This window comes from Methylobacterium nonmethylotrophicum (assembly GCF_004745635.1).
Lineage (GTDB): Bacteria > Pseudomonadota > Alphaproteobacteria > Rhizobiales > Beijerinckiaceae > Methylobacterium > Methylobacterium nonmethylotrophicum.
Window position 1 is genome coordinate 1 of sequence record NZ_SRLB01000040.1, and the last position, 54,152, is coordinate 54,152.

General features: G+C 72.0%; 56 protein-coding genes. 24 read left to right on the forward strand and 32 right to left on the reverse strand.

What is annotated here, in order from left to right; translation table 11 throughout:
- A partial coding sequence (locus tag EU555_RS31190; RefSeq protein ID WP_425375173.1) for an outer membrane protein occupies nucleotides 1-379 on the forward strand: 379 nt, incomplete at its 5' end.
- Nucleotides 380-444: 65 nt separating this feature from the next.
- On the opposite strand, the gene EU555_RS31195 is transcribed toward EU555_RS31190, so the two are convergent.
- Nucleotides 445-924 carry an Lrp/AsnC family transcriptional regulator gene (locus EU555_RS31195; RefSeq protein ID WP_135419229.1) on the reverse strand — a complete coding sequence of 160 codons (480 nt, stop codon included), beginning with the start codon at nucleotides 922-924 and terminating at the stop codon, nucleotides 445-447.
- 122 nt (nucleotides 925-1,046) lie between these two features.
- Between EU555_RS31195 and EU555_RS31200 the strand changes: the two genes are divergently transcribed.
- From EU555_RS31200 to EU555_RS31210, 3 genes are all read left to right on the forward strand, one after another.
- Entirely contained in the window at nucleotides 1,047-4,496 is a 3,450-nt protein-coding gene (locus EU555_RS31200) for an indolepyruvate ferredoxin oxidoreductase family protein (protein WP_135419230.1), read from the forward strand.
- Between the two features lie 339 nt (nucleotides 4,497-4,835).
- Nucleotides 4,836-5,051, forward strand: coding sequence for a DUF2842 domain-containing protein (locus EU555_RS31205; RefSeq protein ID WP_135419231.1), 216 nt, complete (start codon nucleotides 4,836-4,838; stop codon nucleotides 5,049-5,051).
- A 133-nt stretch (nucleotides 5,052-5,184) separates the two neighbouring features.
- Nucleotides 5,185-5,556, forward strand: a complete 372-nt coding sequence (locus EU555_RS31210) for a hypothetical protein (protein ID WP_135419232.1) — start codon at nucleotides 5,185-5,187, stop codon at nucleotides 5,554-5,556.
- Nucleotides 5,557-5,565: 9 nt separating this feature from the next.
- On the opposite strand, the gene EU555_RS31215 is transcribed toward EU555_RS31210, so the two are convergent.
- Complete coding sequence (locus EU555_RS31215) at nucleotides 5,566-6,621, reverse strand: polysaccharide deacetylase family protein (protein ID WP_135419233.1); 1,056 nt, start codon at nucleotides 6,619-6,621, stop codon at nucleotides 5,566-5,568.
- A gap of 101 nt (nucleotides 6,622-6,722) precedes the next feature.
- Here EU555_RS31215 and EU555_RS31220 point away from each other — a divergent pair, with 101 nt between their 5' ends.
- Entirely contained in the window at nucleotides 6,723-7,907 is a 1,185-nt protein-coding gene (locus EU555_RS31220) for a GNAT family N-acetyltransferase (RefSeq protein WP_135419234.1), read from the forward strand.
- An 83-nt stretch (nucleotides 7,908-7,990) separates the two neighbouring features.
- Here the strand turns inward: EU555_RS31220 and rpmG are convergent, their stop codons facing one another.
- The 9 genes from rpmG to EU555_RS31265 all read right to left on the reverse strand — a co-directional run bounded on the left by rpmG (nucleotide 7,991) and on the right by EU555_RS31265 (nucleotide 15,778).
- On the reverse strand, nucleotides 7,991-8,158 hold the full coding sequence (gene rpmG / locus EU555_RS31225) for a 50S ribosomal protein L33 (RefSeq protein WP_135419235.1): 168 nt from the start codon (nucleotides 8,156-8,158) through the stop codon (nucleotides 7,991-7,993).
- Nucleotides 8,159-8,293: 135 nt separating this feature from the next.
- Complete coding sequence (locus tag EU555_RS31230) at nucleotides 8,294-9,463, reverse strand: MFS transporter (protein ID WP_135419278.1); 1,170 nt, start codon at nucleotides 9,461-9,463, stop codon at nucleotides 8,294-8,296.
- Between the two features lie 71 nt (nucleotides 9,464-9,534).
- Complete coding sequence (locus EU555_RS31235; protein WP_135419236.1) at nucleotides 9,535-10,275, reverse strand: NUDIX hydrolase; 741 nt, start codon at nucleotides 10,273-10,275, stop codon at nucleotides 9,535-9,537.
- Nucleotides 10,229-10,756 carry a DUF983 domain-containing protein gene (locus tag EU555_RS31240; protein ID WP_135419237.1) on the reverse strand — a complete coding sequence of 176 codons (528 nt, stop codon included), beginning with the start codon at nucleotides 10,754-10,756 and terminating at the stop codon, nucleotides 10,229-10,231. The genes EU555_RS31235 and EU555_RS31240 overlap by 47 nt, the downstream gene beginning before the upstream one ends.
- Entirely contained in the window at nucleotides 10,753-13,047 is a 2,295-nt protein-coding gene (gene rnr, locus EU555_RS31245; protein ID WP_135419238.1) for a ribonuclease R, read from the reverse strand. The genes EU555_RS31240 and rnr overlap by 4 nt, the downstream gene beginning before the upstream one ends.
- A 106-nt stretch (nucleotides 13,048-13,153) precedes the next feature.
- Nucleotides 13,154-13,498, reverse strand: a complete 345-nt coding sequence (locus EU555_RS31250; protein WP_135419239.1) for a hypothetical protein — start codon at nucleotides 13,496-13,498, stop codon at nucleotides 13,154-13,156.
- A 39-nt stretch (nucleotides 13,499-13,537) separates the two neighbouring features.
- Nucleotides 13,538-13,828: a hypothetical protein gene (locus EU555_RS31255; protein WP_135419240.1), complete on the reverse strand. Its 291-nt coding sequence runs from the start codon at nucleotides 13,826-13,828 to the stop codon at nucleotides 13,538-13,540.
- 77 nt (nucleotides 13,829-13,905) lie between these two features.
- Complete coding sequence (gene glnA / locus EU555_RS31260; protein ID WP_135419241.1) at nucleotides 13,906-15,318, reverse strand: type I glutamate--ammonia ligase; 1,413 nt, start codon at nucleotides 15,316-15,318, stop codon at nucleotides 13,906-13,908.
- A 121-nt stretch (nucleotides 15,319-15,439) separates the two neighbouring features.
- A complete protein-coding gene (locus tag EU555_RS31265) occupies nucleotides 15,440-15,778 on the reverse strand; it encodes a P-II family nitrogen regulator (protein ID WP_060845473.1) in 339 nt (112 codons plus the stop codon).
- Between the two features lie 203 nt (nucleotides 15,779-15,981).
- Here EU555_RS31265 and EU555_RS31270 point away from each other — a divergent pair, with 203 nt between their 5' ends.
- The gene (locus EU555_RS31270; RefSeq protein WP_135419242.1) at nucleotides 15,982-17,481 is read left to right on the forward strand and encodes an NAD(P)H-hydrate dehydratase; all 1,500 of its coding nucleotides are present in this window, start codon (nucleotides 15,982-15,984) and stop codon (nucleotides 17,479-17,481) included.
- Nucleotides 17,482-17,633: 152 nt separating this feature from the next.
- Here EU555_RS31270 and EU555_RS31275 read toward each other — a convergent pair whose 3' ends face one another.
- Both EU555_RS31275 and EU555_RS31280 read right to left on the reverse strand, forming a co-directional pair.
- Nucleotides 17,634-18,998 (reverse strand): PleD family two-component system response regulator, encoded by a 1,365-nt coding sequence (locus EU555_RS31275; RefSeq protein WP_135419243.1) that lies wholly within the window; start codon nucleotides 18,996-18,998, stop codon nucleotides 17,634-17,636.
- Between the two features lie 39 nt (nucleotides 18,999-19,037).
- Nucleotides 19,038-19,418 carry a response regulator gene (locus tag EU555_RS31280; protein ID WP_135419244.1) on the reverse strand — a complete coding sequence of 127 codons (381 nt, stop codon included), beginning with the start codon at nucleotides 19,416-19,418 and terminating at the stop codon, nucleotides 19,038-19,040.
- Nucleotides 19,419-19,553: 135 nt separating this feature from the next.
- On the opposite strand from EU555_RS31280, the gene EU555_RS31285 reads away from it, so the two are divergent.
- Together EU555_RS31285 and EU555_RS31290 are read left to right on the forward strand one after the other, a co-directional pair.
- The gene (locus EU555_RS31285; RefSeq protein ID WP_245524582.1) at nucleotides 19,554-19,838 is read left to right on the forward strand and encodes a DUF3572 domain-containing protein; all 285 of its coding nucleotides are present in this window, start codon (nucleotides 19,554-19,556) and stop codon (nucleotides 19,836-19,838) included.
- Nucleotides 19,839-19,853: 15 nt separating this feature from the next.
- Nucleotides 19,854-21,143 carry a DNA polymerase IV gene (locus EU555_RS31290; RefSeq protein ID WP_135419246.1) on the forward strand — a complete coding sequence of 430 codons (1,290 nt, stop codon included), beginning with the start codon at nucleotides 19,854-19,856 and terminating at the stop codon, nucleotides 21,141-21,143.
- A gap of 24 nt (nucleotides 21,144-21,167) precedes the next feature.
- On the opposite strand, the gene EU555_RS31295 is transcribed toward EU555_RS31290, so the two are convergent.
- Nucleotides 21,168-22,049, reverse strand: coding sequence for a cell envelope integrity EipB family protein (locus EU555_RS31295; protein WP_135419247.1), 882 nt, complete (start codon nucleotides 22,047-22,049; stop codon nucleotides 21,168-21,170).
- Nucleotides 22,050-22,601: 552 nt separating this feature from the next.
- Here EU555_RS31295 and EU555_RS31300 point away from each other — a divergent pair.
- Nucleotides 22,602-23,126: a GcrA family cell cycle regulator gene (locus EU555_RS31300; RefSeq protein ID WP_135419248.1), complete on the forward strand. Its 525-nt coding sequence runs from the start codon at nucleotides 22,602-22,604 to the stop codon at nucleotides 23,124-23,126.
- 338 nt (nucleotides 23,127-23,464) lie between these two features.
- On the opposite strand, the gene phoB is transcribed toward EU555_RS31300, so the two are convergent.
- The 6 genes from phoB to pstS all read right to left on the reverse strand — a co-directional run bounded on the left by phoB (nucleotide 23,465) and on the right by pstS (nucleotide 29,055).
- The gene (gene phoB / locus EU555_RS31305; protein WP_135419249.1) at nucleotides 23,465-24,166 is read right to left on the reverse strand and encodes a phosphate regulon transcriptional regulator PhoB; all 702 of its coding nucleotides are present in this window, start codon (nucleotides 24,164-24,166) and stop codon (nucleotides 23,465-23,467) included.
- Nucleotides 24,167-24,230: 64 nt separating this feature from the next.
- Entirely contained in the window at nucleotides 24,231-24,950 is a 720-nt protein-coding gene (phoU, locus tag EU555_RS31310) for a phosphate signaling complex protein PhoU (RefSeq protein ID WP_135419250.1), read from the reverse strand.
- A 79-nt stretch (nucleotides 24,951-25,029) separates the two neighbouring features.
- Nucleotides 25,030-25,842, reverse strand: coding sequence for a phosphate ABC transporter ATP-binding protein PstB (gene pstB, locus EU555_RS31315; RefSeq protein WP_135419251.1), 813 nt, complete (start codon nucleotides 25,840-25,842; stop codon nucleotides 25,030-25,032).
- A gap of 24 nt (nucleotides 25,843-25,866) precedes the next feature.
- Entirely contained in the window at nucleotides 25,867-26,784 is a 918-nt protein-coding gene (gene pstA / locus EU555_RS31320; protein ID WP_135419252.1) for a phosphate ABC transporter permease PstA, read from the reverse strand.
- 25 nt (nucleotides 26,785-26,809) lie between these two features.
- Nucleotides 26,810-27,784 carry a phosphate ABC transporter permease subunit PstC gene (gene pstC, locus EU555_RS31325; RefSeq protein WP_135419253.1) on the reverse strand — a complete coding sequence of 325 codons (975 nt, stop codon included), beginning with the start codon at nucleotides 27,782-27,784 and terminating at the stop codon, nucleotides 26,810-26,812.
- A gap of 230 nt (nucleotides 27,785-28,014) precedes the next feature.
- Complete coding sequence (gene pstS, locus EU555_RS31330; protein WP_135419254.1) at nucleotides 28,015-29,055, reverse strand: phosphate ABC transporter substrate-binding protein PstS; 1,041 nt, start codon at nucleotides 29,053-29,055, stop codon at nucleotides 28,015-28,017.
- A 302-nt stretch (nucleotides 29,056-29,357) separates the two neighbouring features.
- On the opposite strand from pstS, the gene EU555_RS31335 reads away from it, so the two are divergent.
- Together EU555_RS31335 and EU555_RS31340 are read left to right on the forward strand one after the other, a co-directional pair.
- Complete coding sequence (locus EU555_RS31335; protein WP_245524583.1) at nucleotides 29,358-29,657, forward strand: hypothetical protein; 300 nt, start codon at nucleotides 29,358-29,360, stop codon at nucleotides 29,655-29,657.
- A 369-nt stretch (nucleotides 29,658-30,026) separates the two neighbouring features.
- Nucleotides 30,027-30,749, forward strand: coding sequence for a sigma-70 family RNA polymerase sigma factor (locus tag EU555_RS31340; protein WP_135419255.1), 723 nt, complete (start codon nucleotides 30,027-30,029; stop codon nucleotides 30,747-30,749).
- A gap of 97 nt (nucleotides 30,750-30,846) precedes the next feature.
- On the opposite strand, the gene eutC is transcribed toward EU555_RS31340, so the two are convergent.
- The 3 genes from eutC to EU555_RS31355 are packed head-to-tail and all read right to left on the reverse strand — an operon-like array spanning nucleotide 30,847 to nucleotide 33,898.
- Entirely contained in the window at nucleotides 30,847-31,620 is a 774-nt protein-coding gene (gene eutC, locus EU555_RS31345) for an ethanolamine ammonia-lyase subunit EutC (RefSeq protein ID WP_135419256.1), read from the reverse strand.
- On the reverse strand, nucleotides 31,617-32,996 hold the full coding sequence (locus EU555_RS31350; protein WP_135419257.1) for an ethanolamine ammonia-lyase subunit EutB: 1,380 nt from the start codon (nucleotides 32,994-32,996) through the stop codon (nucleotides 31,617-31,619). Before EU555_RS31350 ends, eutC begins: the two co-directional genes overlap by 4 nt.
- A gap of 35 nt (nucleotides 32,997-33,031) precedes the next feature.
- A complete protein-coding gene (locus EU555_RS31355) occupies nucleotides 33,032-33,898 on the reverse strand; it encodes a transglutaminase-like domain-containing protein (RefSeq protein ID WP_135419258.1) in 867 nt (288 codons plus the stop codon).
- 172 nt (nucleotides 33,899-34,070) lie between these two features.
- On the opposite strand from EU555_RS31355, the gene EU555_RS31360 reads away from it, so the two are divergent.
- Nucleotides 34,071-34,289 (forward strand): DUF6894 family protein, encoded by a 219-nt coding sequence (locus EU555_RS31360; protein ID WP_135419259.1) that lies wholly within the window; start codon nucleotides 34,071-34,073, stop codon nucleotides 34,287-34,289.
- A 70-nt stretch (nucleotides 34,290-34,359) separates the two neighbouring features.
- Here EU555_RS31360 and EU555_RS31365 read toward each other — a convergent pair whose 3' ends face one another.
- Nucleotides 34,360-35,220 carry an SDR family oxidoreductase gene (locus tag EU555_RS31365; protein WP_135419260.1) on the reverse strand — a complete coding sequence of 287 codons (861 nt, stop codon included), beginning with the start codon at nucleotides 35,218-35,220 and terminating at the stop codon, nucleotides 34,360-34,362.
- Nucleotides 35,221-35,242: 22 nt separating this feature from the next.
- The gene (locus EU555_RS31370) at nucleotides 35,243-35,506 is read right to left on the reverse strand and encodes a hypothetical protein (RefSeq protein WP_245524584.1); all 264 of its coding nucleotides are present in this window, start codon (nucleotides 35,504-35,506) and stop codon (nucleotides 35,243-35,245) included.
- A 197-nt stretch (nucleotides 35,507-35,703) separates the two neighbouring features.
- Here EU555_RS31370 and EU555_RS31375 point away from each other — a divergent pair, with 197 nt between their 5' ends.
- Nucleotides 35,704-36,294: a PepSY domain-containing protein gene (locus tag EU555_RS31375; protein ID WP_135419261.1), complete on the forward strand. Its 591-nt coding sequence runs from the start codon at nucleotides 35,704-35,706 to the stop codon at nucleotides 36,292-36,294.
- A gap of 158 nt (nucleotides 36,295-36,452) precedes the next feature.
- Here EU555_RS31375 and EU555_RS31380 read toward each other — a convergent pair whose 3' ends face one another.
- On the reverse strand, nucleotides 36,453-36,968 hold the full coding sequence (locus EU555_RS31380) for a GNAT family N-acetyltransferase (protein WP_135419262.1): 516 nt from the start codon (nucleotides 36,966-36,968) through the stop codon (nucleotides 36,453-36,455).
- 287 nt (nucleotides 36,969-37,255) lie between these two features.
- Between EU555_RS31380 and EU555_RS31385 the strand changes: the two genes are divergently transcribed.
- The 4 genes from EU555_RS31385 to EU555_RS31400 are packed head-to-tail and all read left to right on the forward strand — an operon-like array spanning nucleotide 37,256 to nucleotide 40,375.
- Nucleotides 37,256-38,110, forward strand: a complete 855-nt coding sequence (locus EU555_RS31385) for a transporter substrate-binding domain-containing protein (RefSeq protein ID WP_135419263.1) — start codon at nucleotides 37,256-37,258, stop codon at nucleotides 38,108-38,110.
- A gap of 38 nt (nucleotides 38,111-38,148) precedes the next feature.
- Complete coding sequence (locus EU555_RS31390; RefSeq protein WP_135419264.1) at nucleotides 38,149-38,853, forward strand: ABC transporter permease; 705 nt, start codon at nucleotides 38,149-38,151, stop codon at nucleotides 38,851-38,853.
- A 13-nt stretch (nucleotides 38,854-38,866) separates the two neighbouring features.
- Complete coding sequence (locus EU555_RS31395) at nucleotides 38,867-39,577, forward strand: ABC transporter permease (RefSeq protein WP_135419265.1); 711 nt, start codon at nucleotides 38,867-38,869, stop codon at nucleotides 39,575-39,577.
- A gap of 15 nt (nucleotides 39,578-39,592) precedes the next feature.
- Nucleotides 39,593-40,375, forward strand: a complete 783-nt coding sequence (locus EU555_RS31400; protein WP_135419266.1) for an ABC transporter ATP-binding protein — start codon at nucleotides 39,593-39,595, stop codon at nucleotides 40,373-40,375.
- 21 nt (nucleotides 40,376-40,396) lie between these two features.
- On the opposite strand, the gene EU555_RS31405 is transcribed toward EU555_RS31400, so the two are convergent.
- From EU555_RS31405 to EU555_RS31430, 6 genes are all read right to left on the reverse strand, one after another.
- Nucleotides 40,397-40,693, reverse strand: coding sequence for a helix-turn-helix domain-containing protein (locus EU555_RS31405; protein WP_135419267.1), 297 nt, complete (start codon nucleotides 40,691-40,693; stop codon nucleotides 40,397-40,399).
- Between the two features lie 298 nt (nucleotides 40,694-40,991).
- Nucleotides 40,992-41,366, reverse strand: a complete 375-nt coding sequence (locus EU555_RS31410) for a hypothetical protein (protein ID WP_245524585.1) — start codon at nucleotides 41,364-41,366, stop codon at nucleotides 40,992-40,994.
- Nucleotides 41,367-41,926: 560 nt separating this feature from the next.
- Nucleotides 41,927-42,436: an OsmC family protein gene (locus EU555_RS31415; protein WP_135419268.1), complete on the reverse strand. Its 510-nt coding sequence runs from the start codon at nucleotides 42,434-42,436 to the stop codon at nucleotides 41,927-41,929.
- Between the two features lie 90 nt (nucleotides 42,437-42,526).
- Nucleotides 42,527-43,309, reverse strand: a complete 783-nt coding sequence (locus tag EU555_RS31420; RefSeq protein ID WP_135419269.1) for an ABC transporter ATP-binding protein — start codon at nucleotides 43,307-43,309, stop codon at nucleotides 42,527-42,529.
- A 15-nt stretch (nucleotides 43,310-43,324) separates the two neighbouring features.
- Entirely contained in the window at nucleotides 43,325-44,158 is an 834-nt protein-coding gene (locus tag EU555_RS31425) for an ABC transporter permease (RefSeq protein WP_135419270.1), read from the reverse strand.
- A gap of 6 nt (nucleotides 44,159-44,164) precedes the next feature.
- Entirely contained in the window at nucleotides 44,165-45,139 is a 975-nt protein-coding gene (locus tag EU555_RS31430; RefSeq protein WP_135419271.1) for an aliphatic sulfonate ABC transporter substrate-binding protein, read from the reverse strand.
- Nucleotides 45,140-45,396: 257 nt separating this feature from the next.
- Here EU555_RS31430 and EU555_RS31435 point away from each other — a divergent pair, with 257 nt between their 5' ends.
- From EU555_RS31435 to EU555_RS31465, 7 genes are all read left to right on the forward strand, one after another.
- Complete coding sequence (locus tag EU555_RS31435) at nucleotides 45,397-48,285, forward strand: [protein-PII] uridylyltransferase (protein WP_135419272.1); 2,889 nt, start codon at nucleotides 45,397-45,399, stop codon at nucleotides 48,283-48,285.
- 58 nt (nucleotides 48,286-48,343) lie between these two features.
- Nucleotides 48,344-48,940 (forward strand): nucleotide exchange factor GrpE, encoded by a 597-nt coding sequence (gene grpE, locus EU555_RS31440; RefSeq protein ID WP_135419273.1) that lies wholly within the window; start codon nucleotides 48,344-48,346, stop codon nucleotides 48,938-48,940.
- 141 nt (nucleotides 48,941-49,081) lie between these two features.
- Nucleotides 49,082-49,408, forward strand: coding sequence for a hypothetical protein (locus EU555_RS31445; RefSeq protein WP_135419274.1), 327 nt, complete (start codon nucleotides 49,082-49,084; stop codon nucleotides 49,406-49,408).
- A gap of 17 nt (nucleotides 49,409-49,425) precedes the next feature.
- The gene (locus tag EU555_RS31450) at nucleotides 49,426-50,448 is read left to right on the forward strand and encodes an ABC transporter ATP-binding protein (protein WP_135419275.1); all 1,023 of its coding nucleotides are present in this window, start codon (nucleotides 49,426-49,428) and stop codon (nucleotides 50,446-50,448) included.
- A 117-nt stretch (nucleotides 50,449-50,565) separates the two neighbouring features.
- Entirely contained in the window at nucleotides 50,566-51,402 is an 837-nt protein-coding gene (trpA, locus tag EU555_RS31455; RefSeq protein WP_135419276.1) for a tryptophan synthase subunit alpha, read from the forward strand.
- A gap of 49 nt (nucleotides 51,403-51,451) precedes the next feature.
- Nucleotides 51,452-52,387, forward strand: a complete 936-nt coding sequence (accD, locus tag EU555_RS31460; RefSeq protein WP_245524586.1) for an acetyl-CoA carboxylase, carboxyltransferase subunit beta — start codon at nucleotides 51,452-51,454, stop codon at nucleotides 52,385-52,387.
- An 83-nt stretch (nucleotides 52,388-52,470) separates the two neighbouring features.
- Nucleotides 52,471-53,796 carry a bifunctional folylpolyglutamate synthase/dihydrofolate synthase gene (locus EU555_RS31465; protein ID WP_135419277.1) on the forward strand — a complete coding sequence of 442 codons (1,326 nt, stop codon included), beginning with the start codon at nucleotides 52,471-52,473 and terminating at the stop codon, nucleotides 53,794-53,796.
- Nucleotides 53,797-54,152: the final 356 nt, after the last annotated feature.

The following is a 54,152-nucleotide window of genomic DNA, read 5'->3' on the forward strand; positions in this document are numbered from 1 at the left end:
GGACCGCACCCTCGTCTACGCCACCGGCGGCTTCGCCTACGGCTCGGGCGGCGGTCGCGACTTCGGCCTGCCCAACACCAGCCGCGACGACTTCCAGACCGGCTGGGTCGTCGGCGGCGGCGTCGAGTACGCCCTGCCCACCGACTCGTTCCTGAACTTCTTCCGCTCGTCGGCCGTGACCCTCAAGGTCGAAGGCCTGTACGTGAAGCTGGATCAGGGCAACCGCAACAGCGGCGTGTTCGCCCAGACCGCGAACGGCACGCAGTACTCGGTGTTCTCGCCGGGCGTGGTGTCGGTCGGCCCGGCCAACCTGTACCGTCGCGAGACCGAGTTCGCGGTCGTGCGCGCCGGCCTGAACTACAAGTTCAACGCCTTCTAAGACCTGACCTCCGTCGCTGCGACGGATCGGAGCCCGGCCTCACGGCCGGGCTCTTTTCGTTTGCGTCAGGGTGCCGTGGGCACCTTCACGCTGAACTTCACCTCGCGCAGGGCGAAGTTCGAGTGGATCTGCTGCACCGCCGGGCAGGAGAACACCGCCTCCTGCAGGAAGCGCTCGTAATGCTGCGCGTCCCGCACCACGACCCGCAGCAGGTAATCGGCCTGCCCCGTGGTCGAGAAGCATTCCAGCACCTCGTCGCGCCGGCCCACGACCCGCTCGAACTCCGCCACGCCGTCGCGGTCGTGCTTGGCCAGCGTCACGTGGGCGAAGACGCACTGGCCGTGCCCGAGCGCCGCCGCGTCGACGAGGGCGACGTAGCCGCGGATGATGCCCCGTTCCTCCAGGGCCTTCAGGCGCCTCCAGGTCGGCGAGGTCGACAGCCCGATCCGCTGGGCGAGGTCCTGCACCGAGAGCCGCGCGTCGTCCTGCAGCGCGTCGAGGATCGCGCGCTCGAAGCGATCCGGCGTTTCTCCGCGGTCGGGCATGAGCGTTTCCCGGACTGGCCTGTCTCGGCCCGATTCGTACCTCCGGATGCCGCATCCGGGAAGCAGAGAGGCAGGTTTTACCTCAAGACCCGGCATAGCCTGGCGGCCGAGGAGATCCGCCGATGCCCGAGATCGACCGCGCCTACCGCCTCGACGACCGCTTCGACCGCAGCCTCGGCCGGGTCTACCTGACGGGCACGCAGGCCCTGGTGCGGCTCCTCCTCGCGCAGGCCGCGATCGACCGCCGCGACGGGCTCGACACCGCCGGCCTCGTCTCCGGCTATCGCGGCTCGCCCCTCGGGGCCGTCGACCAGGAATTGTGGCGCGCCAAGGAGCGCCTCGCCGCCGCCGGCATCCGCTTCCAGCCCGGCATCAACGAGGACCTGGCGGCGGCGGCCCTGCTCGGCAGCCAGCGCGTCGCACTCGATCCGGCCGCAACCGTCGAAGGCGTGTTCGGCCTCTGGTACGGCAAGGGCCCGGGGGTCGACCGCTCGGGCGACGCCCTCAAGCACGGCAACGCCTACGGCTCCTCGCCGAAAGGCGGCGTGCTGGTCGTCGCCGGCGACGATCACGGCTGCGTCTCCTCCTCGATGTCGCACCAGAGCGACCTGGCGCTCGCGGCCTGGCACATGCCGGTGATCCACCCGGGCGCGATCGCCGAGTACGAGGCCTTCGGCCTGTGGGGCTTCGCCGCGTCGCGCTTCTCCGGGGCCTGGGTCGGCTTCAAGGCGATCTCGGAGGTGGTGGAGGGCGCGGCCTCGGTCGATCTCGCGCCGCTCCCCCGTTTCGCGACGCCCGCCTTCGCGCCGCCCCTCGGCGGCCTGCACATCCGCTGGCCCGACCTGCCGAGCCTCGCCATCGAGGCGCGGGCGCTGACGAAGCTCGAGGCGATCCGCGCCTTCGCCCGGGCCAACCCCCTCGACCGGCTGGTGGTGGCGCCGGAGCGGCCGCGGCTCCTCGTCGTCATGGTCGGCAAGGCCCATGGCGACGCCATGGAGGCGTTCCGGCTCCTCGGCCTCGGGCCCGACGGGCTCGCGGCCGCGGGGGTCGCAGTGCTGAAGGTCGGCCTCGTCCACCCCCTCGACGTCGCCGGAATCGTCGCGGTCGCCGCCGGGGTCGAGACCGTGCTGGTGATCGAGGAGAAGGCGGCCCTGGTCGAGCGCCAGCTCCGCGACGGCCTCTACGACCTGCCGGCGGAAAGCCGCCCGCGCATCCTCGGCAAGCGCGACGCGGCGGGCGCGCCGCTCGTGCCGGAGGTGGAGGAGCTGCGGCCCTCACGATTGCTCGCGATCCTGGCCGGGACGCTGCGCGGCCTCGGCCTGGCGGTGCGGGAGCCCGACGCCGTCCCGGCCTTCCCCGCCGCCGGGCCGCTGCCGGTGCGCACGCCGTATTTCTGCTCCGGCTGCCCGCACAACACCTCGACCCGGGTGCCGGAGGGCTCGCAGGGCCGTGCCGGCATCGGCTGCCACTTCATGGCGAACTGGATGGAGCGCGACACCACCGGCATCGTGCCGATGGGGGCGGAGGGCATCGACTGGACCGGCCAGGCGCCGTTCACCCGCCAGGCCCACGTCTTCCAGAATCTCGGCGACGGCACCTACTTCCATTCCGGCCATGCGGCGATCCGGCAGGCGGTCGCGAGCGGCGCCAGCCTCACCTACAAGATCCTCTACAACGACGCCGTCGCGATGACCGGCGGCCAGCCGGTCGACGGCGTGCTCACCGTGCCGCAGATCACCCGCCTGGTCTCGGCCGAGGGCGCGCGCCGGGTCGTGGTGGTGTCGGACGATCCCGACCGGGTGGCGCGGGCGGCCGCCCGCGATCCCCTCGGGCCCGGCGTCACGGTCCATCACCGCGACGACCTCGACGCCGTGCAGCGGGAGCTGCGCGAGATCGAGGGCGTCACCGTGCTGGTCTACGACCAGACCTGCGCCACCGAGGCGCGGCGGCGGCGCAAGCGGGGCCTCGCGCCCCAGCCGGCGCGGCGCGCCGTCATCAACGACCTTGTCTGCGAGGGCTGCGGCGACTGCCAGCAGAAATCGAACTGCCTCTCGGTCGTGCCGGTCGAGACCGAGTTCGGCCGCAAACGCGCCATCGACCAGACCGGCTGCAACAGCGACCTGTCGTGCCTCAAGGGGTTCTGCCCGTCCTTCGTGACGCTGGAGGGCGCGACGCCGCGACGGCGGCCCGGGGTCGCGGTCGACCCTGAGACCGTCGCGGCCCGGGCCGCCGCGCTGCCAGAGCCCGCCACCGCGCTCGGACCCGAGCCCTACGAGATCCTGGTCGCCGGCGTCGGCGGCACCGGCGTCGTGACGGTCGGCGCCCTCATCACCATGGCGGCGCATCTCGAGGGCCGCGGCGCCAGCGTGCTCGACTTCATGGGCTTCGCCCAGAAGGGCGGGCAGGTGCTCTCCTTCGTGCGGCTCGCGGCCGCGCCGTCCACGCTCCATCAGGTGAGGATCGACCGCGGCCGGGCCGACGCGGTGCTGGCCTGCGACCTCGTGGTGGCGGCAAGCCCCGACGCCGCCGCGGTGATCGACCCGGCCCGCACCCGGATCGTCGCCAACACCCACGAGATCCCGACCGGCGCAACCCTGCGCGACCCGAACGCCCGCATCGACACCCGGATGCTCGAGGCCCTCCTCGCCCGCCGGGTCGGCGCCGGCGCCCTGCTCAGCCTCGACGCGCAAGGCATGGCCGCGCGCCTGATCGGCGACGCGCAAGCCGCCAACGTGCTGCTCCTCGGCTTCGCCTGGCAATGCGGCCTGGTGCCGGTCTCCCGCGCCGCCCTCGAGCAGGCGGTGGTGCTGAACGGCACTGCCGTCTCCGGCAACCGCCTGGCGCTGGCCTGGGGCCGGCTCCTCGCCGCCGATCCGGCCTTCGTGGAAGGGCAGATCTCGCCCGAGCCTGAACCGGCGCAGGACCTCGACGCGGTGGTGGCGCGCCGGTCGGACTATCTCACCGCCTATCAGGACGCCGCTTACGCCGCGCGCTACCGCGACCGGGTGGCGGCAGTGCGGGGGACGGCCGGCGACGCGCTCGCCGAGGCGGTCGCCCGCTCCCTGTTCAAGCTGATGGCGATCAAGGACGAGTACGAGGTCGCCCGCCTCCAGTCCGACCCGGCCTTCCACGCTCGTCTGGCGCGGGATTTCGAGGGGCCGGTGCGTCCGACCTTCCACCTCGCCCCGCCCTTCCTCGCCCGGACCCGCCCCGGCGAGACCGAGCCGCGCAAGATCGCCTTCGGACCCTGGCTGCTGCCGGTCTTGCGCGGGATCGCCGCGCTCAAGGGCCTGCGCGGCCGGCGCCTCGACCCCCTGCGGCTGATCGCCGAGCGGCGGGAGGAGCGGGCCGTGCTGGAAGCGTACGAGGCGCAGATCGACGCGGCGCTCGCCCTCGTCGGCCGCGCCGACCCGGCGATCTTGCGCGACCTCCTCGCCGCCCCCCAGGAGATCCGCGGCTTCGGCCCGGTCAAGGCGCGGGCGATCGCGGCGTGGCGGGTCCGCAGCGAGGCGCTGCTGGCAACGGCCCGGGCCGGCAACGACGCCGGGGCGCTGCTGTCGCGGGCGGGGTAGCGGTATCTGCTTCAAGGAGTTCGGGAAAACTCAGACGCGGGATCCCCTCTCCCGAGTGGGAGAGGGGTAGGGGATCGAAGATCCCGCACGGGCCTGAAGGCCCGCGTGAGGGTGACGCGCCTCCGGATAAGACTCGAACGGTCGTGCTGGCAGCTCGACGTCTAGTGCTTGATTCTGAACCGTCTCCAGCCCCTCTCCCACGCGGGAGAGGGGGTAAGCGCCTCATCTCTTTCGTCCCTGTGAGCCCCCCTGCGTCGGCAGACCGGATTGCCGGAGGCCTAAGCCTCGATTAGGCGGTCACCCACACGCCGCCACCACACCGACCGCAGGTTGCCCCTCATGCGCCGCCGCACCCGCTCCTTCGTCGGAGCGATCGCGATGATCGCCTTCGTGATGATCTACGCCCCCCTCGCCATGGCGCTGGCCGACAGCCGCATCGCCGAGACGCCGCCGCTGGTCCAGTCGGTGCTCTACGCGATCCTCGGCATCGCCTGGATCTTTCCGCTGATGCCGCTGATCCGCTGGATGGAGCGGCCGGACCGCGATCCGGCCTGAGAAACCTGCCGCGCAACTCTGGAGCGCACGGTCGGCTTTTCGCCAAAAAGCGCTGCCAGACACGATCGCGCAGCCTTCCGGCCCGCGCTTCCCGCTTTCCGCACCTCCGAACCCGCAAGGCAGCCCCAGGCCCATGCGCCACGCGCTCGCGCTCTTCCTCCTCCTCGGTCCCTTCGCCGGTGCCGCCCTGGCGCAGGGCGCGCCGCGCTCGGTCGGCGATTGCGAGCGCATCAAGGGCGACCTCGCCTATAACCAGTGCCTGTCGCTGTTCGGCCCCGCCGCGCCGACGAAGAGCGTTTCCCCCGCGGCCGCGGCGGCCGCCGCCGCGATCCCGCGCCTGCCCGAGCCGCCCGCCCTCGCCGAAGCCGTCGAGCCCGAGCCCCGGGGCCGCGGTCGCCGCGTCTGGAGCCGGCGCCTGCGCGGCGGGCGCCAGAGCGCGACCTTCGCGATCATCAGCAGCGGCGGCGGCGAGCGCCGGCACTATCGCCGCCGGCGCCACCGCTGAGCGCGCCTCTCAGGCGACGTTGAGTCGTCGGCCCCGGTTCCAGGCCCAGAACGGCACGCCCGAGAGCAGGGCGCCGAGCGCCGCGTCGGTCTGGAAGCAGCCATTGACCGAGACCCGCGGCAGCGCGTGCAGGTGCGCGGCGTGGCCGGGAAAGAGGTGGCCGGGCCGGGTCGTCACCGCGGTGCGGTAGCCGGCGGCGCGGGCGAGGTCGAATTCCCGCGGACCCGCCGAGCCCGGATCGCCCACCGGATAGGACAGGTGCTCCGGCACCCGGCCGAGCAGGGCTGCGAGCCGCGTCCGCCCCTCGACGATCTCGCGCCGGGCGGTGGCTGCGTCGTGCTTGGCGAGCATCGGGTGCGACAGGGTATGGGCGGCGAGCGTCACCGCCTCGTCCCGCGCCAGGTCGCGCAGGTCCCCGGCCGACAGGCACAGCTCGCGGGCGATGGTCTCCACGGCGATGCCGGCCTCGGCGCACAGGCGCAGGGTCGCGGCGCGCAACGTCGCCTCTGGCCCGGCCCGCAGGGCCCGGTAGGCCTGCGCGAAGGCGGCGGACTTTTCCGCCGCATCGCCCGCCGGAAGGTCGAGCCCGACCTCCGGCAGCCGCACCCGGTCGAGGGCGCCGATCGCCCGTTCGAGCTCGATCCACCATAGCCGCCCGGTCCCGTCCGCGAAGTCGTGGGTGACGAACAGGGTCCAGGGTGCGCCGTGCCGGCGCAGCACCGGCGCCGCGTGCTCGAGGTTGTCGCGGTAGCCGTCGTCGAAGGTCAGCACCGCGAAGGGGGGGCCGTCCTCCGCGAGCCGGCGCGGCAGCTCCGACAAGGGGGTGATCGCGAAGCCGCGCGCCGTCAGGGCGGTGAGCGTCCGGTCGAGGAAGGCCGGGGTGATCGCGAGCAGCCGGTTCGGCGCGTAGGCCCCCGGCGGGGCCAAGTCCGGCCGGACGTGGTGGAAGGTGAGGATGAGCCCGCGGCCGCGGGCGGCCGGGGCGAGCCAGCGGTCGGCGCCGGTGGCGGCGATCGCCGCGAAGCCGGCATGGAACAGGCGGTGGCGGGCGGACGGGCTGAGCATGCGCCGAGCATCGGCCGGTCGCGACAAAGCTTCGTTACGGCGTTTGCGGATTCTGCACCCTTGCCGGTTAGACCTCCCTCGGGCAGCCGGGGGCGGACACGATGGACGGCACGGTGCGACTCGCGGCGCAGGACGCGGCGGCACAACCGGCCCCGCCGGCCACATCCCTCTCGTCCGAGGTCTTCCCCGGCCTCGCGGCGGCCGAGGCGCCCTGGCGCGCCCTCGAGGCGGCGCCGGGCGTGGTGATGACGCCCTATCAGCGCTTCGACTGGGTATCGGCCTGCGCGGCCACCCTGCCGGAGGGCGCGCAGGCCCGCCCCGTCCTCCTGCGCGACGCCGCCGGGCGGCCCCTGGCGCTGCTGCCGCTCTGCGTGCGGCGCGAGGCCGGCATCCGGGTCGCCCGGATGATCGGCGGCCGGCACGCGAACTTCCACATGCCGATCTTCGCCGGGCCCGAGGCCGCCTTTTTGCCGGCGGAGGCCTACCGGACGGCCCTGCGGCGCGCCGGCCGGCTCGCGGGGGCCGACGTGATCCACCTGCCCCACCAGCCGCTCGCCTGGGACGGCGTGCCGAACCCGCTGGCGCACGGGCCGGCCTCGCCGAGCGACGCCTACGGCCTGGCGCTCGCCGCCGACCCGGAGATGGTGCTCAAGCGGGTGCTGAGCGGGGATGCCCGGCGCAAGCTGCGCCAGAAGGAGAAGTGGCTCGTCGCCGCGCACGGCCCGGTCGTGCATCGGATCGCGGCGGATGAACAGGAGGGCGAGGCGATCCTCGCCGCCTACCTCGCGCAGAAGGCGGAGCGCTTCGCGACAAGAGGCATCGCCGATCCCTTCGCCGATCCGGCGGCCCGCGGCTTCCTCGCCCGGGCGCACCGGGCCGGCGCCCTGGAGCTGCACGCTCTCTGCACCGGGGGCGGGCGCATCCTCGCCACCTTCGTGGGCGCCGTCGATGCGCGCCGCTTCAGCGGCATGCTGACCTCGTTCGATCCCGACCCGTCGCTGGCCCGCTTCAGCCCCGGCGACCTGCTGCTGCAGGCCCTGATCCGCGACCAGGCGCTGCGCGGCCGCGCCGCCCTCGACCTCGGCGTCGGCGAGGCGCGCTACAAGGCCAGCGTCTGCGACGAGACCATCCGCCTCGTCGACGCCGTGCTGCCGGTGAGCCTGCGCGGGCGGGTCTACGGCGCCGCGGCCGAGGCGGGCGCGCGCCTGAAGCGCCGGATCAAGCGCGATCCGCGGCTGTGGGCGCTGGTCGGGCGGGCGCGCAAGCTGATGGCGCGCCCGGCCTGATCACGCAAGCCGACAAGACCCGCCCGACGCAAAAAGGCCGCCCTCGCGGGCGGCCTTTTTCATGCCGCGCGGCGGCCGGACGCTTACTTGATCTTGGCTTCCTTGAACTCGACGTGCTTGCGCGCGATCGGGTCGTACTTCTTGAACGACAGCTTGTCGGTCTTGGTACGGGAGTTCTTCTTGGTGACGTAGAAATAGCCGGTATCGGCGGTCGACAGCAGCTTGATCTTGACGGTGACGGCCTTGGCCATGGCGCGACCTCATTGGGGCTGGTGGGTGTTGCGCCCGGAGGACCGAAACGCAAAACGGCCGGGCAGGCCCGGCCAGAACGCGGCGCCTTCCTGCCTCATCGCCCGTGAGGCGTCAAGCCCGTGAGGGCGGGCCGATCAGGGCGCGGCCCGGATCATCCGCCCGCCCACCACCGCGAGGTAGCCGACGAACAGGAGCGCCAGCGACCAGGCGAAGCCGTGCGGCGAGGCGAGGTCCATGCCGCCCCCGACGAGCGGCGGCCCGAGCACGAGGCCGATATTGTAGAGGATCAGGAAGGCCGCGTTGGCGCCGGCGAGCGCCGCGCCGTCGAAGCGGGCGCCGAGATGGGCGAGGCCCACCGTGTAGAGCGTGCCGGCGATGCCGCCCCAGACGAACAGGATGCCGGCAAGCAGCAGCGGATTCCCGGCCCCGAGCGGCAGGGCGGCGGCGCCGATCGCCCCCAGGAGGGCGGCCGCCAGCAGCACCGTGCGCTTGTCCATCCGGTCGGCGAGGAGCCCGACCGGGATCTGAAAGAGCACGTTGCCGAGAGCCGCCAGGCTGACGAGGCCGGCAGCCTGCTCCGCATTAAGCCCGAGGCGCAGGCCGTAGATCGGCAGGATCGCGAAGCCCCCGGTCTCGACCGCGCCGTAGACGAGGGCCGCCAGCGTCGCCGAGGGCGCGACCCGCAGGTAGCCGAGGAAGCCGCGCCCGCCCTTGTGCGGGATCTCCGGCGACAGGCCGCGGGCCATGACCAGAGGCAACGCGCCGGCGCAGAACAGGGCGGCGCCCGCGAGGTAGGGCGCCCAGCCGGTGGTGCCGAGGACGCGCAGCAGCCCCGGGCCGATGGCGAAGCCGAGCGCCAGCACGGTGGCGTAGACCCCCATCACCAGGCCCCGCCGGGCCGGCGGCGCCGCCTGGTTGATCCAGAACTCGGAGAGGACGAACAGCACCCCCAGCGCCGCCGAGAACACGAAGCGCAGCGGGAACCACCAGGCGAAGTCCGGGACCGCCCGGAACCCGAGGAGCGCCAGGGCCCCGACCGCGATGGCACCGAGCAGCAGCGGCATCACCCCGGTCCGCGCCGCCAGCCGCGGCACGAAGGGCAGGACGACGATGCTCGCCACCCCGGCGATCGCCGTGTTGATGCCGATCCAGGTGTTGGACAGGCCCATCCGCTCCATCTCGAGGGAGAGGAGCGGGATCGACAGGCTGAGCCCGATGCTCACCACCGCCACGCAGGTGATGGCCGCCGCGATGGCGGCGAGGCGGGCGGGCCCGAACTCGGAAGCGGTGGCGAGGCTGGTCATGATGCGGGGCAAGGCCGTCGGGGCCGGCCCATATGGGTCAGGCAGCCGGCAAAGGCCAGCCCGGCCCGGCCTCAGAGCTCCGCGCGGGTGTGCTCGCCGTCGACGTCGCGGAAGAACGGCACCGGCAGCATCGGCCCGAACCCCGCTGCGAGCCGGGCTTCCAGCTCATCGAGCACGATGGCGGTGATGCGCGGGAGTTCGAGCTTGCGCGCCGCCGCGAGATCGACCCAGGCCAGCTCGGTCAGCTCGGAATCGGGCCCGACGATGCCGGGGGTCTCGGCCACCACCGCCTCGCGGTCGACGGCGAAGAAGCGGGTATCGAAGCGTTTCGGCCGGTAAGGCGGGGTGATCGCCCGGGCGACGAACTGCATCGGCTCGAGATCCGGCATCACGCCGGCCTCGCGGAAGGCGGTCCAGGCCCCGGGCGGCGCCGATTCGGGCGGGCCGTAATCCCGGGTTCCGATCATCAGCCCGGTTTCCTCGTAGGTCTCGCGGATCGCGGCCAGCGCCAGCACCCGGCCGAGATGGAACAGAGGCGGGTGGACCTGCTCGGCGAGCGCCTGCTCCGCCCGGTCGTTCAAGGTGCCGGCGACCGGCATCGAGCGGTCGCCGAGCTCGATCCGCCCGCCCGGGAACACGAACAGGCCCGGCATGAACTTGTGGCCGGCATGGCGGCGGCCCATCAGCACCTTCGGCTGGTCGCCCGACCGGTCGAGGATGATCAGCGTCGCGGCGTTGCGGATCCGCAGCGGCCGCTTCTTCTTCTCAGGGGTGGCCGGAGCCGATTGTCCGTCCGTCGGTCCTGCCGCCATCCCGCGTCTCCGTCTCGTGCCGGGCCGGACCGTCCGCAGCCCGGGCCCCGGCGCGGCGTATCGCGGAAAAGCCGTGCATGCCAAGGGCGTATTGCAGCCCGACCACCGCCCCCTTGGTCGGCTGGAGCAGCGCGAGGGAGGCGACGAGGGCGAGCGCCGGCCAGAACGTCATCTGGAACCAGAACGGCAGGTCGAGCCGCATCTCGGTCTCGAGCACCGCCAGCCCGACGAGGTGGCCGACCACGAAGATGACGAGGTAGGGCGGCAGGTCGTCGGCGCGGTGGTGGTGCAGCTCCAGCCCGCACGCCTCGCACCGCTCCCGCACCTTGAGGAAGCGGCCGAACAGCCGGCCCTCGCCGCAATGCGGGCAGTGGTTGCGAAAGCCCCGCCCCATCGCCCGCATCCACGACGGGCCGGCACCGGTCCGGGCGGGGGTTCCATCCGCGGGCTCGGCGGCGGGTCCGGCCTGGATCTCGATCATGCGCGCCTCCCGCGGCGCTTGGTCAGGCTGTCGCGGCCTGCCGGTGCGGCCCGCACCTTGCGCGGCCCGCCCCGGGCCGGGGCCGTGCCCGAACCGGCGCGCCCGCCGGTGACGAGCTCGAAGCGCAACGCCCCGGCGACGGGCGCGGCCTCCATCAGCCGCACCTCGACCTTGTCGCCGAGGCGGAAGGTCTCGCGGGTGCGCTCGCCGACGAGGGCGTGGCGGCCCTCCTCGTAGCGGAAGTAATCGGCGCCCAGCGTCGAGACCGGCACGAAGCCGTCCGCCCCGGTCTCGTCGAGCTTGATGAACAGGCCGGAGCGGGTCGCCCCCGAGATCTGCCCCGAGAAGGTGGCGCCGACCCGGTCGGCGAGGTGGTGGGCGATCAGGCGGTCGATCGTCTCGCGCTCGGCCGCCATGGCGCGGCGCTCGGCGGCCGAGATCTGCTGTCCGATCTCCGCGAGGTCTCCGCCATCCATGTCGGCCGGCAGGCCGTCGGAGCCGAGCTTCAGAGCCCGGATCAGGGCGCGGTGGACGATGAGGTCGGCGTAGCGCCGGATCGGCGAGGTGAAATGGGCGTAGCGGCGCAGAGCCAGGCCGAAATGACCCGCATTGTCGCTGGCATAGACGGCCTGGGCCTGCGAGCGCAGCACCACCTCGTTGAGGAAGAGCTGGTGCTCGCCCCCCGCCACCATGCCGAGGATGCGGTTGAACAGCGCCGGACGGAGGTTCGCCTCCTTCGGCAGCTTCAGGCCGATCGAGGCCATCACCTCGCCGAGCGCCCGCATCTTCTCGAGCGAGGGCTCGTCGTGGACGCGGTAGATCAGCGGCTGGTCCTTCGCCTCCAGGGTCTCCGCCGCCGCGACATTGGCCTGGATCATGAACTCCTCGATCAGCCGGTGCGCCTCCAGGCGCTCCGGCACGATCACCCGATCGACCCCGCCCTCGGCGTTCAGGATCACCTTGCGCTCAGGGAGATCGAGGGCGAGGGGCCCGCGGGCGTCGCGCGCCGCGGCCAGCGCCCGGTAGGCGGCCCAGAGCGGGCGCAGCACCCCGTCGAGGATCGGACCGGTGACCTCGTCCGGCCGGCCGTCGATCGCTCCTTGCGCCTGCGCGTAGGCGAGCTTGGCGCGCGAGCGCATCATCACCCGGTGGACGCTGTGGCGCAGCTTGCGCCCCTCCGCCGTCACGGTCATGCGCACGGCGAGCGCCGGCCGGTCCTGGCCGGGGCGCAGGGAGCAGAGGTCGTTCGAGATCCGCTCGGGCAGCATCGGCACCACCCGGTCGGGAAAGTAGACCGAGTTGCCGCGCAAGAGCGCCTCGCGGTCGAGGGCGGTGCCGGGGCGCACGTAGGCCGCCACGTCCGCGATCGCCACCGTGATCACGAACCCGCCCGGATTGGCCGGATCGGGATCGGGCAGGGCCATGACCGCGTCGTCGTGGTCCTTGGCGTCGGGCGGGTCGATGGTGACGAGGGGAAAGTCGCGCCAGTCCTCCCGGCCCTCCAGCCCGACCTCCCGGGCGGCCTCGGCCTCCGCCAGCACCTCGCGCGGGAAGACGTGCGGGATGCCGTGGGCGTGGATCGCGATCAGGCTGACCGCCTTCTCCGAACCAAGGCTGCCGAGGCGCTCCTTGACCCTTCCTTGGGTCAGCCCGAAGCGGTCCTCGCGGCCCAGCGTCACGGTGACGAGGTCGCCGTCGAGGGCGTCGCCCTCTCCGCCCGGCGGCACCGCGATCTCGCGCCCCTGGGCCTTCTTGTCGACCGGGACGATCCGGCCGCCGCCCGTCGGGAGCGCCCGGAACACGCCGAGCGTCTCGGCCCTGTTGCGGCCGATCACCTTGATGACCCGGCCGAGATAGCGCCCGGGCGCGTCGCCGTCGGGCTCGACCTTGAGGAGTGCCCGGTCGCCGGTGCCGGGAGCCGGCCCGTTGGCGCGGCGCCCGCGCGGCATCAGCACGGTGATGAGGGGGGCGGGCCCGGCCTCCGGATCCCACTGGGCCGGCCGCGCCACGAGCTCGCCGTCGCGGTCGCGGCGGGTGTCGATGTCGGCGACCACGACCGGGGGCAGGCGCCCGGCCTTGCGCAGGCCGGAGCGGTCCTTCTCGATCGTCCCGTCCTCCTGAAGCTCCTTCAGCAGGCGCTTCAGCTCGATCTTGTCCGAGCCCTTGATGCCGAAGGCCTGGGCGATCTCGCGCTTGCCGACCTTCTGGGGCGAGTCCTCGATGAAGGCGAGCACGGCCTCGCGGCTCGGCAGGGCGGCGTGCGCCGCTTTCGGATGAATTCGCTTGGCCAACAGCTCGACCCGGGAGGACACGTGACGGACGGCCTCGGCCGAAGGCGCGGGGCATTGCTGTCCGATATGGGACGCGCCCCAGCCTTGAGCAACGGCCCGGGGCAGATCAGCCGGTGGAGGCCGACTTGCGCACCCGGTCGACGGCGGCGTCGAAGGCGAAACCGGGACCCGCCACCTCGTCGAGGGTCAGCGGGCAGGATTGGGGCATCGTCAGCGAGACCTGCGTCTCGTCGGGCTGCAGGTCCGGCGCCTCGGCCTCGCGCACCGCGAGCGTCCAGATGCCGTCGAGCGTGAGGGCGGAGAGGTCCTGGCCCGCCAGGCGCCCGTGCAGCTCCGCCGCCTCCCGGCGCCAGGCGGCGACCCGGGCCTCGTCGGGAATGAGCGCGGCCTTCACCAGCGTGGCGAGGAGGGCGCGGAGGGTGGCGGCGGGGTTGCGCGCGGTCTCGGTCATGTCGGGGCTTCCGCAAGGCCGATGCCACGGCCGAACCCGTCAGCGCGCCCCGAACTCCAGTGCCATCGCACCGAGAAGACGGGCCGCACGGTCGCAGCGCGCCCTGAGGCGGTCCGAATCTGGAAGAGCCATGTCCTCCGTCGCGACACGCAGCAGGCAGGCCGCAACGGCCGCATCGCCGCCCTGGGTCTGCGTCATCACGGCGTAGGCCAATTCGGCCGAGTGCACATACTCGTCGTGCGGCAGGTCCGGGATCAGCCCCTCGCCGATCGGATCCCACTCGTCTCGGAGGAGCTTCGCGACGCGCGTCCGGTTCGTGTCATGCGACATGCTCCAGCCCCCGGCGGTGCCCCACGAGAAAGGGGCCGGATCGCTCCGGCCCCCGCGGTCTCGCGACTCCGAAAAAATCAGAGCGAGTAGTAGTGCACGAACTCGATCGGGTGCGGGGTCATCTCGAACCGCATCACCTCGGTCATCTTCAGCTCGATGAACGAGTCGATGAAGTCGTCGTTGAACACGCCGCCGGCCTTGAGGAACTCGCGGTCGGCATCGAGGCTGTTGAGCGCCTCACGGAGCGAGCCGCACACGGTCGGGATCTCCTTGAGCTCCGCCGGGGGCAGGTCGTAGAGGTCCTTGTCCATGGCCGGACCCGGATCGATCTTGTTGTTGATCCCGTCGACGCCGGCCATCAGCATGGCGGCGAAGGCCAGGTAGGGGTTCGCCATCGGGTCGGGGAAGCGGACCTCGACGCGCTTGGCCTTCGGCGAGGTCGTCCACGGGATGCGGCAGGAGGCCGAGCGGTTGCGGGCCGAGTAGGCCAGCAGCACCGGCGCCTCGTAGCCCGGGACCAGGCGCTTGTAGGAGTTGGTCGACGGGTTGGTGAAGGCGTTGAGCGCCTTGGCGTGCTTGATGATGCCGCCGATGTACCACAGGCATTCCTGGGACAGGTCGGCGTACTTGTTGCCGGCGAAGAGCGGCTTGCCTTCCTTCCAGATCGACTGGTGGACGTGCATGCCCGAGCCGTTGTCGCCGTAGACCGGCTTCGGCATGAAGGTCGCGGTCTTGCCGTAGCTCTGGGCGACGTTGTGGATGCAGTACTTGTAGATCTGCATCTGGTCGGCCATCAGGGTCAGCGTGTCGAACTTCATGCCCAGCTCGTGCTGGGCCGAGGCGACCTCGTGATGGTGCTTCTCGACCTTGACGCCCATCGACTGCATCGCGGCCAGCATCTCGCCGCGCATGTCCTGGGCCGAATCCTGCGGCGGGACCGGGAAGTAGCCGCCCTTGATCTGGACCCGGTGGCCGAGGTTGCCGCCCTCGTACTCGGTCTGGCCGTTGATCGGCAGCTCGACCGAGTCGAGCTTGAAGCCGGTGTTGTACGGGTCGGCGGAGAAGCGGACGTCGTCGAAGACGAAGAACTCGGCCTCGGGGCCGACGAAGATGGTGTCGCCGATGCCGCTCGCCTTCACGAAGGCCTCGGCCTTCTTGGCGATGCCGCGCGGGTCGCGGCCGTAGGGCTCGCCGGTCGCGGGCTCGAGCACGTCGCAGACGATCGACATCGTCGAGGCGGAGAAGAACGGGTCCATGCAGGCCGTCGCCGGGTCCGGCATCAGCAGCATGTCGGACTCGTTGATCGCCTTCCAGCCGGCGATCGACGAACCGTCGAACATCGTGCCCTCGGCGAAGATGTCCTCGTCGACCAGCGACACGTCGAAGGTGACGTGCTGCCACTTGCCCCGCGGATCGGTGAAGCGGAAGTCGACGTACTTGACGTCGTTGTCCTTGATTTCCTTGAGGACATCCGTCGCGGTCTTAGACATTCTCGTCTGATCCTTCCTAGAACGGCGTTTTGCCCTAGAACGGCGTTAATGGCCGCCATGAATCCGCGGTCCTGGGGTCAGGCCGCGGTTTTCGTCGTCGCAGAGAGTGGCGTGAGGCCCGTCAGATCGCGTCCTGGCCGGTCTCGCCGGTGCGGATGCGGATCGCCTCCTCGATCGAGGAGACGAAGATCTTGCCGTCGCCGATGCGACCGGTCTGGGCCGACTTGCGGATTGCCTCGACGGCGCCGTCCACCAGCGTGTCGGGCAGCACGATCTCGAGCTTCACCTTGGGCAGGAAGTCGACCACGTACTCGGCGCCCCGGTAGAGCTCGGTGTGGCCCTTCTGGCGGCCGAAGCCCTTGGCCTCGATCACCGTGATGCCCTGGAGGCCGACCTCCTGCAGGGCCTCCTTCACCTCGTCGAGCTTGAAGGGCTTGATGATCGCTTCGATCTTCTTCATGCCGGGCGGGCCTGGTCTGCAACGGTTCCGGCGGCATTCCTAGCATCGCGCCGCGTCGACCGCCACGGGGGATTTCCCCGGACCCGACCGGGAATGCTCAATAAATAATCAATCTCTGCGCGTTTGTTATGCATATCGCCGTTCTGAAGCCTGGCCTCGCGGCAAAGCCGCCACGGACGGGCGCTTCTCGGAGTCATGACGCGATGGTTGGGACGGAGCTGCTCACCACCGAGGAGATGCGGCGGGCGGATGCCGCGGCGATTCACGCCGGCACGCCGGGGCTGGCGCTGATGCGCCGGGCCGGCGCCGCGGTGGCCGAGCGCGCCCGCGCGCTCGCGGGCGACGGCCGGATCCTCGTCCTGTGCGGGCCGGGCAACAACGGCGGCGACGGCTTCGTCGCCGCGACGCTGCTGGCCGAGGCGGGCCTTCCGGTCGAGGTGGCGCTGCTCGGCCGGCGCGACGCGCTGGCGGGCGACGCCGCGGCGGCGGCCGGCGACTGGACCGGGCCGGTGGCCGACGCCGCCAGCGCCCAGCCGGCCGGCTTCGCCCTGGTGATCGACGCCCTGTTCGGGGCCGGCCTCAGCCGGCCGCTCGCGGGCGAGGCCGCCGCGCTGGTCGAGCACGTCAATGCCGCCGGCGTCCCGGTCCTCGCCGTCGACGTGCCCTCGGGGCTCGACGGCGATACCGGGGCGGCATTCGGCCCGGTCGTCGCCGCGACCGAGACCGTCACCTTCGTGCGGCCCAAGCCCGGCCATCTCCTGCTGCCCGGCCGGCGCCTGTGCGGCCCGGTCGTCGTCGCGGCGATCGGCGTGCCGGACGCGGTGGTGGCGGGGATCGGGTCCAAGGCCCACGTCAACGGGCCTGACCTGTGGGACGCCGCCTTCCCGCGGCTGTCCGACGACAGCCACAAATACACCCGCGGCCACGCGGTGGTTCTGTCGGGGCCGGCGCACCGCACCGGGGCGGCGCGCCTCGCCGCCCGGGGATGCCTGCGGATCGGCGCCGGCCTCGTCACCGTGCTGTCGCCGACGCCGGCTCTGCCGGAGAATGCCGCCCAGCTCACCGCGATCATGCTGCGCCCCTGCGACGGCGCCGACGACCTCGACGACCTCCTCACCGACGAGCGCCTCGCCGTGATCGTCGCGGGCCCGGGCCTCGGCACCGGAGCGCCGACCCGCGACCTCGTCCGCGTCGCCACCGAGGCCGGCCGCCGCCTCGTCCTCGACGCCGACGCGCTCACGAGCTTCTCGGGCAAGGCCGACGACCTCGCGCAGCTGATCGCGGCGGGCGGCGCGGAGGCGGTCGCGACGCCGCACGAGGGGGAGTTCAGGCGCCTGTTCAAGGGCGTGGCGGCGGTGCCGGACGGGTCCAAGCTCGTCCGGGCGCGGGCGGCGGCGGCGTTCCTCGGCGCCGTCGTGGTGCTGAAGGGGGCCGACACGGTGATCGCCGCCCCCGACGGCCGCGCCGCGATCAACCCCAACGGCACGCCGTGGCTCGGCACCGCCGGCAGCGGCGACGTGCTGTGCGGCTTCGCCGGCGGGCTTCTCGCGCAGGGCATGCCGGCCTTCGAGGCTGCCGCCGCCGCGGTCTGGCTCCACGCCGCGGCCGCACGCCGGCACGGGCCGGGGCTGATCGCGGAGGACCTTCCGGAGCTCATGCCGGCGGTGCTGGCGGAGGTGCTGGAGAGGCTCGGGCCGGCCTGACGATCGGTCGGGGGCGCGACGAGCGTCCCCGGTTCAGAACGAGGCCGCTCGCGTTCCGACTGATCCTGGACCGTCAACGGTTCCGGATCCGGGATTGCGCTGCGCGCGGCCCCGGGCTGACGCGGAGGATGGCAGGGCGCGAGCGCGAATCCTCACGCCGCCGCCGCGACCACCCGGTTCCGGCCGGCCTGCTTGGCCTGGTAGAGGGCGAGGTCGGCGCGCTTGAGCATCTGGCCGGGCGCGTCGTCCTCCGGCTGGCGGGCGGCGACGCCGATCGAGACCGTGACGTCGATCGCGGTGGTGCCGCGCTGGACTTGGAACGGCACCGCCTCGATCCGCTCGCGGATGCGCTCGGCGACCTGGCGGGCGGCATCGAGCCCGGTATCGGGCACCACGACCACGACCTCCTCGCCGCCGTAGCGCGCCACCACATCGATGCCGCGGGTCTGGGCCCGGATGCGCGTGGCGAACTCCTTGAGCACCTCGTCGCCGGCATCGTGGCCGAAGCGGTCGTTGATCGACTTGAAGCGGTCGATGTCGAGGAGCAGCAGCGCCACCGGCCGCTCCCGCAGGGACGGCTCGCAGAACAGCCCGGCGAGGTAGCTGTCGAGGTAGCGCCGGTTGTGCAGGCCCGTGAGCCCGTCGGTGACGGCGAGGTCCATCGACGCCTGGACCGACTCGCGCAGCGAGTGCGAGAACCGCTTGCGCTTCACCTGGGTGCGCACCCGGGCGACCAGCTCGTTGCGGTCGATCGGGCGGACCAGGTAGTCATGCACGCCGAGATCGAGTCCGCGCATGATCCGGGCGCGGTCCTGCGGATCGGCCAGCATCACCACCGGCACGCTGCGGGTGCGGTCGAGGGAGCGCAGCTGGCTGCACAGGCGCAGGCCGTCATAGTCCTGCAGGTCGAGGCTCACCAGCACGACGTCGAAGTCGCCGGCCTTGGCCCGCTCGAGCGCGTCCTGGGGCGAGGCCACGGTCTCGACGCAGTGGTACTGGCCGAGGGCCGCCGCCAGCCGCTCGGCGGCCGAGCGGCGATCCTCGACGATCAGCACGTTCGCGTTGTGGCCCGTCTCGGCGGCGGCCGCCGCCAGCGGGTCGCCGACGCGGGAGGCCATGGCGCGGCTGCGCAATTCGTCGGTGACCGCCTTCAGGCGCACCAGGCTGCGCACCCGGGCCATCAGGGCGGTGTCGTCGATCGGCTTGGTCAGGAAATCGTCGGCGCCGGCGTCGAGCCCGCGCAGGCGGTCGCTCGGCTGGTCGAGGGCGGTCACCATCACCACCGGCAGGTGCGCGGTCGCCGGTGTCGACTTGATCCGGCGGCACACCTCGAACCCGTCCATCCCGGGCATCATCACGTCGAGCAGCACGATGTCGCACAGCCCCTTCTCGCAGATCGCGAGCGCATCGGCACCGTTCATCGCCGAGACGACGTCGAAATACTCGATCGTCAGCTTCGTCTCGAGCAGCTTGATGTTCGGAAAGAGGTCGTCGACGATGAGAACGCGTGCCGACATGGAAGGTCAGGCCTCTCTCAGCTCAGGCTCGATCTTGGCTTAACTCTGGCGGTCATCGCCGGCATAGGTGCGGACCGTCGCGAGGAACTTCGCGACCGAGATGGGCTTGGAGAGGTAGGCCTCGCAGCCCCCCTCGCGGATGCGCTCCTCGTCACCCTTCATGGCGAAGGCCGTGATGGCGATCACCGGGATGCCCTTGAGCTCATCGTCCTCCTTGAGCCATTTAGTGACCTCGAGGCCCGACACCTCGGGCAGCTGGATGTCCATCAGGATCAGGTCGGGCCGGTGCCGCCGCGCCAGCTCGATCGCCTCGATCCCGTTGGCCGTCTTGAGGGTCGCGTAGCCATGGGCCTCCAACAGGTCGTTGAAGAGCTTCATGTTCAACTCATTGTCCTCGACGATGAGCACCGTCTTCGTCATGGCTCACTGTCTCCGGCGCTCCAGCGGGCCGCGTCACACCCCGGCTGCGACCGGAACCGCAACACTGTTAAGCGGCACATGTTGATGAAACGCAAATTCGAAGGATTTGCCAGGGGGTCCGATCCCCGTGGCGGAGTGCTGAGTGAATCCGCCGCGGAGGCCCTGGGCAACCGCGTCTTCGGCTACGTCACGGGCGAGCCGGGCCGATTGCTGCGGTTCATGGAGAGCTCGGGCCTCTCCCCGGATGCATTGCGGCAGGCCGCCGGGAGCCCGGAACTCGTGGCGGGCCTCCTCGACCACGTGGTGGCCGACGAGGAGCTGCTCGTGGCCTGCGCGGCGGCCCTCGAGGTCCCGCCGGAGCGGATCACCCAGGCCTGGCGCCGCCTCGGGCCGCCGGACCCGGGCGAGTTCGGCGCCTGAGCGCGGGACCGGCGCGTGGCCGAGGACGCGCTCTGCCGCGATTGCGGCGCGACCGCACCGGCCGGCACCCGCCGCTGCGGCACCTGCGGCTCTCCGCGCCTGCTGGCGCACCCGGAGCGCGACGCGCTGGCCATCGCCCACGTCGATTGCGACGCGTTCTACGCCGCGGTCGAGAAGCGCGACGACCCCCGCTTGCGCGACCGGCCGCTGATCATCGGCGGCGGGAGGCGCGGGGTGGTCGCGACCGCCTGCTACATCGCGCGCATCCATGGCGTCCACTCGGCGATGCCGATGTACCGCGCCCTCGAGGCCTGCCCGGACGCGGTGGTGCTGCGGCCCGACATGGAGAAGTACGCCCGCGTCGGCCGGCAGGTGCGGGCGATGATGCAGGCGCTCACGCCCCTGGTCGAGCCGGTCTCGATCGACGAGGCCTTCCTCGACCTCACCGGCACCGCGCGGCTGCACGGGGCGCCGCCCTCCGTGACGCTCGCGCGCTTCGCCCGCGCGGTCGAGGCGGAGATCGGGATCACCGTCTCGGTCGGGCTCGCCCCCAACAAGTTCCTGGCCAAGATCGCCTCCGATCTCGAGAAGCCCCGCGGCTTCTCGATCATCGGCCGGGACGAGGCCGAAGCCTTCCTGGCGCCGCGCCCGGTCCGGGTGCTGCCGGGCATCGGCCCGGCCGCGGCCGGGCGGCTTGCCGCCCTCGGAATCCGCCGGATCGGCGACATCGCCCGGATCGCCCCGGAGCGGCTGCAGGCGAGCCTCGGGCGGGACGCCGCCCGCCTCCTCGCCCTGGCGCGGGGCGAGGATCCGCGGGCGGTGCAGCCCCGGCGCGAGACGAAGAGCATCTCGGGCGAGACCACCTTTTCGGAGGATCTGCGGGCCTTCGAGGCCCTGCGGCCGGTGCTGTGGCGGCTGTGCGAGACCGTGGCGCGGCGCCTGAAGCGGGCGGAGCTCGCCGCCGGCAGCGTCACCCTGAAGCTGAAGGACCGCGACTTCCGCCTGCGGACCCGCACCCGGTCGGGGCTGGCGCCGACCCAGGTGGCCGAGCGGCTGTTCCGCCCGGCCGAGGCGCTGCTGCGCGAGGCCTGCGACGGCACGGCCTACCGGCTGATCGGGATCGGGGCCGGCGACCTCTGCGGCGCGGCCCATGCCGATCGGGGCGACCTCGCCGACGGCTCGGCGCGCCGCGAGGCGAGCCGCGCGGCCGCCGTCGACGCCCTGCGCGAGCGGTTCGGCGCGGATGCGGTGCAGCGCGGGCTCGGCTTCGCGCCGCCCGGCAGGAAGCGCCCGGAGCCCGGATAGGCCCCGCCGCGACGGCACGGGCCGTCAGGACTTGCAGTCCTTGCTCTCCGGCGTGAGGTCGATCCGCGACAGCTCGCCCTTGAGGGAGAACTCGCCGTAATCGAGACGCAAGGCCCCGCTGACGCCGTTCTCGTAGAGATCGAAGGCGAGGACGTAGACGGGCGTGCGCTCCCCCTCCCCCGGCGAGAAATAGCTCAGCGTGACGGGCCAGTGCGGCATCGTCGCCATGGCGCCGTCGCGCAGGACGGCGTCGGCCGGCGCAGCCGCCGGCCTCGGGCCTCCGGGCGTGGTCGGGTCGGGCGTGGCCGGGCCGGGTCGGGCCGCTTCCGCCGCGACGGCGCGCTGCGGCCCGATGACCGCGAGGGTGTCGTAGACCTTGCGGCCGTCGTCGGACCCGTCGAAGACCTTCACGGCGACGGTGGACTGCCCCGCCCGGGCCGCCTCGATCAGCCGCTTCATGTGGGCGGCCGGAAACAGCACCTCGCCCGGCACCGCCAGCCCGCCGCGCTTGGGCTGCCGGAGGCTGATGTCGAGGCCCTTGTCGTCCCGCTCGGCATTGCCGTCGACCGGGGCGGCCGCCTTGCCGTTGAGGTCGGACTGGGTGCGGAAGCGGAAGCTGCGCCCGTCGCCGCTCTCGAAGGTGGTGTTGCGCAGGTCCGAGGTGCGGGTGCCGCTCTCCGAACTCTCCAGCACCGTCACCTGCCGGTACTGCAGCGCGAAGCCCCTGCAGGCATCGCCGGAGAAGTCGAACACGATCCGGCCGCGGGCGCTCTCGACCGCGCGGGTGCCGGAACTGCCGGACAGCGACAGGTCGTAGACGGCGCGGTGGGGCGCGAGGTGCACGGCCTCCGCCGCCAGAACGGGCGGCGAGAGCGCGAGCAGGACGCACGCGAGGGCTGTTCGCATGAGGTCTCCCGGGGCGGCCGTCGGTGCTGGCGTCGGCCCTGTTGGTCATCCCAAGATAGGCCCCGCCCCGGCGCCCGGCAACGTGCCCGGACGGGTCCGGACGGGGCCCGGACGCGGCCCGGCCGTGGCGCCGGGGCCACGCTTCCGAAAGACCGTGACGACAACCTTGGCTTGCGACGCCGCGGCGCGGCGGTTTAACCGTCGCGCGCGTGACGCCGTGGCGCGCCGGAGTCAGACTGGCGACCGGACAAGCCATTCAGGGAAATGAATATTTTCCGGTACCCGGTGGGTCCGGGCCGAGCCCCGCCAAGGGGCCGGGGTGAGCGCCGGAGGGGTCGAGGAGCCCGTCCCGGGGCGGGGAAAAGCCAACTCGGCCAGAGGCGGACTCTTGCGCGGATGTTAGGCCGTCCTGTAGGTTCACCCCGTCGCCACCGCCCGAGGCGTGGCGGCGATCACCAGCAGGATCGGACGGACTGAACGCGCGGTCGAACGGCGGGCCGCTCGCGGCTGCGCGTCGATTCCATGGGTGATGTCGGGGGAGTGGAGGCGGCGATGATGGATGCGGGCCCGAGCTGGACGAAGGAACGCGTCGAGCTTCTCAAGCGGCTGTGGAGCGAGGGCAAGAGCGCCAGCCAGATCGCCGCCGAGATCGGCGGCGTGTCCCGCAACGCGGTCATCGGCAAGGTCCACCGCCTCGGCCTCGCCGGGCGGATCGTGAAGCCGAACGGTGCCCCGCCCGCCGGCCGCAAAGCCCGGGGCGAGGCCGAACTGCCCGCCGCGCCCGCGCCCGAGACACCGGCCGTCCTGGCGCCCGCGCCGCCAGCCCTGGCCCTGATCCAGACCCAGGCTGCCGCTTCGCCCCCCGCCGTCGCCCTGCCGGAGAGCGCCCGCGTCACCATCATGGAGCTGCGGGAATTCATGTGCCGCTGGCCGATGGGCGACCCGTCCTCACCGGAATTCCGCTTCTGCGGCGACCGCGCGATCACCGGCCTGCCCTACTGCACCCATCACAGCCGCATCGCCTACCAGCCCGCCGCGGAGCGCAAGCGCGACCGCCGGGTCGTTGGATTCCGGTAGCGGCGCCCGCCCGTCACGCTCCGGGAGGCGGCGTCGCGCCGCTCCGGGCGAAACGGGCCGATCCCTTCCGATGGGTTGGGTGTATCGCTCGAATCCTAACGAATCCTGTCCGGCCGCCATGGTTGATCCGGGCGGCGTCCGGAATGGCGGGACCGCGGGCGGGCATCCTCCCTCCGGGCCGCGATCGCGCCGGCATCGTCGTCCCGGAGCCGCGCGGCGGAACCCGGGACGACCGGGCGCGGGATCGATGCGGGATCGGCCGCGTTGCCGCGGCGATCGGACGGCCGCGCCCAGGCCTGGCCGGTCGGCCCCGACCCGCAGGGCGGCCGGCCCCCTCGCTACTCCGGCGCGAACATCTCGTCGAAGGAGTAGCCGGAGCCGCGCACGGTGCGGATCGGGTCGGTGTCGCGGCCGCGGTTGATCGCCTTGCGCAGGCGCCCGATATGCACGTCGACGGTGCGCTCGTCGATGTAGACGTCGTGGCCCCAGACGCCGTCGAGGAGCTGCTCGCGGGAGAAGACCCGCCCCGGGCTCTGCATCAGGAACTCGAGCAGCTTGAACTCGGTCGGGCCGAGATGCAGCTCGCGGCCGTCGCGGCGGACGCGGTGGCTGACCCGGTCGAGCTCGATGTCGCCGGCGACGAGCAGGTCGGCGACGTGGGCGGGCTTGGCCCGGCGCAGCAGGGCGCGGACCCGCGCCAGGAGTTCCGGCACCGAGAACGGCTTGACGATGTAGTCGTCGGCGCCGGTGGCGAGCCCCCGCACCCGGTCGCCCTCCTCGCCGCGAGCCGTCAGCATGATGACCGGCAGCCGCTCGGTCTCGCGGCGGGCGCGGATGCGCCGGCACAGCTCGATGCCGGACAGGCCGGGCATCATCCAGTCGAGGAGGACGAGGTCCGGGACCTGCTCGCGCAGGCGGAGATCCGCCTCGTCGCCCCGGGCGACGGCGTCGACCTCGAAGCCCTCGGCCTCGAGATTGTAGCGCAGGAGGAGGGTGAGGGCTTCCTCGTCCTCGACGATCAGGATGCGGGTACTCATCATCGGCACTTCGGGCGGGGTCCGGTGGCAGGCCCGCTCCGGGCGTGAACCCGGGCGGGCCTGCCCGTCAGGCCTCGGGCTGGGAGTCGAGGGTGGCGAAGCTCGAGCGGTCGTTCTTGGGACGATCGGTCGGCAGCGTCTCGCCGGTGGCGAGGTAGTGGATGGTCTCGGCGATGTTGGTGGTGTGGTCGCCGATGCGCTCGACGTTCTTGGCGCAGAACAGGAGATGCGTGCAGAACGTGATGTTGCGCGGGTCCTCCATCATGTAGGTCAGGAGTTCGCGGAACAGCGAGGTGTAGAGCGCGTCGATGCCGCCGTCCCGGGCCCAGACGTCGAGGGCCGCGACCGTGTCCTGGGTGGCGTAGGCGTCGAGCACGTCCTTGAGCTGCTCCTGGACCAGCTCGTTCATGTGCTCCACGCCGACGACGATCTTCTGCAGCTGGACCTGGTCGCTGATCGCGACGACGCGCTTGGCGACGTTCTTGGCGAGGTCGCCGATGCGCTCGAGGTCGCCCGAGACGCGGATCGCCGAGATCGTCTCGCGCAGGTCGATCGCCATCGGCTGGCGCTTGGCGATGAGGAGGATGGCCTTCTCCTCGATCTCGCGCTGCAGCCCGTCGAGGCGCTGGTCGACGGCGATCACCGCCTGGGCGAGGGCGGCGTCGCGGCGCAGCAGCGCCTGGCCGGAATCCGCCACCATCTTCTCGGCGATCCCGCCCATCTCGGCGATGCTGCGCCGCAGGTTCTGCAGCTCCTGATCGTAGGAGGTGACGATGTGGCCCGACATGAGATGACTCCCCGCAATGAGGTGGGGTGTGTGGCGTGCGCCGGCCCGGCAGGGGCCGGCGGAGCGGTTCCGTTGCGCCTCAGCCGAACCGGCCGGTGATGTAGTCCTGGGTCTGGCGCTTCGACGGGTTCATGAACAGCCGGTTGGTCGGCCCGAACTCGATCAGCTCGCCGAGATACATGAAGGCGGTGAACTGCGAGATGCGGGCCGCCTGCTGCATGTTGTGGGTGACGATGGCGATGGTGAACTCGCCCCGCAGCTGCTCGATCAGCTCCTCGATGCGGCCGGTCGAGATCGGGTCGAGGGCCGAGGTCGGCTCGTCGAACAGGATCACCTCCGGGCGCTGCGCCACCGTGCGGGCGATGCAGAGGCGCTGCTGCTGGCCGCCGGACAGGCCCATGCCGGACTGCTTGAGCTTGTCCTTCACCTCGTCCCACAGCGCGCCCTTGCGCAGGGCCTCCTCGACGCGGTTGTCGAGGTCGGCTTTGCCGAGGCGCTCGTAGAGCCGGATGCCGAACGCGATGTTGTCGTAGATCGACATCGGGAACGGGGTCGGCTTCTGGAACACCATGCCGACCCGGGCACGCAGCTCGTTGAGGTCGATCGAGGGATCCAGGATGTTGCGGCCGTCGAGCAGGATCTGCCCTTCCGCGCGCTGCTCGGGATAGAGGCTGTAGATGCGGTTGAAGGTCCGCAGCAGGGTGGACTTGCCGCAGCCCGACGGCCCGATCAGGGCCGTGACCTGGCGGTCGAGGAAGTTGAGGTTGATGTTCTTCAGGCCCTTGAAGTCGCCGTAGAAGAAGTTGAGGTCCTTGACGGCGAGGCGGACCGGGGCGGATTCGTCGGCCGTGCTCTGGCCCACGACCGGCGCGGCGGTGGCGGTGGCGCTCATCGGGTGTCTCCAAGCAGGATGCGGTCAGCGCCCCTTGGGGCCGGTCAGGACGAGGCGGGCCACGATCGACAGGCCCAGGATGGTGACGGTGATGAGGAGCGCGCCGGCCCAGGCCAGCTGGCGCCAGTTCTCGTAAGGAGACAGCGCGAACTGGTAGATCATCACCGGCAGGTTCGCGACGCCGCCCATCAGGTTGCTGTTGAACCAGGAATTGTTGTTGAGCGCCGTGAAGAGCAGCGGCGCGGTCTCGCCGGCGATGCGGGCGAGCGCCAGGAGCACGCCGGTGACGATGCCGGACTGCGCCGCCCGCCAGGTGACGCTGCGGATCACGATCGAGGTCGGGGCGCCGAGGGCCGCGCCGGCCTCGCGCAGGGTCCCGGGCACCAGGCGCAGCATGTCCTCGGTGGTGCGCACGATCACCGGCGTCGCGATGATCGCCAGCGCCACGCCGCCAGCCCAGCCCGAATAGCCGCCCATCGGCCGCACCATCAGGGTGTAGACGAACAGGCCGATCAGGATCGAGGGCGCCGAGAGCAGGATGTCGTTGAGGAAGCGGATCAGGTTGGCGAGCGGCGAGGTGCGGCCGTACTCGGCGAGGTAGGTGCCGGCGAGCACGCCGACCGGCGTCGCCACCACGATGCCGAGGGCCGTCATCACCAGGCTGCCGAGGATCGCGTTAGCGATGCCGCCGCCCTCGGAGCCGGGGCCGGGCGTCACCTGGGTGAACAGGGCCGGCGAGAAGCCGCGCACGCCCTCGATGATGAGCATCAGCAGGATCGAGCCGAGCACCACCGCGCCGAGGGCGGTGGCGGCGGTGCAGGACACGATCAGGATCTTGTCGGCGGAGCGGCGGCTCGCGCGGACCCGGCCCCATTCCTGGGGCGCCGGGCGGGAGGGGGCGACCGGGGCGGCGCCCTGGACCGCGGCGGGGGAGGCGTTCATCGGGAAGCGTCCTGCGGAGTCGGGGTCAGGCCACCTTCGCGCGGCGCACCAGCAGCCGGGCGACGATGAGCACGATGAAGGTGACGATGAACAGGATGCAGCCGAGGGCCATCAGGGCGTTGAGCTGCATGCCGTCGGCCTCGTTGAACTCGTTGGCGATGCGCGACGCGATGGTCGAGCCCGGATCGAAGATCGACGCCGACAGGCGGTTGGCGTTGCCGATCACGAAGGTGACCGCCATCGTCTCGCCGAGCGCGCGGCCGAGGCCCAGCATGATCGCCCCGATGATCGAGACCGAGGCCTGCGGGATCAGCACGTGGCGCACGACCTCCCAGGTGGTGCAGCCGATGCCGTAGGCGCTCTCGCGCAGCACCGTCGGGATCTGGTCGAGCATGTCGCGGGTGATAGAGGCCACGAACGGCACGATCATGATCGCCAGGATGATGCCGGCGGTGAGCACGCCCACGCCGGACGGCACCTGGGCGTAGAACAGGGTGCCGACGACCGGCATGCCCTCGACGACGCTCGAGACCGGGATCTGCACGAAGCGCGCGAAGAGCGGCGCGAAGATGAACAGGCCCCACATGCCGTAGATGATGCTCGGCACGGCGGCGAGCAGCTCGATCGTCATGGCGACCGGGCGGCGGGCCCAGCCGGGGCAGAGCTGGGTCAGGTAGATCGCGATGCCGAGCGAGATCGGCACGCCGATGACCAGGGCGAGCAGCGCCGAGACGAGCGTGCCGATGATGGCGACGAGCGCCCCGTACTCCTCGCGTCCGACGTTCCAGGCGCTCGAGACGAGGAAGCCCGGGCCGAACGTCTGGAAGGCGGGCCAGCCGCCATAGGCGATCGAGGCGAGGATGCCGGCGAGCACCAGCAGGACGAGGAGCGCCGAGGCGAGGGCGGCGACGCGGAAGATGCGGTCGCCCACGGGGCTCGGGGCGCGGCGGGCGACTTCGGGCCTCGCCGCCACAGCGACGTTCTCAGACAACGCGACCATCCGGGTTTCCCTTGGAGTGAGCGGCCTTAGCGCGCTGGGCGGATCGAGGCGAGTCGGACGCGATCCGGCGGTCGATACGGGTCCGCCACCGGGATCTCGGCTTCGCTCAAGCGCCGCGCGGGCTCGGACGCGGCCGGCCGGGCGACCTTGCGCGCCCGGCCGGCCGCGTCGTGCGCCGGCGGAAGGGAGGGCGGACCCCGCCCTCCCGGTAATCTACGGCCGGGCGCCGGTCACATGCCGAGGACGGGCTTGCCGTCCTTGCCGACGATGCTCTTCCACTCGTCCTCGACCTGGCCCACGACCTTGTCGGGCAGCGGGACGTAGTCGAGCTCGCTCGCCATCTTGTCGCCGCTCTTGTAGGCCCAGCGGAAGAACTTCAGCACCTCGGCGGTGCGGGCGGTGTCGGCCGGGTTCTTGTGGACCAGGATGAAGGTCGCGGCGGTGATCGGCCAGGCCTTGGCGCCGGCCTGGTTGGTCAGCGAGATGCCGAAGCCCGGAGCGGCCTTCCAGTCGGCATTGGCGGCGGCGGCCTGGAACGCCTCGTCGCCCGGCATCGGGAACTGGCCGTCCTTGTTCCGGATCAGCGCCACCGGCAGGTTGTTCTGCTTGGCGTAGGCGTACTCGACGTAGCCGATGGCGTTCGGCACCTGCTTGACGACGGCCGTGACGCCCTCGTTGCCCTTGCCGCCCTGACCGGCCGGCCAGCTGACCGTGGTCGAGGCGCCGAGCTCGGACTTCCAGGCCGGCGACACGTCCGACAGGTAGGTGGTGAAGATGTTGGTGGTGCCGGACGCATCCGACCGGTAGACCGGGGTGATCGGGCCGTCGGGCAGCTTCACGCCCTGGTTCAGGCCGGCGATCTTGGGGTCCGACCACTTCTTGATCTTGCCCTGGTAGATCTCGGCCAGGACCTCGCCGGTGAGCTTGACCTCGCCGGTCTTCACGCCCTGGATGTTGACGACCGGGACGACGCCGCCCATCACGGTCGGGAACTGGACCAGACCGTCCTTGGTCAGGGCCTCGCCCTTCAGCGGCGCGTCGGTGGCGCCGAAATCGACGGTCTTGGCCTGGATCTGCTTGATGCCGCCGCCCGAGCCGATCGACTGGTAGTTCAGGCCGTTGCCGGTCTCCTTGCGGTAGGCCTCGGCCCACTTGGAATAGACCGGGAACGGGAAGGTGGCGCCGGCACCCGTGATGTCGAGGGCCAGGGCGGAGGTGGCGATCTGGGCGGTCGCGAGCCCGATGGCGAGCGCGTAGGAGAAGGGCTTCACTGGTATCTCCGTGTTCGGATCGGTCCGGCGGGGCGTTGGTCCGGGACGGAACTCGTGTCCCGGCGCCTCGCGTCGTCGACTGCCGGTGGGGACGTGACCGGTCTCCCCGACTGCGCCGGAATGTGTCCCGATCGTTGCCGGGGCCTCCGCCGCGCCGCGAGGGATACGCCCGGCGCGACGCCGGCCCTATGACGATCCCATGACGTTTGGATGACAAGCGCCGGCCGGTTGCGACGTTCCGCGCCCCTCGCGCGTTGGAAGTGCGAGCTACCGCAGGCCCTTTATCGACAGGACGCGCCGTTGTGCACAACCTCGACACGCTGACCGACGAGCCCCCGGATCCCGGCGCGAGCGGGCAGCCGGGCGGCGCCGGCGACCGGGACGATCCCCGGCGCCGGGAGCTCTTGGCCCTGCACGCCGAGCGGACGGAGCTGGAGCTGCGGCTCGCCCGCGCCGGCCAGCAGCGGGCCTACCTCGCCGACCCGGCCGCGGCCGCCGCGGCCGAGGCCGAGGAGGCCGCCCTGCTGCAGGAACTCGACCGCCTCATGACCCGGATCCGCGCGGCGGAATACCGGAGCCGCCCCGGTGCCCGGACCTGGTGACGGGCCCCGGGCCGGAACGGGATTCGCCACCGGCCCGGGAACCTGGGCCGTACGACGCCGTTGCCCCCGGACCCGGGCAGCCGGGGCGTGGCCGCGAATGCGGCCTGTGGCGTGATCAGGAGTGACGGCGATGGGTTGCGGCGAGGTGCGGAGCGAGGGCGCGGTGCGAGACCGGACGCGGCGCTGCTGAGCCGCCCGCCCGCGGCGATGCGCGCGTCGACAGGCGCGCCGCGCGCCCCACTTCCCCGCGCATGGAAGCTCCGGCGCGGGACAGCGCGAGCGGCCCCCGAAGGTTCCCGGTCTCCGACGATCTCGGGATCGCGACCGAGCCGCCGCACCGCCCTCCCCGCTCCCGAACGTGAGAGTCGCATGGCGTCCACCGACAATCCTAACCTCGCCGCTCCCTCCAAGCCCGGCCTGCCCCCGACCGTCCAGGTCCATCTCGGCCGCCAGCTCCGCGCCGCCTACGCCCCCCTCGAGACCGCCGCGACCCCGGAGATCTTCCTCGCGCTGATCGAGAAGCTCGAGGCGGCGCTCGCCGCGCAAGGCAAGGCGGTGGAGCCCGAGTTCCGCGAAGGCATGCTGGCGGCCCTCTCCTCGCTGCGCGCCTTCGCGCTCTCGCTCACCAACAACGCCGCCCGGGCCGACGACCTCGTTCAGGACACGATCCTGCGCGCCTGGCAGAACCAGCACCGCTTCCAGCCCGGCACCAACCTGAACGCATGGCTGTTCACCATCCTGCGCAACGCGTTCTACTCCGAGCAGCGCAAGCGGATGCGCGAGGTGCAGGACGAGGACGGCTCCTACGCCGCGCGCCTGTTCACCGCTCCCGACCAGGGCCACCGCCTCGACGTGCAGGACCTGCGCGCCGGCCTCGCCAAGCTGCCGCCCGACCAGCGCGAGGCGCTGATCCTGGTCGGCGCCGAGGGCCTGTCCTACGAGGAGGTCGCAGGCATCTGCGGCGTGGCGATCGGCACGATCAAGAGCCGGGTCAACCGCGCCCGCAACCGCCTCGCCGAGCTCCTCGGCTACAGCGACGACGACCTCTCCGGTGACCGCATGATGCAGTCCGCCATGGGCGAGGGCGTCTGACGCGTCGGCATGCGATCGCCCGGTGTCCGTGGTTGTCGCCCGCCCTGCGTGGATCGCCGGCAGGAACCACGGAAACGGGGCCCTTCGAGAAGCCGCGTCACGCCTCGATCATGCCCGTCGCCGCCGGCCCCGCCAGCAGCCGGTCGCTCTCGTCCTTGAGCGCCACGCCGGTCAGGCGCCGGGTCAGCGCCTGGTCGATCAGCCAGTGCAGCTTGAACGCCGCCAGGTCCGGCGTCAGCCCGGCCGCGCGCACGTTCGACAGGCAGTTGCGCTCGGCGTCCGTGCGTCCGGGGCGCGGATCGAAGGTGAGGTAGACGCCCAGGCTGTCGGGCGAGGACAGGCCGGGCCGCTCGCCGATCAGCACCGCGACGGCGCGGGCCCGCAGCAATGCCCCGACCGCGTCGCCGAGCGCCACCCGGGCTTGGGTCGCCACCACAACCGGGGCGAGGCGCCAGCCGGACCCGGTGAGCGCCGGCTTGAGGGCAGAGAGGAGCGGCACCGCGCCCTCGTGCACCGCCCGGGCCGAGAGCCCGTCCGCCACCACCAGGGCGAGGTCGACCGGCTCGCCGGCGGCCTGCGTCAGCGCCGCTGTCGAGGCCTCGTCGAGCCGCCGGCCGAAATCGGGCCGGCGCAGGTAGGTCGTCCGGTCGGGCGCCGCCGAGGCCGCCGTCAGGGTCCCGAAGCCCAGGGCCGCGATGCCGGCCCGCACCGCCTCGACGCCGAGGGGCAGGTGGACCGCGTCGCGGGCCTGGGCATGGGCGAGGCCGAAGCGCAGCACCTCCCGGGTCGGCAGGCCGGCGCCGGCCCGGCCGAGGGCGATGCGGGCCGGCGTCAGGGCGGCGAGGCGCCGCCAGCCATCCTCCGGGCTCACGCGGCGAGGCCTGGGCTGGCGGCCAGCAGCGGTGCCCCGCCCCCGGGCAGGAGCGCGCCGCCCGCATCGGTGAGGCCGATCCGGGCGAGCCACTCGGCGAATTCCGGCGCCCGCTTGAGGCCCATCACCTCCCGCAGGTAGAGCTGGTCGTGGAAGGACGTCGACTGGTAGTTCAGCATCACGTCGTCGGCCCCCGGCACGCCCATGATGTAGGTCACGCCGGCCGCGCCCAGCAGCGTCAGCAGGGTGTCCATGTCGTCCTGGTCGGCCTCGGCGTGGTTGGTGTAGCAGACGTCGACGCCGAGCGGCACGCCCATCAGCTTGCCGCAGAAATGGTCCTCGAGCCCGGCCCGGATGATCTCCTTGCCGTCGTAGAGGTATTCCGGGCCGATGAAGCCCACCACCGTGTTGACGAGGAGCGGCCGGAACGCACGGGCGACCGCGTAGGCCCGGGCCTCCAGGGTCTGCTGGTCGATCCCGTGATGGGCGTCGGCCGAGAGCGCCGAGCCCTGGCCAGTCTCGAAATACATCACGTTGTCGCCTAAAGTCCCGCGCCTGAGGGCGAGCGCCGCCTCCTGCGCCTCCTTGAGCACCGAGAGCGTGACGCCGAACGAGGCGTTGGCGGCCTGCGTGCCGGCGATCGACTGAAACACCAGGTCGACCGGCACGCCGCGGTTCATCGCCTCCAGCGTCGTGGTGACGTGGGTGAGCACGCAGCCCTGCGTCGGGATCGCGAAGCGGTCGATCAGCTCGGCGAGCAGGTGCAGCAGGCCGGTGAGGCCCTGGACCGAATCCGAGGCCGGGTTGATGCCGATGCAGGCATCGCCGCAGCCGTAAGACAAGCCGTCGAGGATCGCCGCGGTGATGCCGGCGGGGTCGTCGCTCGGGTGGTTGGGCTGGAGCCGGACCGCGAGCGTGCCGGGCAGCCCGATCGTGTTGCGCAGGCGCGTGACCACCCGCGCCTTGCGGGCGACCAGGATCAGGTCCTGGTTGCGCATGATCTTCGAGACCGCGGCGGCGATCTCCGGCGTCACCCCGGGGGCGATCCGGCTCAGCGTCTCGGTCGAGGCGGTGAGCAGGAACTCGCGGAAGTCGCCGACCGTCAGGTGGGCGATCCGCGCGAAGGCCGCGGCATCGTGGCCGTCGAGGATCAGCCGGGTGACGTCGTCGGCCTCGTAGGGGATCAGCGGCCGGGCCAGGATCTCAGGCAGCGGCACCGCGGCGAGGCACCAGCGCGCCGCCACGCATTCCTCGGCGCTCCCTGCTGCGAGACCGGCGAGCCGGTCGCCGGACCGGGGCGGGCTCGCCTTCGCCATCAGCTCGGCAAGGTCGGAGAAGACGAAGGTCCGGGGTCCGACGACGTGGCGATAGCTCATCGGCGATAGCTCCTGCGGGGCCTCCGGGGTGAACCCTAGCGCAGGCCATCCGCCGCGTCAGGCCCCGCCTCGGCGGTCGAGATCGCCGCGACCGTGCGCTCCCCGGTCTCCGGCGCGCCGTCGACCCGGTCGATGCGGATCTCCATGCCGGTGGGTCTCATCTCGCCGAACGGCGTCGCGAAGGCGATCTCGGCCGCGTCGCGCCCGACGCCGATCCGCACCAGCCCGTCGAGGTTGGCCTGCCGCGTGGCGTCGAACAGCCACCAGCGCCCGTCGAGATAGGCCTCGAACACCGCGTGGAAGTCGCACGGCACCAGCCCGTAGGCGTAGCAGCTGACGAAGCGGGCCGGGATGCCGAGCGCGCGGCAGAAGGCGGCGCCGAGATGCGCGAAATCGCGGCACACCCCTGCCCGCTTCAGGAGCGTCTCGTCGGCGGTGGTCTCCTCGTCGCTGGCGCCGCGCACATAGGCGATGTGGTCGTGGATCCAGTTGCAGATCCGGCTCACCCGCTCGAAGCCCGGGGCTGCGTCGCCGAACTCGGCCTGCGCGAAGGGAGTGAGGCGGTCGGAGGAGACGAAGCGGCTCGGCAGCAGATAGGGCAGGATGTCGAGCGGCAGGTCCTTGACCGGTGTCTCGCCGATGCCGGCCGGGTCGGCCCGGTGGGGATCGAGCGTCACGCGCGCCTCGTAGTCGAGGCTGAAGGCGCCGGGCGGGACCGTGACGGCGGCGTAGCGGTTGCCGGTGACCGGGGCGACGAGCCGGCGCACGGGCAGGTCGGGCGTCACCCGGAAGGTCTCCTGCAAGTCCCGATGCCGCTCCAGCCGCGCGACTTCGAGGTTGAAGATGAACACCGTCTCGGTCTCGACCGCATAGGCCAGACGGCAACCCACGGTATAGCGCACGGCTTGAGACCCTCCCGGCGAGCAGGCTAGGGTCAGGCAAGAGCCGCGCCGATTCGCTCCGCGGTCGGGGCTGCGCCGGAGCGGCCCGGTCTTTGCGTGGCTTTGGTTAGCCTGCGTTAAGGCCGCGGGCCGTGGGGCCCGGCAAGACCGGGGCGAGCCAGGAGGACAAGTCGTGCACCGCTACTTCTTCGACCTCGATGCCGGAACCTGGGATGCCCGCGACACGATCGGGGTGGTGCTCGCCGATCCCGGCGCCGCCCGCGCCGAGGCCATGCAGGCCCTGCGCTCCTGCGCCCGCGACCTCGCCCGGGCCGCCGGCGCGGTCCTCGCCATGAACGTCCGCGACGAGACCGGGCAGACGGTGTTCCGGGTGTCGCTGGCGGCGATGTAATCGCTTCAAAAAACTTCGGTTTCACGATGGAGCCGCCCCGGTACCTACCCCGGAGCGGCATTGTTGAGTGTCAGATCATCGGCTTGCCGCCGGTCACCGCCACCGTGGCGCCCGAGACGTAGCTCGCCTCCTCGCTCGCCAGCATCACGTAGACGGGCGCGAGCTCGACCGGCTGGCCGGGGCGCTTCATCGGGACCTGGGAGCCGAACTGGCGCACCTTCTCCTCGGGCATCGTCGAGGGGATCAGCGGGGTCCAGACCGGGCCGGGGGCGACGCAGTTCACCCGGATCTCCTTCTCGGCGAGGAGCTGCGCCAAGCCGCCGGTGAAGTTCTGGATCGCCCCCTTGGTGGTGGCGTAGGCGAGCAGCTGCGGGCTCGGCGTATCGGCGTTGATCGACGTGGTGTTGATGATCGCGCTGCCCGGCCGCATGTGCGGCACCGCCGCCTTTGTCAGGTAGAACATGGCGTGGATGTTGGTGCGGAACGTGACGTCCCACTCCTCGTCGCTGATCTCCTCGATCGACGACACGGTGGCCTGATGGGCGGCGTTGTTGACGAGCACGTCGACGCGCCCGAAGGCCGCCACCGCCTTCTCGACGATGGCGCGGCAATGGGCCGGGTCCTTGATGTCGCCCGGCACCAGCACCGCCTTGCGGCCGGCGGACTCGATGAGCTTCGCGGTCTCGCGGGCATCGTCGTGCTCGTCGTAATAGGCGATCAGCACGTCGGCGCCCTCGCGGGCGAAGGCGAGGGCCACCGCCTTGCCGATGCCGCTGTCGCCTCCGGTGATGATCGCCTTGCGGTCGGACAGGCGCCCCGAGCCCTTGTAGCGGGTCTCGCCGTAATCGGGCCGCGGGTCCATCTCGGCGTCGCGGCCCGGCATCGGGATCGGCTTCTGGCGCGCGAAGGGCGGCTTCGGGAAGTCGGTCATCGTCGAGGATCCTTGCGGAAGGTCAGAAGCGGCTGCCGCCGAAGGGGCGGCAGCGCCCGTCGGCGATCTTGAAGTTCGGGGGATCGCAGGGGACGTGGTCGGCCTCGCACCAGCGCTGGCAGACCTGCGGGCCGGTGCGCGGGACGGGCTCGCCGGCCGCACGTCCGTCGCGCAGGGAGCCGGTCGCCTCCGGATCGAAGAACGGATTGCCCTGGGCCTCGGCGGCGGGCACGGCGAGGAGGAGGGAAACGGGGACGAGCGCCAGCAGGGCGCGGGATGGCAGCACGGACGGTCTCCGGTCGGGTGGGAGGCGCCGCCTAAGGGCGGGCCGCGATGCCGGACCAACTGGCGGGGAGTACCCCTGTTCCGGCGCCGGGCGCGGCCGCCACGCGCGCGAAGCCGGTTGCCCAACGGGCAACCAAGTCGCGCGACCGGCGTTTCCGGTACCCCTAAGGGACAACATTCCCCACCTCGGAGACATCGATGCTGACGCGCTTCCTCGCCACGGTCGGCGCCCTCGCGCTCACCACCGGCCTCGCCCTCGCGCAGACCACCACCCCGACGGCTCCCACCGCGCCGGCTCCGACGGCCCCCGCCCCGACCGCGCCGGCCGCCGGCGACATGAAGGAGTTCCAGGCCGCCAAGCTGACCAAGATCAGCCTCGCCCAGGCGATCACCACCGCCGAGCAGCAGGGCGCCGGCGGCCGCGCCATCGACGCCGATTTCGAGAAGGCCGACGGCAAGAACCCGACCCACTGGGCGATCAAGGTCGTCTATCCGGACGGCAAGCTGGTCGAGCACGGCATCAACGCCGATACCGGCGCGCTCTACAAGAGCGAGAACCAGCCGATCGAGCGCTACTTCACCCGCCTGAAGGTCAGCGACTTCCAGAACGCCAAGACCTCGCTGAAGGACGCGCTCACGATCGCCGAGCAGCGCGCCGGCGGCGGCAAGGCCTACGAGGCCGAGGTCGAGCGCGAGGGCTCGGCGGTCGCCTACGAGATCAAGGTGGCGCTGGCGGACAAGGAACAGGAAGTGAAGGTCGGGCCCGACGGCCAGGTGATGAAGGACTGAGGCTTCAACCGATCGATCTCCCTCTCCCGCACGGGAGGGGGAGGCAAGGATCCTCGCCGATCAATCGCTTCCCTCGCCGTCAGGCTCACCGCGTCACGGGGGCCGCGCAGAGCGGAAACCGGACGACGATGGCGGGTGCGAAACCTGATCCCCTGCCTTCAGATCGGCTCGCGAACCACCCCGCCGACCACACCCCCGCTCGCCTCGGCCAGGGCGCCCTCGCGCAGTTCCAGGCCCAGGAACCGCGCCGGATCGACCGGGCCCGGCAGGCTGAGCTTGCGCGGCGGCAGGACCCGGAAGCCGAAGCGGGCGTAGTACGGCGCGTCGCCGACCAGGATGACGAGGCCGTGGCCGCCGGCCCTGGCGGCGTCGAGGGAGGCGCGCATCAGGGCGCCGCCGATGCCGCGGCTGCCGAAGGCCGGGTCGACCGTCAGCGGCCCCAGCACCAGGAGCGGGCTCGCCCCGGCCCGGGCCGGCGAGACCCGCACCGAGCCGACCAGCAGCGTGCCGACCAGCGCCGTGAACGAGAGATCGGGCATATGCGGCACGCCCTCCCGCAACCGGAAGGCGGTGCGGGCGTAGCGGCCGGGGCCGAAGGCGCGCTCGTGCAGGCGCTCGATGGCGTCGGCCTCGCGCGGGGTCTCGGGCCGGATGACGAGGGGAAGCGTGGTCACGGGCACACTCGGGGCAGGCGTCGGAAAGATGAGGGCGGATCGATCAGCCGATCCGTCGTCGCGCCTCTGCCCTCGGGGCCATCGGTCATGCTCCTGGCGGGCGCGATGCCCGCGTCCTGGCGGGCATGCCGCCCGCGGTGGGCGCCATAACAGTGCTTGGCCGTGAGTGCAAACCGCGATGGCACGCCGCTCGCATCGTGCCGGCAAGCTGGCGCTTGCGTGAGGGCACCCCTTGCGGGTTAGCTGAGCGCGACACGGCCGAGACCGGCCCCGGGGACAACGCCGCAATGACGATCAGGTCTGCTCTCGCCCTCCTCCTCTCCCTCGCCCTCGGCCCCGTCGCGGCGGCCCGGGCCGACGACGCGGTGCCGGCGACGGTGAGGATCGCCACCGAGGGCGCCTACGCGCCCTACAACTTCACCAAGCCCGACGGCAGCCTCGACGGCTACGAGATCGAGCTCGGCCGCGAGATCTGCTCCCGCGCCAAGCTCAAGTGCGAGTTCGTCGCCCAGGACTGGGACGGCGTGGTGCCGGGCCTCAACGCCAAGAAGTTCGACGCCATCATGTCGGGCATGACCATCACCGACGCGCGCCTGAAGGTGGTGGATTTCAGCAAGCCCTATAGCGGCGATTCCTCGGGCTTCGCGGTCGACCGCAACGGGCCGCTCGCCAAGCTCCCCTTGGGCGGCGAGAAGTTCAGCCTGATGGACGAGGCCGGGGCCCAGAAGGCGCTCGACACGATCAAGCCGCTCCTCAAGGGCAAGACCGTCGGCGTCCAGGTCTCGACCATCCACGCGGCCTTCATGGACAAGTACCTCAAGGGCACCGTCGAGGTGCGCGAGTACAAGACCACCGAGCAGCACGACCTCGACCTCTCGGCCGGGCGCATCGACGCGATCTTCGCCAACGACGCGCCCCTGCGGGCGACCGCCGAGAAGCCGGAATTCGCCGGGACGGTGATGCTGGCGGGGCCCCGATTCCGCGGCGGCATCCTCGGCCGCGGCGTCGCGATCGGCCTGCGCAAGGGCGAGGCGGCCCTGAAGGCCCGCCTCGACCAGGGCATCGACGCGGTGGTCGCCGATGGCACCCTGAAGGCGCTCTCGCTCAAGTGGTTCAAGGCCGACCTGACCCCGCAGGGCTGACGGACGGACACGGCGAATGACCAAACGATGAGAGACGCGTGAGCGCCTTCACCCTTCTCGGCTTCGGGCCCGGCGGCTGGGGCGGGGCGCTGCTGCTCGCCGCCCTCACCACCCTGGCCTTGTCGCTCTGCGGCTTCTTGGTCGGGGCGGTGCTCGGCGGCCTCGCGGCGGCCGCCAAGCTGTCGGGGGCCGCCCCCTTGCGGCTCGCGGCCGACGGCTACACCACGCTCCTGCGCGGCGTGCCGGACCTTCTCGTCATCTACCTCCTGTATTTCGGCGGCAGCGCGGCCCTGGGCCAGGTCGCCGGCCTGTTCGGGGCGACGGGCTTCATCGGCGTGCCGGCCTTCGGGGTCGGCGTCGCGGCGCTCGGGATCATCTCGGGCGCCTACCAGGCCGAGGTCTTTCGCGGCGCGTACCTCGCCCTCGACCGCGGGCAGGTCGAGGCGGCGCGCGCGGTGGGCATGCATCGCGGGCTGATCCTGCGCCGGGTGGTGGCCCCGCTCGTCGCCCGCACCGCGCTTCCCGGCCTCGGCAACGTCTGGCAGATCCTGCTCAAGGATTCCGCGCTCGTCTCGGTCACCGGTCTCGTCGAGCTGCTGCGCCAGGCCCAGGTCGGAGCCGGGTCGACGCGCCAGCCCTTCACCTTCTACCTCGCGGCCGCCGCCCTGTACCTCGCCATCACCTCGCTCTCGACCTGGGGCTTTTCCCGCGCCGAGGCCCATGCCCGCCGGGGCGCGCCGTGACCGAGGGGCGGCGATGATCGACCTCGACTTCCTCGCCACCACCGTGCGGGCGCTGCTCGGCGGCCTGCCGCTGACGCTGAGCCTCACCGCCGGCTCGGTCGCCCTCGGGGGCGTGCTGGCGGCCCTGGCGGCCTGGGGCCGCCTCTCCGGCCTCGCCCCGTCGGACTGGCTCGCCCGCCTCTACATCTTCGTCTTTCGCGGCACGCCGCTCCTGGTACAGATCTTCCTGATCTATTACGGCCTCGGCCAGTTCCGGCCGGCCCTGCAGGCCTGGGGCCTGTGGAGCTTCTTCCGCGAGCCGTACTGGTGCGCGCTGCTGGCGCTTGCCCTCAACACCGGCGCCTACACGGCGGAGATCTTTCGCGGGGCGGTCCTGTCGGTGCCGCACGGGGCGCTGGTGGCCGGGCGCGCCTGCGGCATGCCGCGGCTCCTGCTGTTTCGCCGCGTCACCCTGCCGCTCGCCGCTCGCCAGGCGCTGCCGGCCTACGGCAACGAGGTGATCTCGGTCGTCAAGGCGACCTCGCTCGCCTCCACCATCACCCTGATGGAAGTCACCGGCATCGCCCAGAAGCTGATCGCCCAGAGCTTCCGGGCGCTGGAGGTCTTCGTCTGCGCCGGGGCGTTCTACCTCGCCCTCACCTTCGTGATCATCGGCGCCCTGCGGGCCGTCGAGGCCTGGCTCTCCCCCGACCTGCGCCCGCGCCCGGTGGCCCGCCCCGCCTGAACGACCGGACCTCCCATGCTCGCCCCCTCACCCACCCGCCCCGAGGCCGTCGCGGTCCGCGACCTGCACAAGCATTTCGGCCGCCTGGAGGTGCTGCGCGGCATCTCGCTCTCGGCCCGCGAGGGCGAGGTCGTGGCGATCCTCGGCTCGTCCGGCTCCGGCAAGTCGACGCTGCTCCGCTGCATCAACCTTCTGGAGGTGCCGGAGGGCGGCGAGGTCGTGGTCGGCGACGAGGCGGTGGCCTGGCGCGCCCGGCGCGGCGGCCGGGTGCCGGCCGACCGCGCCCAGGTCGACCGCATCCGCTCCCGGGTCGGCATGGTCTTCCAGAGCTTCAACCTCTGGTCCCACCGCACGGTGCTGGAGAACGTGATCGAGGCGCCCGTCCATGTGCAGGGCCGGAAAAAGGCGGAGTGCGTCGCCGAGGCCGAGGCGCTGCTGGCCAAGGTCGGCATCGCCGACAAGCGCGACCATTACCCGGCCCACCTCTCCGGCGGCCAGCAGCAGCGCGCCGCCATCGCCCGGGCGCTCGCCATGCACCCGCGGGTGCTGCTCTTCGACGAGCCGACCTCCGCCCTCGACCCCGAGCGCGTCGCCGAGGTGCTGCGGGTGATGCGGGCCCTGGCGGAGGAGGGCCGCACCATGCTGGTCGTCACCCACGAGATGGCCTTCGCCCGCGACGTCGCCCACCGGGTGGTCTTTCTGCACGAGGGCCGAATCGAGGAGGACGGGCCGTCCGAGCAGGTGTTCTCCGCGCCGCGGTCGGAGCGGTTCCGGCAGTTTTTGGCGCGGGGGGAGTGAGGCGGAGCGTTCCGAATCGCGTCAGGCGCACATGCCGAGGATCTCCGGCACGACCTGCGGGCGCTTCTCGACCAGGGCCAGGACCACCCGTGCGGGTCCCTCCGGCCGGCGCCGCCTCTGCCCCCAGTTGCGCAAGGTATGGAACGAGACGCCGATCGTCTCGGTGAAGGTTGACTGCTCTAGACCCGTCCGGGTTCTGATCTCGGCCACGTCCAGGTCGTCCGGCGCGTGGACGACGGTCCCGGTGGGCGGGTTGCCTTCCATGGTGGCCAATGCGCTCTTGGCTCCGCTCATGATGCGCGTGAAGCTGTCAGTCATTGGAAGCGCCCTGTTCCGGCAACTCGCCCGACATCATGGCCGCTTGCGACGGCGGGCTGCACCTGATGGGGTGAGGCGGCATCTGCTGCTCTAAATCAAGAAGCTCAGGGCGCTCGCCATCGGCAACGCCGCGATCAGGGATCACCGTCGCTCAGCCACCCTCGCGTTGTCCGGCCCCCTCAGGGCTTGGGCGCGCCGTGCCGACGGTCGAAATCGCGGGACGAAAAATAGGCATAGCCCAGGCTCGCGCCGATGACGGTGCCAACCACCGCGAGGAGTAGGGTCGTCGCAGCCATCCTCATCCCTCGCTTTTCATGAAGCGCAAGGCGACATGCCCTGCACATGGTAATGCCAATCCCGCCAACACCCAACGCAGGTCGACCTGATCTGGTGACGCGTGATTACAGATGTAAGGCACGATGAACGCCGCACCGAGGACCGCGGCCCCGAGCGTGTTGCAGAAGCTGCCGATCAGCTTCAGGTGCTCATTGAGCTTCTTGGCGTCGAGCTTCCGGAACGCCTCATCGGTGATGATGCGCTGGCGGCGACGTGACAGTCGCGCATCCACGAAGCGAATGCAGGCGACACCATAGAAGCCGAACAGGAAACACAGCAAACCGAAGAGATATTGTCTCGCCGCCTCAGGGATGAAGTCCGGAAACAGCAAAAGCATGAACGTTGGCCGATGCCCGCTTTTCACAAGATCAGGATGGGTATATCGTTTTCGCTGGGTTTTTCATTCGGTGAAATTGACATGCTCTGAAAATTGCCCAGAGCCTGTTTGACTGCGGAGAGCGGGGTCGCATGGGCCCGATCTATCCCATCCACAGCCTCATCCTGAGGTGCGACTGCAAGGAGCCTCGAAGGAGGGCTCCAGAAGCCACTGCGATCCCTGGAGCCCTCCTTCGAGGTCAGTCGATCTTCAATCGACTGACACCTCAGGATGAGGCGGAGGGCGGGATAGGTTTGCCAGACATGTCAAACAGCCTCTCAGTCATATTACGCAAGGTAACTTATAAATTCAAGCCATTTCGCAACAACGGCGGCCATGATCCCCATCGAAGGCAAACGTGTGTAGAAGAGCGACCCCGCGAAGCATGAGGGCTGCATCCGCGGAGGCATCTCTGGGGGCAGTAAAAGGTTTCGACTGAGGAGAGATCCTGAGAGGGATGGAACTCTCGTGATGCTATCCGTCCGCCCAATTACAGGCGCCCCTCGCCGTCAGGCTTCTCCTCACCCCCGCGTCATCACCACATTCAGCTGCGGCTTCTGGTTGATGGTCTGGAACACCACGCAGTACCGTTCCGTCAGCTTCAGCAGCTGGTCCAGCTTCTCCTGCGGTGCATCAGAATCCACCTCGAAGCTGAGGCGGATCGACCGGAAGCCCACCGGCGCGCCCTTGTCGACGCCGAGGGTCCCGCGGAAATCGAGGTCGCCCTCGGCCTTGACGAGCCCCTTGCGGAGCGGGATCTCGAGGGCGGTCGCCACCGCCTTCAGGGTCACGCCCGCGCAGGCGACCAGTGCCTCGAGCAGCATGTCGCCGGAGCAGAGTTCGGCGCCGGATCCCCCGCTCGCCGGATGGAGGCCGGCCACCGCCAGCGCCCGGCCGGTCTCGACCTTGCAGGCGATGCCGCCGTCGTCGAGCGACCCTTGCGCCTTCAGGGTGATGACCGCCGCGTCCGGGTCGGAGCGGTAGCGGTCCTTGATCGGGGCCTGGAGCGAGCGGAGTTCGGTGGCGTCCATGCGGGTGTCCTCCCTGTTATGGGCGAGCGGCTTAGCATCCCGCGCCGGGCTCCTGCCAGGGCTCATGGTGAAGGGCTCACGGCGACGGTCTCACCACCACAGGGCGGAGGCGTCCGGCTTCGCCCGGTCGGCCTCGCCCTCCGGGCGCAGCGAGCGGTCGAGGCTCGCCAGGATCGTGCGGGCGGCGGCCTCGCTGCCGGGGGACGAGGGCTGGCGCGGGCGGCTCAAAGGCAGCGGGATCGTGTCGTCGATCCGGCCGGGCTTCGGGCGCAGGACCACGGCCCGGTCGGCGAGCGCCACCGCCTCGGCGACGTCGTGGGTGACGAGGAGCACGGTCGGCCGGCTCTCCTCCCAGAGGCTGAGCAGGTGGCGGTGCAGCCCGGCCCGGGTCAGGGCGTCGAGGGCCGAGAACGGCTCGTCGAGGAGCAGAACCTTCGGGGCGGCCACGAAGGCGCGGGCGATCGCCACCCGCTGCTGCTGGCCGCCCGACAGGTCGCGCGGCCAGCGCCCCGCATGCTCGGCGAGGCCGACGCGCTCGAGGGCATGGGCGACCCGGGCCCGGCGCTCGGCGCGCGGCAGGTCGGCGAGGCCGAACGCCACGTTGTCGGCGACGCTGAGCCAGGGCAGGAGCCGCGGCTCCTGGAACACGATGCCGACGCCCGGATGCGGCGCCGTGATGCTCTCGCCGTCGAGGCTGATGCGGCCTTCGCTCGCCCGGTCGAGCCCGGCGATCAGGCGCAGCAACGTGGTCTTGCCGCAGCCCGAGCCGCCGATCAGCGCCACGATCTCGCCGGCCCGGACCTCGAGCGCGATGTCGGCGAGCGCCCGCGTACCGTCGGCATAGGTCTTCGACAGCCGGTCCAGGATCAGCATGGGACGATCAGCATGTCAGAGCGTGTCCCGCGCGGTGTCCTGCCAGCGGGCGAGCGGCTGGGTGAGCCCGACCAGCACCGCGTCGCAGAGCTTGCCGAGGGCCGCGAAGGCCAGGATCGCCGCGACGATCTGGTCCGGCTTGCCGAGCTGCTGGCCGTCGAGGAGAAGGTAGCCGAGGCCCTCGGAGGCGCCGAGCAGCTCGGCCGCCGCCACGAACATGAAGCCGAGGCCCAAGCCCGTCCGCAGGGCGACGAGCGTCGCCGGCAGCACCGCCGGCAGCAGGATGCGCCGCGCGAGTTCCAGGCGCGAGAGCCGGAAGACGCGGCCGACCTCGACGAGCTTGCGGTCGACGCCCGCGATGGCGCCCGCCACCCCGAGATAGACCGGGAAGAACACCCCGACCGCGATGAGGGTGATCTTCGAGGCCTCGAAGATGCCGAACCACAGGATGAACAGCGGCACCCAGGCGATCGACGGGATCGCCCGCAGGGCCTGCAGGCTCGGATCGACGAGGCGGCGCGCCAGCGGCAGGGTGCCGGTGAGCGCCCCGACCAGGATCCCCGCCAGCGCCCCGAAGCCGAAGCCCGCCGCGACCCGGGTGAGGCTGGCCAGAACGTGGGTCCAGAGCTCGCCGCTCGCGGCCAAGCCCCACAGGGTCGCCAGCACCCGGCTCGGCGGCGGCACCAGCCGCCCCTGCGCCAGGCCCGCCCGCACCATGGCCTCCCAGCCGAGGGCCAGCGCCAGCGGCAGGACGAGGCCGGTGAGCGTCCGCCCGCCGGGCAGGCGCCAGGGCCGGCGCGCGGCCCGGGCCGGCGGCGCGGCCGCGAGGGTGAGCGGGGCGGCTTCCATCGCCGGCTAGCGCGAGGCCGGCCCGAAGCGCGGGTCGATCAGCGCCTCGACCGCGGCGCCGACATCGGTGCCGGCCGGGATCACCCCGGCATCGAGCAGCGCGGTGCCGGCATCGAGGATCGTCTCGGCCTGGAGCTTGCCGATCGCCGGCTGCGACAGGTCGGTGCGCTCGAGCTGGCGCGCCACCACCGGCTCGGGCAGCTTCGTCGCCGCGACGAGGATGCGCCGGAGCTCCTGCGGGTCGGAGAGGGCGAGCCGGCGCGCCTCCTCGTAGGCCGCCAGCACCTTGCGGGTCAGGTCCGGGTTCTGCTTGGCGAAGTCCTCGCGGACGTTGAGGACCCCCCAGGTGTTCGCGGCGGCGTCGCGGTGGAAGAGCACGTCGCCGTTCTCGATCTCGGCCGCCGCCATGATCGGGTCGAGGCCGGCCCAGGCATCGACGTCGCCGCGGTCGAGCGCCGTGCGCCCGTCCGGGTGCTGCAGCAGCACGAGCTTCACGTCGCGCTCGGTCAGGCTGGCCCCGCGCAGGGCCCGGATCAGGAAGATGTGCGGGTCGGTGCCGCGGGTGACGGCGACGCGGCGGCCCTTCAGGTCCTTGACGGCGGTGATGCCGGTATTCGGCCGCGTCACCAGGGCGGTCCATTCCGGCCGCGAGAAGGCGTAGATCGCCTTGATCGGGTTGCCGTTGATCCGCGCCAGGAGCGCCGCGGCGCCGGCGGTCGAGCCGATGTCGATCGAGCCGGCATTGAGGAATTCGAGGGCCTTGTTGGAGCCGAGCGACTGGACCCAGCGCACGCTCACGCCGTCGGCGCCGAGCGCCTTCTCGAGCAGGCCCTTCTCCTTGAGGACCAGGCTGACCGGATTGTAGGTCGCCCAGTCGAGGCGCACCTCCTTGGCGGCTTGCGCGAGCGCGGGCGTGCCGAATGCGGCGAGGCCCGCGGCCCCGAGGGCGGCGCCGATCAGCGCGCGGCGATGAATGCGCATCGTCTCTCCCTGGCTGGCCCCCGGCGCCACGGTCGCGGGCGGGGCCGCCGACCTAGCTAGGGCGCGGTGTTCGGTGTGTCAAACGATACGGCCGACGAAGCGGATTAGCCTTTGTATCGAACGTGAGCGCCCGTCCGGGCCTTCCGCAGCGCGGAAGCGTTGGCTTTCCCGGGGCGTGATGCGAAACAGGAGGGACGCGACGGGACTCAAGGCCGTGCGCTCCCCTCGAAGCCTCAAGGCCCGATCCGCCGGCTGCCATGTCCGATCCCTCCTCCGCCATCGACCCGTCCGACACCCAGGCCGCCCTGGGCCAGCTCCTCGCCGGCATCGACCAGTCGCTGAGCGACCCGACGCGCCTGCGCGAGCGGCTGGTGCCCGAATTGCGCCGGATCATCGAGGCCGGCCGCGCCGAGGCCGAGCGCCGCCTGCTCGCGAACCGCGACGGCCATGCCTGCGCCGGGCTGATCTGCGCCCAGATGGATGCGGTGATCCGGGCGATCTACGACGCGGTGGTCAAGCGGCTCTACCGCGCCGACAACCCGACCGCGGCCGAGCAGATCGCCGTGGTGGCGACCGGCGGCTACGGCCGCGGCCTCCTGGCGCCGGGCTCGGACATCGATCTCCTGTTCCTGCTGCCCTACAAGCAGACCGCCTGGAGCGAGAGCGTCGTCGAGGCGATGCTCTACGTGCTGTGGGACCTCAAGCTGAAGGTCGGCCACGCCACCCGCTCGGTCGCCGATTGCCTGCGCGAGGGCCGCGGCGACATGACGATCCGCACCGCGCTCCTCGAGTCGCGCTTCCTGTTCGGCGACCGGGCCCTGTTCGACGAGCTCGAGACCCGCTTCGACCGCGAGGTGGTGCAGGGCACGGCGGCCGAGTTCGTCGAGGCCAAGCTCAAGGAGCGCGACGCCCGCGTCCAGAAGAGCGGCGCCTCGCGCTACCTCGTCGAGCCGAACGTCAAGGACGGCAAGGGGGGCTTGCGCGACCTCAACACCCTGTTCTGGATCGCCAAGTACACCTTCCGGGTGAAGGAGGCGGAGGACCTGGTCGAGGCCGGCCTGTTCACCGCGGAAGAGTTCCGGCTGTTCGAGCGCTGCGACGAGTTCCTGTGGCGGGTGCGCTGCCACATGCACTTCGCCACCGGCCGGGCCGAGGAGCGGCTGTCCTTCGGGCTGCAGCCGCGGATCGCCGAGCGCCTGGGCTACGGCGCCCGCGGCGGCCTCGCGGCGGTCGAGCGGTTCATGAAGTCGTACTTCCTGATCGCCAAGGATGTCGGCGACCTCACCGCCATCGTCTGCGCCGAGATGGAGGCGCGCCACGCCAAGCGCCCGCCGGTCCTCGACCGCTGGCTGCGCCGCTTCAAGCAGCATTTCCGCGCCCCCGACCTCGAGGCGGACGACTTCCGCATCCATACCGGCCGGCTCGACATGCGCGACGACGCCGCCTTCGAGCGCGACCCGGTCAACCTGATCCGCCTGTTCTGGCTCTCCGACCGGCACGACCTCGCGATCCACCCCGATGCCAGCCGGCTCGCGACGCGGTCCTTGAGCCTGATCGGCCCGATGGTGCGGGTCGACCCGGAAGCCAACCGCCTGTTCGTGGAGCTCCTGACCTCGCAGAACGCGCCCGAGACGGTCCTGCGGCACATGAACGAGACGGGGGTGCTCGGGCGCTTCGTGCCGGATTTCGGCCGCATCGTCGCGATGATGCAGTTCAACATGTACCACCACTTCACGGTGGACGAGCACCTGATCCGCTCGCTCGGCGTGCTCGCCAAGATCGAGGCCGGGGAGCTCGAGGACGAGCATCCCCTGGCCCACCGCATCGTCGGCACGATCCAGAACCGCCGCGCCCTCTACGTGGCGATGTTCCTGCACGACATCGCCAAGGGCCGGAAGGACGACCACTCGATCGCCGGCGCCGCCGTCGCCCGCAAGCTCGGGCCGCGCTTCGGGCTGGATGCCGCCGAGACCAGCACCGTCGCCTGGCTCGTCGAGCACCACCTCCTGATGTCGATGACGGCGCAGAGCCGCGACCTCTCGGACCCAAAGACCATCGAGACCTTCGCGGGCGTGGTGCAGAGCCTGGAGCGGCTGAAGCTCCTCCTGGTTCTGACCATCGCCGACATCAAGGCGGTCGGCCCGGGGGTCTGGACCGCCTGGAAGGCGACGCTGCTGCGCACCCTCTACTACGAGACCGAGATGGTGCTGTCGGGCGGGCGCTCCAAGATCCCGCGCACCGACCGGGTGCGGCTGATCCAGATGCGCCTGCGCGAGCAGCTCGCCGACTGGACGGCCGAGGAGTTCGACGCCTACGCCGCCCGGCACTACCCGCATTACTGGCTCAAGGTCGATGCCGGGCGCCAGCTCAAGAACGCCCGCTTCATCCGCGCGGCGGCCGAGGCCGGGAACACCGTCGTCACCGCCACCGAGACCGACCTGTCGCGCGGCGTGACCGAGCTCTGCGTCTACTCCCCCGACCACCCGCGCCTGCTCGCGATCCTCACCGGCGCCTGCGCGGCGTCCGGCGGCAACATCGTCGACGCGCAGATCTTCACCACCGCCGACGGCTTCGTCCTCGACACCATCACCCTGTCGCGGGCCTTCGAGCGCGACGAGGACGAGCTGCGCCGGGCCGGCCGCATCGCCACCGCGATCGAGCGGGCGCTGAAGGGAGAGATCCGCATCGCCGACCTCGTCGCCGACAGGCACCCGGCCAAGGACCGGCCGCGCACCTTCCAGGTCGCCCCCGACCTGTCGATCGACAATGCCCTCTCGGCCCGCGAGACCGTGCTGGAGATCTCCGGCCTCGACCGGCCGGGCCTGCTGTTCGATCTCACTGCGGCGCTCGGCCGGCTCAACCTCAACATCACCTCGGCCCACGTCGCGACCTTCGGCGAGCGGGCGGTCGACGTGTTCTACGTCACCGACCTCACCGGCACCAAGGTGACCCAGCCCGATCGGCAGGCGACGATCCGCCGGGCCGTGATGGCGGTGTTCGAGGCCGACCTGCCCGGCGGCGGCAAGGGCCGGCGCGGCGGCAAGGACGCGGCCAAGGACGCTGCCAAGGACGCCGCGAAGGCGACCCGCAAGGAGGCCGAGCAGGCCGCTCCCGAGGCGGCGGCCCCGGCCGCCGGCGAAGCTTGATTTCGCCGGCCGACCACCTGATATCGGGGTCATTCCCAGACCATTCTTCGGAAACACGATGACGCCGAACGACACGGAGACTGCCGCGCGGGCTCACGAGGCCGAGGCTGCCGAGGGCGCTCCCGCCTCGGCGCCGGAGGCCGCGCCGACCGCCGACGCGCTCGCCGCGCTCGAGGCCGAGAAGCTCGACCTCAAGGACAAGCTGCTGCGCACGCTCGCCGACATGGAGAACCTGCGCCGCCGCACCGAGCGCGAGGTCGCCGACGCCCGCACCTACGCGGTGACGAACTTCGCCCGCGACATGCTCAACGCCGCCGACAACGTCCGCCGCGCCCTCGAGGCCGTGCCGGCCGACGCCCGGGCGGGCGCCGAGGGCCCGCTCAAGGCCCTGGTCGACGGCATCGAGCTGACCGAGCGCGACCTGCTCAAGACCCTCGAGCGCCACGGCGTGAAGCGCGTCGACCCGCAGGGGCAGCGCTTCGACCCCAACCTGCACCAGGCGATGTTCGAGGTGCCCAACCCCGACGTGGCGACCGGCACGGTCGTGCAGGTGGTGCAGTCGGGCTACGTCATCGGCGAGCGCGTCCTGCGCCCGGCCCTGGTCGGCGTGGCCAGGGGCGGCCCGAAGGCCGAGGCGAAGCCGGCGGAAGGCTGAGACGCGGCACGCGCGCGCGCGACGGGGCCGGCTCGCGGCGATGGCGCGCGGGGGCGGCCCCGGGACGCGACCCCGGTGTCCCTCGGCGCCGAAGTTGCGTAAGGTGGCGTGACAGCCATGTCAGGCGGCCCCGAGATCTCCATGCGCCTTCTCCTCGCCACCGCCCTCCTCGCCCTCACCTCCGGCTTCGCTGGGGCACAGACCGAGGGACTCTCTCCGCCGCTGGGGAGCACGCCCGAGGGCGTCACCGCGCCCGCGGCACCTCCCGGTCCGGCGACCGGCCGGCGCCAGCCGCGCCGGATCGACGGTGCCCCGCCGGCCGCCGCCAGGATGGAGGCGAACCCGGATGCCAAGCGCGACGCGGCCGCGGCAGCGGCCAGCAAGGCCCAGGCCGCGACGGCAGCCCGCGACAAGGCCTGGGACGCCCGCATGAAGCGCACCCTCGGATCGATCTGCCACGGCTGCTGATCGACGAAGGCCCGCCGATGATCCGCTTCGAGGGTGCCGGCAAGACCTATCCGGGCCAGGCGAGGCCGGCGCTCGACGCCTTCGACCTCGCGGTCGAGACCGGCACCACCTGCGTGCTGATCGGACCGTCGGGCTGCGGCAAGTCGACGGCGTTGCAGATGGTCAACCGCCTGGTGACGCCGGATGCCGGCCGGGTGCGGGTCGAGGGCCGGGACGTCGCCGGCCTCGACCCGATCGCCTTGCGCCGCCGCATCGGCTACGTCCTCCAGGGCGTCGGATTGTTTCCGCACCGGACGGTCGCCCAGAACGTCGCGACCGTGCCGGGCCTCCTCGGCTGGCCCCGGCGGCGGATCGCCGAGCGGGTCGACGCGATGCTCGACCTCGTCGGCCTCGCGCCAGGGGAGTACCGCGACCGGCGCCCGGACGCGCTCTCGGGCGGACAGCGCCAGCGCGTCGGCGTCGCCCGGGCGCTCGCCGCCGATCCGCCGGTGCTGCTGATGGACGAGCCGTTCGGCGCCGTCGACCCGGTGGCGCGGGCGCGCCTCCAGGACGAGGTGCGGGAGATCCTGTCGCGGCTCGCCAAGACCGTGCTGATGGTCACGCACGACATCGACGAGGCGGTGCGGATGGGCGACACCGTGGCGCTGATGCGCGAGGGCCGCCTCGTCCAGGTTGCCGCACCGGCGACGCTTCTCGCCGCTCCGGTCGACGCCTTCGTGGCGGAGTTCGTCGGGAGCGACCGGCTGCTGCGCCGCCTCGCCCTGCTGCCGGCCCGGCATTACGCCGAGCCGGTGCCGGCCCGGCATGACGCCGAACCGGTGCCGGCTCGGGATCGGTCCGAGACGAGCCCGGCCGGCGCCGCGCCGGTCCTCGCCCCGGATGCCTCCCTCAAGGAGGCTCTGTCGCTGATGCTCGCGAGCGGGCGCGAGCGGGTTGATCTCGGCGACGGGACCGGCCAGGTGACGCTCGCGGCCCTGCGCGCCGCCGCCGGCGCGAGCGCCGGCACGAAACGCCCCTCGCCTGAAACGCCCCCGTCCTGAAACTTTATCTGCGCCGCCCGATGGTGTAGGCGCGGCGATCCGTTCCGCCCGTCCGCGGCGCCGCGCCCTGTTCGGGGACGCGCCGCCCTCAAGGCCCGCTCCCCAAGGTCGCCCCCGATGACCACCCGCCTCGCCGACACCTTCGCCCGCTGCCGCGCGGAGAACCGTGCCGCCCTCGTCACCTACGTGATGGCGGGCGATCCCGACCCCGAGACCTCGCTCCAGGTGCTGCGTGCCCTGCCGGAGGCCGGGGCCGACATCATCGAGTTCGGCCTGCCCTTCACCGACCCGATGGCGGACGGCCCGGCGATCCAGGCGGCGGGACTCAGGGCGCTCAAGGGCGGCCAGACCCTGGAGCGCACCCTGGAGCTGGTGCGCCGCTTCCGGGCCGAGAATGCCGGCACGCCGGTGATCCTGATGGGCTACTACAACCCGATCTACATCTATGGCGTCGCCCGCTTCATCGACGACGCGAAGGCCGCCGGCATCGACGGGCTGATCGTGGTCGACCTTCCGCCCGAGGAGGACGACGAGCTCTGCCTGCCGACGATCCAGGCCGGCCTCGCCTTCATCCGGCTCGCGACCCCGACCACCGACGAGGCGCGCCTGCCGGCGGTCCTCGCGAACACCGCGGGCTTCGTCTACTACGTGTCGATCACCGGCATCACCGGCACCGCGACGCCGGATTTCGGCGTCGTGGCCGACGCGGTCGCCCGCATCCGTCGCCACACCGACCTGCCGGTGGTGGTCGGGTTCGGCGTCAAGACCGGCGAGCATGCCGCCGCCATCGCCCGCTCCGCCGACGGCGTGGTGGTGGGCTCGGCCATCGTCGACGCGCTCGCCCGCTCCCTCGACGGCGAGGGCCGGGCCGGTGCCGCCTCGGTCGAGGCGGTGACGACCCTCGTGCGGGACCTCGCGGCCGGCGTGCGCACCCGCGCCGGCCGGGCGGGCTGACGGCGCAGACCCCATATAGCAGGCAGGACCCGACGGCCGAGGAGCGATCATGGTCGAGGCGATGAACTGGATCTCCGAGGTCGTGCGCCCGAAGATCAAGACGCTGTTCAAGCGCGAGACGCCGGAGAACCTCTGGGTGAAGTGCCCGGAGACCGGCCAGATGGTGTTTCACAAGGAGGTGGAGGCCAACGGCTGGGTGATCCCGGGCTCGGAGCACCACCTGCGCATCACCGCGCAGCAGCGCCTGAAGCTGATGTTCGACGAGGGCAAGTGGCTCGACGTGCCGCTGCCCGAGGTGGCGCCCGACCCGCTGAAGTTCCGCGACGAGAAGCGCTATGCCGACCGGCTCAAGGACGCCCGCACCAAGACCGGGATGACCGACGCGTTCAAGGTCGGGTTCGGGCGCGTCGGCGGCCTGCCGATGACGCTCGCGGTGCAGGATTTCGGCTTCATGGGCGGCTCGCTCGGCATGGCGGCGGGCGAGGCCTTCGTGCGCGGCGCCGAGACGGCGCTCGAGAAGCGCACGCCCTACGTGCTGTTTGCGGCCTCCGGCGGCGCGCGGATGCAGGAGGGCATCCTCTCCCTGATGCAGATGCCCCGCACCACCGTGGCGGTGCGCCGGCTCAACGCGGCCCGCCTGCCCTACGTCGTGGTGCTGACGAACCCGACCACCGGCGGCGTCACCGCCTCCTACGCGATGCTCGGCGACGTGCACCTCGCCGAGCCCGGGGCGCTAATCGGCTTTGCCGGCCCGCGGGTGATCGAGCAGACGATCCGCGAGAAACTGCCCGACGGCTTCCAGCGCGCCGAGTACCTGAAGGAGCACGGCATGGTCGACCAGGTGGTGCACCGGCGCGACCTGAAGGGCACGATCGCCCGCCTGTGCGGCCTGCTGATGCAGGTGCCGGCCGGCGTGGCGGACGCCGCGCAGGCCGGGTCGAAACCCGAGGCGAAGGAGGCCGAGGCCCGGACGGTGCCGGCCTGAGGGCGCGGTCCCGGCCTCCTCACCGCCCTTCGCCGCAGCGCCGTCTCCGCGTCACCGAGGACGAGCCCCGACCGAGCGCCCCGATGGAATCCTCCGACGCCCTGATGGCGCGCTTCCTCGCGCTGCATCCGCGCACCATCGACCTCTCCCTCGGCCGGATCGAGCGCCTTCTCGCGGCGCTCGGCCATCCGGAGCGGCGCCTGCCGCCGGTGATCCATGTCGCGGGCACCAACGGCAAGGGCTCGACCATCGCCACCATGCGGGCGATCCTGGAGGCCGGCGGGCTCTCGGCCCATGTCTACACCTCGCCCCACCTCGTGCGCTTCCACGAGCGCATCCGCATCGGGGCGGTCGGCGGTGGCCGCTTCGTGCCCGAGGACCGGCTGGCCGAGGCCTTCGCCCGCTGCGAGGCGGTGAATGCCGGCGCCCCCATCACGGTGTTCGAGATCACCACCGCCGCGGCCCTGCTGCTGTTCTCCGAGGCGCCCGCCGACGTGCTGCTGCTCGAGGTGGGCCTCGGCGGCCGGGTCGACGCCACCAACGTGATCGACCGGCCGGCCTGCGCCGTGGTGACGCCGATCGGCCGCGACCACGCCGAGTATCTCGGCGACACCGTCGAGGCGGTGGCGGGGGAGAAGGCCGGCATCTTCAAGCGCGGCTGCCCGGCGGTGATCGCCCCGCAGGACTACGCCCAGGCCGACGCGGTCCTGTGCGCCCGGGCCGAGGCCGTCGGGGCCGGACCGATCCTCGTCGGCAACCAGGATTTCTCCGCCCACGAGGAGCGCGGCCGGCTGGTCTACCAGGACGAGGACGGCCTTCTCGACCTGCCGCGGCCGAAGCTCGCCGGACGCCATCAGATCGTCAATGCCGGCACGGCGATCGCGGCCCTGCGCGCGGCGGGCTTCGGCGACATCGGCACCGAGGCCTTCGAGGCGGGGCTGACCAGCATCGCGTGGCCGGGCCGCCTGCAGCGCCTGCGCGACGGCCGGCTTCCCGGCCTCGTCCCGCCGGGCTCGGAATTGTGGCTCGACGGCGGCCACAACATCGACGGCGGGCGGATCCTGGCCGCCGCGATGGCCGACCTGCAGGAACGGGGGGACGCGCCGCTCGTCCTCGTCTCGGGTCTTCTCGGCACCAAGGATGCGGAAGGATTTCTGGCCAACTTCGTCGGCCTCGCCCGTTTCCTGGTCGCGGTGCCTCTCGCAGGCCAGATGGCCGGCCGGCCGGCCGAGGAGGTCGCCGGGATCGCCGGGCGGGTGGGGCTCAACGCCGCGTCGGCGCCGAGCCTCGAGGCGGCCCTGGTCTCGCTGCGCGACCGGGCCTGGGAACGCCCGCCCCGGGTGCTGATCTGCGGGTCGCTCTATCTCGCCGGGGCCGCGCTCACCGCCAACGGAACGCCGCCGACCTGAGGGCCGGCCGTCCTGCGCGCGCTCCGTCGTCCTGCTCCCATCTGACGCAGCCGGTGCCTGTGCGATCCGTTGGATCGTCGGCCGGCACGCTTGACATTTTCGGGCTTCATACCCCGGACCCGTGTCGCCGGCGCACGGTTGTGGCTGATGCGCTACATCCTGGGGGCGTAAAATGGTCTAGCTTACCCTCGATCGGGGAACCTGCTGGGGACCATCATGAAGAAACTTCTGAGTGCTTTCGCTGCCTTCACCGCGCTGACCGCCGCCGCGTCTGCGGCGGACCTGCCGCGCCGCGCCGCTCCGCCGCCGGTCTTCACGCCGGTGCCGGTCTTCACCTGGACGGGCTTCTACGCCGG

Bases quoted from the DNA above. Each gene is read 5' to 3' on its own strand.
- EU555_RS31195 (WP_135419229.1), bottom strand. From the start codon at position 924: ATGCCCGACCGCGGAGAAACGCCGGATCGCTTCGAGCGCGCGATCCTC.
- EU555_RS31200 (WP_135419230.1), top strand. From the start codon at position 1,047: ATGCCCGAGATCGACCGCGCCTACCGCCTCGACGACCGCTTCGACCGC.
- EU555_RS31205 (WP_135419231.1), top strand. From the start codon at position 4,836: ATGCGCCGCCGCACCCGCTCCTTCGTCGGAGCGATCGCGATGATCGCC.
- EU555_RS31210 (WP_135419232.1), top strand. From the start codon at position 5,185: ATGCGCCACGCGCTCGCGCTCTTCCTCCTCCTCGGTCCCTTCGCCGGT.
- EU555_RS31215 (WP_135419233.1), bottom strand. From the start codon at position 6,621: ATGCTCAGCCCGTCCGCCCGCCACCGCCTGTTCCATGCCGGCTTCGCG.
- EU555_RS31220 (WP_135419234.1), top strand. From the start codon at position 6,723: ATGGACGGCACGGTGCGACTCGCGGCGCAGGACGCGGCGGCACAACCG.
- rpmG (WP_135419235.1), bottom strand. From the start codon at position 8,158: ATGGCCAAGGCCGTCACCGTCAAGATCAAGCTGCTGTCGACCGCCGAT.
- EU555_RS31230 (WP_135419278.1), bottom strand. From the start codon at position 9,463: ATGACCAGCCTCGCCACCGCTTCCGAGTTCGGGCCCGCCCGCCTCGCC.
- EU555_RS31235 (WP_135419236.1), bottom strand. From the start codon at position 10,275: ATGGCGGCAGGACCGACGGACGGACAATCGGCTCCGGCCACCCCTGAG.
- EU555_RS31240 (WP_135419237.1), bottom strand. From the start codon at position 10,756: ATGATCGAGATCCAGGCCGGACCCGCCGCCGAGCCCGCGGATGGAACC.
- EU555_RS31250 (WP_135419239.1), bottom strand. From the start codon at position 13,498: ATGACCGAGACCGCGCGCAACCCCGCCGCCACCCTCCGCGCCCTCCTC.
- EU555_RS31255 (WP_135419240.1), bottom strand. From the start codon at position 13,828: ATGTCGCATGACACGAACCGGACGCGCGTCGCGAAGCTCCTCCGAGAC.
- glnA (WP_135419241.1), bottom strand. From the start codon at position 15,318: ATGTCTAAGACCGCGACGGATGTCCTCAAGGAAATCAAGGACAACGAC.
- EU555_RS31265 (WP_060845473.1), bottom strand. From the start codon at position 15,778: ATGAAGAAGATCGAAGCGATCATCAAGCCCTTCAAGCTCGACGAGGTG.
- EU555_RS31270 (WP_135419242.1), top strand. From the start codon at position 15,982: ATGGTTGGGACGGAGCTGCTCACCACCGAGGAGATGCGGCGGGCGGAT.
- EU555_RS31275 (WP_135419243.1), bottom strand. From the start codon at position 18,998: ATGTCGGCACGCGTTCTCATCGTCGACGACCTCTTTCCGAACATCAAG.
- EU555_RS31280 (WP_135419244.1), bottom strand. From the start codon at position 19,418: ATGACGAAGACGGTGCTCATCGTCGAGGACAATGAGTTGAACATGAAG.
- EU555_RS31295 (WP_135419247.1), bottom strand. From the start codon at position 22,049: ATGCGAACAGCCCTCGCGTGCGTCCTGCTCGCGCTCTCGCCGCCCGTT.
- EU555_RS31300 (WP_135419248.1), top strand. From the start codon at position 22,602: ATGATGGATGCGGGCCCGAGCTGGACGAAGGAACGCGTCGAGCTTCTC.
- phoB (WP_135419249.1), bottom strand. From the start codon at position 24,166: ATGATGAGTACCCGCATCCTGATCGTCGAGGACGAGGAAGCCCTCACC.
- phoU (WP_135419250.1), bottom strand. From the start codon at position 24,950: ATGTCGGGCCACATCGTCACCTCCTACGATCAGGAGCTGCAGAACCTG.
- pstB (WP_135419251.1), bottom strand. From the start codon at position 25,842: ATGAGCGCCACCGCCACCGCCGCGCCGGTCGTGGGCCAGAGCACGGCC.
- pstA (WP_135419252.1), bottom strand. From the start codon at position 26,784: ATGAACGCCTCCCCCGCCGCGGTCCAGGGCGCCGCCCCGGTCGCCCCC.
- pstC (WP_135419253.1), bottom strand. From the start codon at position 27,784: ATGGTCGCGTTGTCTGAGAACGTCGCTGTGGCGGCGAGGCCCGAAGTC.
- EU555_RS31340 (WP_135419255.1), top strand. From the start codon at position 30,027: ATGGCGTCCACCGACAATCCTAACCTCGCCGCTCCCTCCAAGCCCGGC.
- EU555_RS31350 (WP_135419257.1), bottom strand. From the start codon at position 32,996: ATGAGCTATCGCCACGTCGTCGGACCCCGGACCTTCGTCTTCTCCGAC.
- EU555_RS31365 (WP_135419260.1), bottom strand. From the start codon at position 35,220: ATGACCGACTTCCCGAAGCCGCCCTTCGCGCGCCAGAAGCCGATCCCG.
- EU555_RS31375 (WP_135419261.1), top strand. From the start codon at position 35,704: ATGCTGACGCGCTTCCTCGCCACGGTCGGCGCCCTCGCGCTCACCACC.
- EU555_RS31385 (WP_135419263.1), top strand. From the start codon at position 37,256: ATGACGATCAGGTCTGCTCTCGCCCTCCTCCTCTCCCTCGCCCTCGGC.
- EU555_RS31395 (WP_135419265.1), top strand. From the start codon at position 38,867: ATGATCGACCTCGACTTCCTCGCCACCACCGTGCGGGCGCTGCTCGGC.
- EU555_RS31400 (WP_135419266.1), top strand. From the start codon at position 39,593: ATGCTCGCCCCCTCACCCACCCGCCCCGAGGCCGTCGCGGTCCGCGAC.
- EU555_RS31405 (WP_135419267.1), bottom strand. From the start codon at position 40,693: ATGACTGACAGCTTCACGCGCATCATGAGCGGAGCCAAGAGCGCATTG.
- EU555_RS31410 (WP_245524585.1), bottom strand. From the start codon at position 41,366: ATGCTTTTGCTGTTTCCGGACTTCATCCCTGAGGCGGCGAGACAATAT.
- EU555_RS31415 (WP_135419268.1), bottom strand. From the start codon at position 42,436: ATGGACGCCACCGAACTCCGCTCGCTCCAGGCCCCGATCAAGGACCGC.
- EU555_RS31420 (WP_135419269.1), bottom strand. From the start codon at position 43,309: ATGCTGATCCTGGACCGGCTGTCGAAGACCTATGCCGACGGTACGCGG.
- EU555_RS31425 (WP_135419270.1), bottom strand. From the start codon at position 44,158: ATGGAAGCCGCCCCGCTCACCCTCGCGGCCGCGCCGCCGGCCCGGGCC.
- EU555_RS31430 (WP_135419271.1), bottom strand. From the start codon at position 45,139: ATGCGCATTCATCGCCGCGCGCTGATCGGCGCCGCCCTCGGGGCCGCG.
- EU555_RS31435 (WP_135419272.1), top strand. From the start codon at position 45,397: ATGTCCGATCCCTCCTCCGCCATCGACCCGTCCGACACCCAGGCCGCC.
- grpE (WP_135419273.1), top strand. From the start codon at position 48,344: ATGACGCCGAACGACACGGAGACTGCCGCGCGGGCTCACGAGGCCGAG.
- EU555_RS31445 (WP_135419274.1), top strand. From the start codon at position 49,082: ATGCGCCTTCTCCTCGCCACCGCCCTCCTCGCCCTCACCTCCGGCTTC.
- EU555_RS31450 (WP_135419275.1), top strand. From the start codon at position 49,426: ATGATCCGCTTCGAGGGTGCCGGCAAGACCTATCCGGGCCAGGCGAGG.
- trpA (WP_135419276.1), top strand. From the start codon at position 50,566: ATGACCACCCGCCTCGCCGACACCTTCGCCCGCTGCCGCGCGGAGAAC.
- accD (WP_245524586.1), top strand. From the start codon at position 51,452: ATGGTCGAGGCGATGAACTGGATCTCCGAGGTCGTGCGCCCGAAGATC.
- EU555_RS31465 (WP_135419277.1), top strand. From the start codon at position 52,471: ATGGAATCCTCCGACGCCCTGATGGCGCGCTTCCTCGCGCTGCATCCG.